59 protein-coding genes and 1 pseudogene (2 of these 60 only partly in view) are annotated in these 55795 nt (G+C 60.6%); 29 read left to right on the top strand and 31 right to left on the bottom strand.

The annotated features are described in order from the left end of the window. On the bottom strand, window positions 1-2 hold a 2-nt sliver of the coding sequence (gene xth, locus FFM81_RS12430) for an exodeoxyribonuclease III (protein WP_003573723.1). Its footprint begins 790 nt before the window's first position; just 2 of its 792 coding nucleotides fall inside the window; the start codon is cut by the window's left edge — 2 of its three bases fall inside, at window positions 1-2; its stop codon lies off the left edge, out of view. Window positions 3-30: 28 nt separating this feature from the next. Continuing rightward, window positions 31-528, bottom strand: coding sequence for a hypothetical protein (locus FFM81_RS12425; protein ID WP_003573722.1), 498 nt, complete (start codon window positions 526-528; stop codon window positions 31-33). Window positions 529-836: 308 nt separating this feature from the next. Here FFM81_RS12425 and FFM81_RS32720 point away from each other — a divergent pair. After that, window positions 837-1378 (top strand): annotated as a pseudogene (locus tag FFM81_RS32720) (hypothetical protein). A gap of 36 nt (window positions 1379-1414) precedes the next feature. Here FFM81_RS32720 and FFM81_RS12420 read toward each other — a convergent pair. The 3 genes from FFM81_RS12420 to FFM81_RS12410 form a co-directional block, all read right to left on the bottom strand. Beyond that, entirely contained in the window at window positions 1415-2041 is a 627-nt protein-coding gene (locus tag FFM81_RS12420) for a LuxR C-terminal-related transcriptional regulator (protein WP_003573720.1), read from the bottom strand. A 2-nt stretch (window positions 2042-2043) separates the two neighbouring features. After that, on the bottom strand, window positions 2044-3432 hold the full coding sequence (locus FFM81_RS12415; RefSeq protein WP_138384376.1) for a sensor histidine kinase: 1389 nt from the start codon (window positions 3430-3432) through the stop codon (window positions 2044-2046). Window positions 3433-3495: 63 nt separating this feature from the next. Continuing rightward, on the bottom strand, window positions 3496-3672 hold the full coding sequence (locus tag FFM81_RS12410) for a hypothetical protein (protein WP_003573718.1): 177 nt from the start codon (window positions 3670-3672) through the stop codon (window positions 3496-3498). 162 nt (window positions 3673-3834) lie between these two features. Between FFM81_RS12410 and FFM81_RS12405 the strand changes: the two genes are divergently transcribed. Beyond that, on the top strand, window positions 3835-4680 hold the full coding sequence (locus tag FFM81_RS12405) for a class I SAM-dependent methyltransferase (RefSeq protein ID WP_138384375.1): 846 nt from the start codon (window positions 3835-3837) through the stop codon (window positions 4678-4680). Between the two features lie 75 nt (window positions 4681-4755). On the opposite strand, the gene FFM81_RS12400 is transcribed toward FFM81_RS12405, so the two are convergent. Next, entirely contained in the window at window positions 4756-5037 is a 282-nt protein-coding gene (locus FFM81_RS12400) for a hypothetical protein (protein WP_003573715.1), read from the bottom strand. A 198-nt stretch (window positions 5038-5235) separates the two neighbouring features. On the opposite strand from FFM81_RS12400, the gene FFM81_RS12395 reads away from it, so the two are divergent. From FFM81_RS12395 to FFM81_RS12370, 6 genes are all read left to right on the top strand, one after another. Beyond that, window positions 5236-5634 (top strand): DUF1236 domain-containing protein, encoded by a 399-nt coding sequence (locus FFM81_RS12395; RefSeq protein ID WP_003573714.1) that lies wholly within the window; start codon window positions 5236-5238, stop codon window positions 5632-5634. Window positions 5635-5786: 152 nt separating this feature from the next. Then, on the top strand, window positions 5787-5948 hold the full coding sequence (locus FFM81_RS12390) for a hypothetical protein (protein ID WP_164895965.1): 162 nt from the start codon (window positions 5787-5789) through the stop codon (window positions 5946-5948). After that, entirely contained in the window at window positions 5945-6526 is a 582-nt protein-coding gene (locus FFM81_RS12385) for a BA14K family protein (RefSeq protein ID WP_097534973.1), read from the top strand. The genes FFM81_RS12390 and FFM81_RS12385 overlap by 4 nt, the downstream gene beginning before the upstream one ends. Window positions 6527-6629: 103 nt before the next feature. Next, window positions 6630-6944, top strand: coding sequence for a hypothetical protein (locus FFM81_RS12380; RefSeq protein WP_025415942.1), 315 nt, complete (start codon window positions 6630-6632; stop codon window positions 6942-6944). Window positions 6945-7049: 105 nt separating this feature from the next. Continuing rightward, window positions 7050-7934, top strand: a complete 885-nt coding sequence (locus tag FFM81_RS12375; RefSeq protein ID WP_138384374.1) for a hypothetical protein — start codon at window positions 7050-7052, stop codon at window positions 7932-7934. 44 nt (window positions 7935-7978) lie between these two features. Continuing rightward, window positions 7979-8983, top strand: coding sequence for a L,D-transpeptidase family protein (locus FFM81_RS12370; protein WP_173883781.1), 1005 nt, complete (start codon window positions 7979-7981; stop codon window positions 8981-8983). Between the two features lie 46 nt (window positions 8984-9029). On the opposite strand, the gene FFM81_RS12365 is transcribed toward FFM81_RS12370, so the two are convergent. Next, a complete protein-coding gene (locus FFM81_RS12365) occupies window positions 9030-9821 on the bottom strand; it encodes a phenylalanine 4-monooxygenase (RefSeq protein WP_138384372.1) in 792 nt (263 codons plus the stop codon). Window positions 9822-9946: 125 nt separating this feature from the next. Between FFM81_RS12365 and FFM81_RS12360 the strand changes: the two genes are divergently transcribed. Then, window positions 9947-10408, top strand: coding sequence for an Lrp/AsnC family transcriptional regulator (locus tag FFM81_RS12360; RefSeq protein WP_025415945.1), 462 nt, complete (start codon window positions 9947-9949; stop codon window positions 10406-10408). Between the two features lie 61 nt (window positions 10409-10469). Here FFM81_RS12360 and FFM81_RS12355 read toward each other — a convergent pair whose 3' ends face one another. Then, entirely contained in the window at window positions 10470-10970 is a 501-nt protein-coding gene (locus FFM81_RS12355; protein ID WP_003573706.1) for an Lrp/AsnC family transcriptional regulator, read from the bottom strand. A gap of 130 nt (window positions 10971-11100) precedes the next feature. Here FFM81_RS12355 and hppD point away from each other — a divergent pair, with 130 nt between their 5' ends. The 4 genes from hppD to maiA all read left to right on the top strand — a co-directional run bounded on the left by hppD (window position 11101) and on the right by maiA (window position 15335). Further along, window positions 11101-12210, top strand: coding sequence for a 4-hydroxyphenylpyruvate dioxygenase (hppD, locus tag FFM81_RS12350; RefSeq protein ID WP_138384371.1), 1110 nt, complete (start codon window positions 11101-11103; stop codon window positions 12208-12210). 41 nt (window positions 12211-12251) lie between these two features. Further along, window positions 12252-13613 carry a homogentisate 1,2-dioxygenase gene (gene hmgA / locus FFM81_RS12345; RefSeq protein ID WP_138384370.1) on the top strand — a complete coding sequence of 454 codons (1362 nt, stop codon included), beginning with the start codon at window positions 12252-12254 and terminating at the stop codon, window positions 13611-13613. Between the two features lie 67 nt (window positions 13614-13680). Beyond that, window positions 13681-14706 carry a fumarylacetoacetate hydrolase family protein gene (locus FFM81_RS12340; protein ID WP_097534983.1) on the top strand — a complete coding sequence of 342 codons (1026 nt, stop codon included), beginning with the start codon at window positions 13681-13683 and terminating at the stop codon, window positions 14704-14706. After that, the gene (maiA, locus tag FFM81_RS12335) at window positions 14703-15335 is read left to right on the top strand and encodes a maleylacetoacetate isomerase (RefSeq protein WP_138384369.1); all 633 of its coding nucleotides are present in this window, start codon (window positions 14703-14705) and stop codon (window positions 15333-15335) included. The genes FFM81_RS12340 and maiA overlap by 4 nt, the downstream gene beginning before the upstream one ends. Before the next feature lie 255 nt (window positions 15336-15590). Here maiA and FFM81_RS12330 read toward each other — a convergent pair whose 3' ends face one another. Continuing rightward, complete coding sequence (locus tag FFM81_RS12330) at window positions 15591-16061, bottom strand: MEKHLA domain-containing protein (RefSeq protein ID WP_138384368.1); 471 nt, start codon at window positions 16059-16061, stop codon at window positions 15591-15593. Between the two features lie 412 nt (window positions 16062-16473). Here FFM81_RS12330 and FFM81_RS12325 point away from each other — a divergent pair, with 412 nt between their 5' ends. Then, a complete protein-coding gene (locus FFM81_RS12325) occupies window positions 16474-17799 on the top strand; it encodes a COG3904 family protein (RefSeq protein ID WP_138384398.1) in 1326 nt (441 codons plus the stop codon). A 94-nt stretch (window positions 17800-17893) separates the two neighbouring features. On the opposite strand, the gene FFM81_RS12320 is transcribed toward FFM81_RS12325, so the two are convergent. The 6 genes from FFM81_RS12320 to FFM81_RS12295 all read right to left on the bottom strand — a co-directional run bounded on the left by FFM81_RS12320 (window position 17894) and on the right by FFM81_RS12295 (window position 26623). Then, window positions 17894-18802, bottom strand: a complete 909-nt coding sequence (locus tag FFM81_RS12320; protein ID WP_003573699.1) for a COG3904 family protein — start codon at window positions 18800-18802, stop codon at window positions 17894-17896. A gap of 196 nt (window positions 18803-18998) precedes the next feature. After that, window positions 18999-22814 (bottom strand): vitamin B12-dependent ribonucleotide reductase, encoded by a 3816-nt coding sequence (locus tag FFM81_RS12315; protein WP_138384367.1) that lies wholly within the window; start codon window positions 22812-22814, stop codon window positions 18999-19001. 591 nt (window positions 22815-23405) lie between these two features. Further along, entirely contained in the window at window positions 23406-23993 is a 588-nt protein-coding gene (locus FFM81_RS12310) for a hypothetical protein (protein ID WP_025415959.1), read from the bottom strand. A gap of 189 nt (window positions 23994-24182) precedes the next feature. Beyond that, window positions 24183-24677, bottom strand: a complete 495-nt coding sequence (gene gpt / locus FFM81_RS12305; protein ID WP_003573696.1) for a xanthine phosphoribosyltransferase — start codon at window positions 24675-24677, stop codon at window positions 24183-24185. 218 nt (window positions 24678-24895) lie between these two features. Then, window positions 24896-25738: a universal stress protein gene (locus FFM81_RS12300; protein ID WP_138384366.1), complete on the bottom strand. Its 843-nt coding sequence runs from the start codon at window positions 25736-25738 to the stop codon at window positions 24896-24898. Between the two features lie 108 nt (window positions 25739-25846). Further along, complete coding sequence (locus tag FFM81_RS12295; RefSeq protein WP_138384365.1) at window positions 25847-26623, bottom strand: competence/damage-inducible protein A; 777 nt, start codon at window positions 26621-26623, stop codon at window positions 25847-25849. Between the two features lie 940 nt (window positions 26624-27563). Here FFM81_RS12295 and FFM81_RS12290 point away from each other — a divergent pair. Both FFM81_RS12290 and FFM81_RS12285 read left to right on the top strand, forming a co-directional pair. Next, a complete protein-coding gene (locus FFM81_RS12290; protein ID WP_138384364.1) occupies window positions 27564-29471 on the top strand; it encodes a hypothetical protein in 1908 nt (635 codons plus the stop codon). 26 nt (window positions 29472-29497) lie between these two features. After that, window positions 29498-29716, top strand: coding sequence for a hypothetical protein (locus tag FFM81_RS12285; protein WP_003573687.1), 219 nt, complete (start codon window positions 29498-29500; stop codon window positions 29714-29716). A 468-nt stretch (window positions 29717-30184) separates the two neighbouring features. Here FFM81_RS12285 and FFM81_RS12280 read toward each other — a convergent pair whose 3' ends face one another. Continuing rightward, entirely contained in the window at window positions 30185-30541 is a 357-nt protein-coding gene (locus FFM81_RS12280; RefSeq protein ID WP_003573682.1) for a VanZ family protein, read from the bottom strand. A 193-nt stretch (window positions 30542-30734) separates the two neighbouring features. Here FFM81_RS12280 and ilvA point away from each other — a divergent pair, with 193 nt between their 5' ends. From ilvA to FFM81_RS12260, 4 genes are all read left to right on the top strand, one after another. Beyond that, complete coding sequence (ilvA, locus tag FFM81_RS12275) at window positions 30735-31985, top strand: threonine ammonia-lyase (RefSeq protein ID WP_003573680.1); 1251 nt, start codon at window positions 30735-30737, stop codon at window positions 31983-31985. A 37-nt stretch (window positions 31986-32022) separates the two neighbouring features. Next, window positions 32023-32349: an HlyU family transcriptional regulator gene (locus FFM81_RS12270; protein ID WP_025415963.1), complete on the top strand. Its 327-nt coding sequence runs from the start codon at window positions 32023-32025 to the stop codon at window positions 32347-32349. A 252-nt stretch (window positions 32350-32601) separates the two neighbouring features. After that, entirely contained in the window at window positions 32602-33873 is a 1272-nt protein-coding gene (locus tag FFM81_RS12265) for a GGDEF domain-containing protein (protein ID WP_025415964.1), read from the top strand. Window positions 33874-34052: 179 nt separating this feature from the next. Further along, entirely contained in the window at window positions 34053-35264 is a 1212-nt protein-coding gene (locus tag FFM81_RS12260) for an MFS transporter (protein WP_128398954.1), read from the top strand. Window positions 35265-35339: 75 nt separating this feature from the next. Here the strand turns inward: FFM81_RS12260 and FFM81_RS12255 are convergent, their stop codons facing one another. After that, window positions 35340-36116: an SDR family NAD(P)-dependent oxidoreductase gene (locus FFM81_RS12255; protein WP_025415966.1), complete on the bottom strand. Its 777-nt coding sequence runs from the start codon at window positions 36114-36116 to the stop codon at window positions 35340-35342. Window positions 36117-36222: 106 nt separating this feature from the next. On the opposite strand from FFM81_RS12255, the gene FFM81_RS12250 reads away from it, so the two are divergent. Next, window positions 36223-36798 (top strand): TetR/AcrR family transcriptional regulator, encoded by a 576-nt coding sequence (locus FFM81_RS12250; protein WP_025415967.1) that lies wholly within the window; start codon window positions 36223-36225, stop codon window positions 36796-36798. Between the two features lie 53 nt (window positions 36799-36851). On the opposite strand, the gene FFM81_RS12245 is transcribed toward FFM81_RS12250, so the two are convergent. Next, complete coding sequence (locus FFM81_RS12245; protein ID WP_003573668.1) at window positions 36852-37466, bottom strand: FMN-dependent NADH-azoreductase; 615 nt, start codon at window positions 37464-37466, stop codon at window positions 36852-36854. Between the two features lie 138 nt (window positions 37467-37604). Between FFM81_RS12245 and FFM81_RS12240 the strand changes: the two genes are divergently transcribed. Beyond that, a complete protein-coding gene (locus FFM81_RS12240) occupies window positions 37605-38573 on the top strand; it encodes a LysR family transcriptional regulator (protein ID WP_138384397.1) in 969 nt (322 codons plus the stop codon). A 39-nt stretch (window positions 38574-38612) separates the two neighbouring features. Here FFM81_RS12240 and FFM81_RS12235 read toward each other — a convergent pair whose 3' ends face one another. The 4 genes from FFM81_RS12235 to FFM81_RS12220 form a co-directional block, all read right to left on the bottom strand. After that, window positions 38613-40601 carry a bifunctional 2',3'-cyclic-nucleotide 2'-phosphodiesterase/3'-nucleotidase gene (locus FFM81_RS12235; RefSeq protein WP_138384363.1) on the bottom strand — a complete coding sequence of 663 codons (1989 nt, stop codon included), beginning with the start codon at window positions 40599-40601 and terminating at the stop codon, window positions 38613-38615. Window positions 40602-40929: 328 nt separating this feature from the next. Continuing rightward, a complete protein-coding gene (locus FFM81_RS12230; protein WP_003573662.1) occupies window positions 40930-41331 on the bottom strand; it encodes a PilZ domain-containing protein in 402 nt (133 codons plus the stop codon). Between the two features lie 84 nt (window positions 41332-41415). Beyond that, entirely contained in the window at window positions 41416-42297 is an 882-nt protein-coding gene (locus FFM81_RS12225) for a DMT family transporter (protein ID WP_138384362.1), read from the bottom strand. A gap of 72 nt (window positions 42298-42369) precedes the next feature. Then, window positions 42370-42831, bottom strand: coding sequence for an Lrp/AsnC family transcriptional regulator (locus FFM81_RS12220; RefSeq protein ID WP_003573658.1), 462 nt, complete (start codon window positions 42829-42831; stop codon window positions 42370-42372). A gap of 156 nt (window positions 42832-42987) precedes the next feature. Between FFM81_RS12220 and ald the strand changes: the two genes are divergently transcribed. Next, a complete protein-coding gene (gene ald, locus FFM81_RS12215; protein WP_003573656.1) occupies window positions 42988-44106 on the top strand; it encodes an alanine dehydrogenase in 1119 nt (372 codons plus the stop codon). A gap of 16 nt (window positions 44107-44122) precedes the next feature. Here ald and FFM81_RS12210 read toward each other — a convergent pair whose 3' ends face one another. Then, complete coding sequence (locus FFM81_RS12210) at window positions 44123-44626, bottom strand: DUF1203 domain-containing protein (RefSeq protein ID WP_138384361.1); 504 nt, start codon at window positions 44624-44626, stop codon at window positions 44123-44125. A gap of 299 nt (window positions 44627-44925) precedes the next feature. Between FFM81_RS12210 and FFM81_RS12205 the strand changes: the two genes are divergently transcribed. Continuing rightward, window positions 44926-45696 carry a class I SAM-dependent methyltransferase gene (locus FFM81_RS12205; protein WP_246401087.1) on the top strand — a complete coding sequence of 257 codons (771 nt, stop codon included), beginning with the start codon at window positions 44926-44928 and terminating at the stop codon, window positions 45694-45696. 110 nt (window positions 45697-45806) lie between these two features. Further along, window positions 45807-45974: a hypothetical protein gene (locus FFM81_RS12200; protein ID WP_172644310.1), complete on the top strand. Its 168-nt coding sequence runs from the start codon at window positions 45807-45809 to the stop codon at window positions 45972-45974. Between the two features lie 21 nt (window positions 45975-45995). Here FFM81_RS12200 and FFM81_RS12195 read toward each other — a convergent pair whose 3' ends face one another. From FFM81_RS12195 to FFM81_RS12180, 4 genes are read right to left on the bottom strand one after another with little or no spacing between them, the layout of a single operon-like run. After that, entirely contained in the window at window positions 45996-46556 is a 561-nt protein-coding gene (locus tag FFM81_RS12195) for a GNAT family N-acetyltransferase (protein ID WP_003573647.1), read from the bottom strand. Between the two features lie 5 nt (window positions 46557-46561). Next, a complete protein-coding gene (gene sseA / locus FFM81_RS12190) occupies window positions 46562-47431 on the bottom strand; it encodes a 3-mercaptopyruvate sulfurtransferase (protein ID WP_128398951.1) in 870 nt (289 codons plus the stop codon). A gap of 18 nt (window positions 47432-47449) precedes the next feature. Beyond that, complete coding sequence (locus FFM81_RS12185) at window positions 47450-48187, bottom strand: alanyl-tRNA editing protein (RefSeq protein ID WP_138384360.1); 738 nt, start codon at window positions 48185-48187, stop codon at window positions 47450-47452. A 5-nt stretch (window positions 48188-48192) separates the two neighbouring features. Continuing rightward, complete coding sequence (locus FFM81_RS12180) at window positions 48193-49230, bottom strand: cysteine synthase A (protein WP_003573641.1); 1038 nt, start codon at window positions 49228-49230, stop codon at window positions 48193-48195. Window positions 49231-49470: 240 nt separating this feature from the next. Between FFM81_RS12180 and FFM81_RS12175 the strand changes: the two genes are divergently transcribed. Together FFM81_RS12175 and FFM81_RS12170 are read left to right on the top strand one after the other, a co-directional pair. Beyond that, the gene (locus tag FFM81_RS12175; protein ID WP_097535133.1) at window positions 49471-50112 is read left to right on the top strand and encodes a ChrR family anti-sigma-E factor; all 642 of its coding nucleotides are present in this window, start codon (window positions 49471-49473) and stop codon (window positions 50110-50112) included. A gap of 98 nt (window positions 50113-50210) precedes the next feature. Beyond that, complete coding sequence (locus FFM81_RS12170; RefSeq protein WP_138384359.1) at window positions 50211-51044, top strand: SDR family NAD(P)-dependent oxidoreductase; 834 nt, start codon at window positions 50211-50213, stop codon at window positions 51042-51044. Here the strand turns inward: FFM81_RS12170 and FFM81_RS12165 are convergent, their stop codons facing one another. From FFM81_RS12165 to FFM81_RS12155, 3 genes are all read right to left on the bottom strand, one after another. Then, window positions 51045-52307, bottom strand: a complete 1263-nt coding sequence (locus tag FFM81_RS12165) for an SAM-dependent methyltransferase (RefSeq protein ID WP_003573637.1) — start codon at window positions 52305-52307, stop codon at window positions 51045-51047. A gap of 206 nt (window positions 52308-52513) precedes the next feature. Then, window positions 52514-53962 (bottom strand): cryptochrome/photolyase family protein, encoded by a 1449-nt coding sequence (locus FFM81_RS12160; protein ID WP_097535137.1) that lies wholly within the window; start codon window positions 53960-53962, stop codon window positions 52514-52516. 151 nt (window positions 53963-54113) lie between these two features. Next, entirely contained in the window at window positions 54114-54440 is a 327-nt protein-coding gene (locus tag FFM81_RS12155; RefSeq protein ID WP_003573634.1) for a hypothetical protein, read from the bottom strand. 201 nt (window positions 54441-54641) lie between these two features. On the opposite strand from FFM81_RS12155, the gene FFM81_RS12150 reads away from it, so the two are divergent. Then, window positions 54642-54953 (top strand): hypothetical protein, encoded by a 312-nt coding sequence (locus tag FFM81_RS12150; protein ID WP_003573632.1) that lies wholly within the window; start codon window positions 54642-54644, stop codon window positions 54951-54953. Window positions 54954-54970: 17 nt separating this feature from the next. On the opposite strand, the gene FFM81_RS12145 is transcribed toward FFM81_RS12150, so the two are convergent. Next, on the bottom strand, window positions 54971-55456 hold the full coding sequence (locus FFM81_RS12145) for an Lrp/AsnC family transcriptional regulator (RefSeq protein ID WP_003573630.1): 486 nt from the start codon (window positions 55454-55456) through the stop codon (window positions 54971-54973). 138 nt (window positions 55457-55594) lie between these two features. On the opposite strand from FFM81_RS12145, the gene FFM81_RS12140 reads away from it, so the two are divergent. After that, on the top strand, window positions 55595-55795 hold the 5' portion of the coding sequence (locus FFM81_RS12140; protein WP_003573628.1) for a DUF2000 domain-containing protein. Its footprint extends 219 nt past the window's final position; 201 of the gene's 420 nt are visible here — the first part of the coding sequence; it begins with the start codon at window positions 55595-55597; its stop codon lies beyond the right edge, outside the window.

Here is a 55795-nt window from a genome sequence, read left to right as displayed (position 1 = left end):
ACGGGGTTCTCGGACGACCAGACCGGGTGCTCAACGCGTCGCGCCGAAGACGAAGGCGATGCCGGCGACGATCGCAACCGCGGTCAGCGGCTGCCGGCGTATGCGATCTTCGAGTTCCTGGACCAAGCTGCGCGCTTCCGCCTTTGCCAGGCGGGCTGTTCCGGAAGCCAGCTCCGAAGCGGTTTCGACCACTCGGCCGGCTTCTTTCTGAAGCGCGCGTCTTTCTCCGCGATCGACATCGAAGCCTTCGGAGGAGCCGCCGGTTTCGCCGGTCGAGCGCAGGGCTTGGTCAACGAGCGGAAAACCCTCGTCGAGGCTGGTGGGATCGGGCTCCCGCTTCACGCGCTCAGCCGCCTCGACATCGCTGCGCCCGGCCGGAATCGAGGTGTGGGTGGCCGACACTGGGTCGGAGGCCGGGAAGGTGCCCTCGATACCTCTGTCGAGCTCACCCTTTCGAGCCCTTCTTTGCTGCTCTGCCTGCTCTTTTCGCAGGGACTGGACTGCGGGGGATTCGTTGGGGTTTGCCATCGGGGTTTTCCTCTGTTGCTCTTCGACAACCAAAATCGGCGACGAGGAAAGAAGTTCCAGAAAAATCCATCCTCCTTATGCGGTGATGTATTGACGAGAAGGCGAATATCGCCAATGGCTCGCCGCGCAATCCGGTGCCGGCGACAATCGTTCGGACATTTCCTCGCTCATCGCCTCGGCAAGCCGGCGGGGCGGGACCAAAGTCCTGCCTGATCTGGTACCAAGGTCCGGTTGCATTTGGTCGCCGGAACGGCGAAAATTGCCGCGCATCTATAATGCGTAAGAGATGGCGAAGAATGGACGAGGCGATGATACTCTCGAAACGCGATTTCCTGAGATTGGGCGGCAGCGCGGCCGTTGCCCTCGTCGCTGCCGCATCGCCGGCCACATTCAATCTCGACGGCTCCCTTCCTGTTCTGGCAGTAGATCGCGCTGAGGCCAAGGACGGCAATAACGGTAACGGTGGCGGCAACGGCAACGGGGGAGGAAATGGCAACGGCGGCGGTAGCGGCAACGGCGGCGGTAACGGCAACGGGGGAGGGAGCGGCAACGGGGAGGGAGCGGCAACGGCAATAGTGGTGGCAACGGCAATAGCGGCTCGGGGAACAGCGGCGGTGGAAGTTCCAACAATGGTGGCCGATCCTCTTCCTCTGCCACGGGGACCTCGCAAGGATCGGCGGCACGAGCGACCGCAGCGTCCGATGGTTCGATCGACGTCCGCCACGCGAACGGCATTACCGAAACCCTGCGGCGCGGCCGCTACGTGATGAAGGACGGAAAAGGCCGGACGATCATAAGCCGGCAAGCGACGGCAAACGATGCCCGCCGGCTGGGCCGCTACCTTCGCTAAGGCCGCCAAGCGGGTGCGATGCTGACAATTTCTGATCTAGTGTTGTTCGCGCCATTGCAGAGCCGCTTCAGTTCTATTCGAGACGCCGAGCTTGCTCAGAATCTGTGTCATATGATGCTTCACCGTCTTTTCCTGCAGATTGAGACGCAAGCCGATATGCTTGTTTGACAAGCCCTGGGCGACCAGATCCATCACCTCGCGTTCCCGCGGCGTCAGACTGTTCTTGTCGGGGGCGGAGCCGCCATTCAGCGAATTCTCCATGACCTTCGTCGACATGGTCGGCGAGATGTAGCGTGAGCCACTCAGCACCGTCTGGATCGCTTCAGCGAGACCACGCGAGCCGACACCTTTGAGAACATAGCCCATTGCGCCCCGTTGCAGGGCTGCCATCAGCGTGTCCACCTCCTCGGATACCGTCAACATCAGCACTTTCGTTGCCGGGCTCAGTGTCAGCACGTCGCTGATCGCCGACAGCCCGCCGCCGGGCATAGAAACATCGAGGAGCATGATGTCGGGACGGTTGGTCGACGCGATCATTGCCGCATCATCGCTGCTGGCGCCTTCGCCAACGACGGCAAAGCCTGTGATTTCCGACAGGCTGCGCGTTACGCCTTCGCGAAAAAGCGGGTGGTCGTCCACAACGCCGATGGTGATGGATGTCATCTTTAATCTCCCACTTCCATAGGCTCGAAGGTCATGGTCACCGTGGTCCCTCCTTCACCTGTCTTGACGTCGAAGGAACCTCCGAGGCTGTCGATACGCTCGCGAAGCCCCACCAGGCCGAGGCTCGTCGGCCTCACCTCGATCGGGTCGAAGCCATCGCCGCGGTCGCTGACCTCGACATGAACGTGACCATCCCGCGAGACGGCTTTTACCGTCTGCTGAATACCGCCGCCGTGGCGATAGGCGTTGTTCAAGGCTTCCTGAACGAAGCGATAAATACAGATCTTTACGGCAGGCGCGGGTTCGGGTCCATCATCGTCGATAACTGTTTCGACATGGGTTTCGGTTTTGCGCTGATGCGCCTCGACCACCCGGGTTACGATCTCGGTAATCGAAGATTTCTCGATCTGCGGCAGTACCAGTCCGCTGCAGATACTACGGATCTCGGTCATCGCTTCGGCAAGGCTCGAGCGTATCCACGCGAGTTCCTTTTCGCGCGTTTCAGGCGGGGTCGACGCATTGATCAATAGATCGCTGTCCAGCCGCAGTGAGGCATAGGCAATGTGCTGGGCCGGGCCGTCGTGCAGATCGGCGCCGATGCTGCGCAGGTATGTTTCGTTCAGCGCCGCCACGCGCTGGGAGGCCCGCTGCAGCCGCCGCTGCAGCGCGCGGTTTTCCGCGAGCAGCGCGGACAGGTCGCTGACCCGTTCTTTGAGATCCTTCCGTTGCGCTTCGATCGTGCGGCTGACCCGAAACACCAAGACGGCGAGAATAAGGAAAAAGATGGCTGTCAAAGCCGCGACGGCGGCCCAGCTCTGGAGCCTGGCATGCGCCAGACTGTCGCTCAACCCTTCTGCCGACTCGTAAAATTCAATGACGGCGACCGCCTGTCCGGACCATGGCTGGAGTACGGGATTGTAGATTTCCATCAGCGGCTTGCCGAGTGCGCGCTCTTTGCCGCTTTCAGGATCGTCGGCGATTTCATAGCGCGCAACGAGAGATCCTGCGAAGGCTTTTTGGAGCTTGTCGTTGACCGCAAATGTCCTGCCGACCAGCGCCTTTTCGTTGGAGTAGAGAATGGTGCCGTCGCTTCGCCACAGCCTGAACGAAACAAGCCGCCTGCCGAGTGCGCCCTGACCAAGCGTTTCGTCCAGAGCCTGTGCGGTGCCTTCGTCGAGGAATGATGCCGTCTGCATGTCGGGAAGCAGCGGCGCGACCACGCTGTCGACATAGAGCGCCGTCGCAGCACCGGAATTGTGGATGACCGCCTCCTCTATGAGATGGGTAACGAGAAGTCCCACGAGGAACATGGCGGCAATCGAGATCAATCCACCCGCGATGAAGAACTGGGAGGCGAGTGAGCGGGCATTCCAGCGGCGAAGCCAATTCATTGTGATACCAGTAAGAGACTTGCCGCCTAACCTATCGCTTCCTCGAAATTTTTCCAGACAGCATCAGGGCAGATCTCTGGTATCAAAGATTTCGGCGCCTCTTATGCTTTTCGTCAATTGGAGCGTATCGCCTGACATGGCTGCACCGAAAATATAGAGAAGAGCAGCCAGAACGACGACAAGGGCGATGACGGACAGGTTGCAGGCGTCATTGACACGGGATCTGTTAGTCTGAGCCATATCGGGATCTCCTTCACCCCTTCGAAACGACGCGATGGGACGCGCGTTCCACCGCCGGGACTTCGGTCTGACGGGCCTGGGACCTAGGTCCGACCCCCGTGGACCTCAGCGGATTCAGGCATATTTCAGCACTGAATGGCTCGAGGGTTTGGAGATTTTCCAGTGACGATTTCTGCTAACATCGAAAACGGCGCCCACGCCGCATTCGCCCCGCCTCCGTTCGAGGAAAGTGTTGCGGAGCTTTACCAGTCCCTCCTCGTGCCGATCCTCTTTGCGCCCTATGCGGCGGAGATGGCAATCCTTGCCGACCGGTCGAAACCAGGCAGCGTTCTCGAGCTCGCGGCAGGGACGGGCGCCTTGACACGCGCTCTGCGCACGACGCTTGATCCACCGACGGAGATCGTTGCCACCGACCTCAGCCAGGCGATGATCGACATCGGCGCGCCATCGGTGACGCTGTCGCGGACACACTGGATGCACGCCGATGCGCAAAATCTCCCATTCGCCCCCGAAATGTTCGATCTCGTCATCTGCCAGTTCGGCGCAATGTTTTTTCCGGATAAGGTAAAAGCCTATAGCGAGGCTGCAAGAGTATTACGCGGCAAAGGCCGCTTTCTGTTCTCGACGTGGGATTCACTCTCAGTCAACGACTTCGCGCGATGTGTGGACGAATGTCTGGCAGGCATCTTCCCCTCCGATCCGCCGGATTTTCTCAGGCGCTTACCATACTCCTACTTCGATCCCGGTCCGATCAAAGCACAGATGTCATCGGCGGGATTTAAGGCAGTGACCTGCGATCGGCTCGAATTGATATCAGCCGCGGCTACCGCGCAAGACGTGGCAAGCGCCTTTTGCCAAGGCACGCCACTGCGGGGGGAGATCGAATGGCGGGCGCCGGAACGCCTGTCCGAGATCGTCGACGAGGTGGCCGAGCGAGTGGAAGCGCGGCACGGAGCTTCTCCCAACGGCAGCATGAGCGCGTTGGTCGTCGCCGGCCGCGCTGCGTAATCGCCTTCAGCGAAGGCCGGTGTGCCAATTACAGGGTTGCTGCAAATGAAATGGTTCAAAAAGGTCTGCCTGGGGCTATGACGGCTCGCCGGCCTTCTGCTCGTTCGCGTAAGTAGATTCGTGTATGGCGCGGATGACGTGTTTTTCGATCTCGAAACAGGTCTCGTCATGTTCCTGCACCAGCTTCGAACTGACCCGTCGCCTTTGAACAGCGTCACGTGCCTCGACGGCCATCTGATAGGCCTCGAAGAGCTCGAGCTGCCACGGGTCGCGCGCTTCCATGATCAGCTTCCGCATCTCCGGCAGCCGCATCGCCAGGCGTCTGCGCCCCGCCTCCCTGCGGTTGGATCGCGCCATTTCCGTCAGTCTCCTCCTAAGCCCGGACCGATAAGACCTTCCTATCCGAAAATAGCGCCGGCAACCGACATTGACATGGATTTAGGACCAAAGGCCGGGATCGATCGGACTGAGGTCCGGGGCGTGGAACGACCCCGCTGCTAACTGGTTGGTTTGGCAGCGGTCACCAGGGCCGCTTCAAAACAGAAGGAGGAAAACATGCTCTCCAAACTTATCGTCGGCGCGGCAACTGCCGTGACCCTTATGTCCGGCATCGCATTCGCTCAATCGTCGACCGTCAACGGCGCGGCCGGTGGCGCGGTGACCGGAGCGATCGTCGGTGGTCCCGTGGGTGCCGCCGTCGGCGGCGTTGCCGGCGCAGTCGTCGGTACAGCGATCGATCCGCCGCCGCAGAAGGTCGTCACCTATGTCCGCGAGGCTCCGGCCCCATCGGCGCGCGTGGTCGTGAAAGAGAAGATTGTCGTCGGCCAGCCTTTGCCGGAGACGGTCGTCGTGACGCCTATTCCGGATGACCCGACCTATGCCTACGCGGTGGTCAATGATCAACGCATCATCGTCGAACCGTCATCCCGCAAGGTGATCCAGGTTATCAAGTAATCTGATCCCCCCTTCGCGGCCCCTGCCGGGCCACGGCTTAATCCGGAAATCATCGTTCAGAACAGCCGCACGACGGACGGCGATGTCGTCGTGCGGCCTAAGCAGAGAGACCGTCATGAGGCGGCGTCATCGCCGAGCGTGAGGAGAGGAACATGATCCATTCAGAAGAGAAATCCGTTGGTCTGGCCGTGCCGCCGATCGCAATCCCTATCGCCGGCATTCTCGCCATGCTCGCCGCGACCGACGGGGGAGAAAGCCGCGCTGGCGGACACGTCTCCGTTCCGCAGCCGCAACAGCAGGGGACGGGAAGATGAACGCCGTCGCATCCGTCGCCTTTGGCATCGTCAGTTCCGTCGGGGCCTGCATCGCTGCTGCGTCCGTTGCCTCCCATGTTGTGGCTGATTCAGAACCTCATGCCTTCCAGGACCTTGCCGCGCCCGACCTATGGACGGCGCACCCCGTGAAAGTCGACGCTCGGCGGCAAAGTTACGAACGGATTGCGCCTCTCTATTCCAGCTACGTCACCGAGGCGCCGGCCGTGATGACGGCACGGGCGAAGCCGGAGCCCGCCAATCCTTCAGCCGCAGCTCAGGCGCCGCAGCCGAAATTGTCGCCCGAGCACCTTGCCTGGTGCGCGCAGCATTATCGTTCCTTCGATCCGGTGGCAAACAGCTATCGATCTTATAGCGGCGAGATCCGCGCCTGCACTTCGCCGTTCCAGCAAAATCTCGCCGAGACCGGTGAAGGCGTCGGCCCGGAGGTAAGTACACAGGCGGCTAGCTGGTGCGCTGCTCGTTACAGGTCGTATCGACCGGAAGATAATAGCTATCAACCATGGGACGGGCCGCGGCGCAGCTGCGACGTACCGGTCGTCATTGCCAGGAATAATTGATTGGAGCCGGTGCCTGCTGCTGCGCTGCGTGGCAGTCAGACTAAAGTCCGTATTACAAACGCTGGGGTTGTGATACCCGGTAGTATTGGGTCGGAGATCAGGGATGGCGACGACACTGGTGACGGAAATTCAACGGGCGCAGACGAGACTCCGGTTCTTGAGCAGGGCCGAGCGGGGAGCCCTTATCATTCGCATCCTGCACGAGCTGAAGACGCATCGGCAGGAGGTGCTCGGCAATGTGCCGGCAGAGCGCTGCATGTGGATCGACAGGCTCATCGCATCCGTTTCCTCGACGATAGCGGAAATCGCCAATATGCAGGACGTCGAGTTCAATCGTGTCCTGACTGAATTCGAAAAGCTTATGGCGACGCTCCAGACCATCTCGCATCCGGAGACGTCCCCGAAGACTGTTCACTGAGCAGAGATCGCCTGCGACCTTGTCCAGCTGCGGCCTCGGCGTCATCAGGTCACTGCGCCAGCTGCCTCAGCGGAAACCGTCACCCCGCGAGAGCGTTCTCCTTCCATGACCGAAGCGAAAACCCACGCTGACCACGAGGAGGCGCCGCCCGGCGACGACGACGCCAAGCCCGGCGCCGATATTGCTTTCCCTTACGACCGGATGACCGTCGAGCAGTTCCGAAGGCGTTTCCCGCGCGCCCGCTGGAGCGATGCCCGCAAAGCCTGGTTCGTTCCCGGCAGAACGGCCTCCCGTCGCATCGGGCGATGGCTTGTCGAGCTGGAGGCGGAAGCCGACGCCCATGCGGATGCGAAGGGACGCGACGCCTTCGCCTTCGATCCGATCGACAGTCCGTATCTTGAACTCGGCAAGGCAGGCTTTCGAATCCGCACGCCCTATTCGAAGACCGTCGTCGACCAGCTGCACGAAGTGCCATTCTCACGCTGGGACGGCGACCTCAGGATATGGCACGTTCCCTTCCGATCCTATGAAGACCTCAGACGCCAATGGCCCGACATCGAAGCGGCCGCCCGCAGAAACGAGCCTGAGGAGAGACGGCGCCGGGCCGAAGAGCGCAAGGGGAGCGAAGAGGACATCCGCAGCAAGCGCCGCTCCGCAGAACGAAAGCGCCGTCGTTACCCGCTTCTCAGCCACGACTTGCCGCCGATCGGGCGGCCGGTGGCCACCGCCTATGGTATCGTCGTCTTTACCGAAATATCAGGCGAACTGGTCGCCCCGGATGTCGTAGCCGACGCCTATCCTGATGTGACCGAAGATCACGTCTGGGGATATTGGCGGCTGCCGACGCTCGAAGAACTCGTCCGCACCTGGCCTGTGAAGATGTCTCCAGATGGGGACGCAGCGTGGTGGCTGCCGACGATCGAGGAACTGAGGCCCGCTCGCCGGACGGCCAAATCGCGCGAAGCCAGGAGGCAGGCCAGGATGTCGTGACCGGGGCACTCTTGCCCAGTGGAACAAGTTGCGCCGCCAGCCATTTGTCGTCCATGAAAAAAGCCCTGCCGATGTCGCTGCTCGCTCTCTCCATTTCCGTTGGCGGCGCCGCCGCGCGGGAACTTAAACCTGACATCATCAACGCAGCTTCGATCGCCTCCATTGGGACAGAAAAGTCTGCGCCCGCAGATCCGGATCCGGCAGTCGTCCGCCTTCAGGTCCTGCTGGACCGTGCCGGCGCATCTCCTGGCGTCATCGACGGGCTCGCCGGCGAGAACGTCAACAAGGCGGTGGCCGGTTTCGAAGCTATGAATAAGCTTCCCGTCGATGGCAGGGTGGATCCGGACGTTGCCTCTCGCCTGGAAGGCAATACTACTCCTGTCGTCGAGAGCTACGTCGTCTCGGCAGAGGACGCCAAGGGTCTCGTCGACAAGATCCCCGAAGACTATGGCGAGAAGGCAAAGATGCAGAGCCTGGGATATACCAGCGTTGCGGAAAAACTATCGGAGCGCTTCCACATGGGTATCGATCTTGTCAACGCGCTCAACCCGGCTTCGAAATTTGCTCCCGGCGATACGGTGTGGGTGGTGAGCCCCGGTTCTTCGAGGGAAGGCAAGGTCAAGCGGATCGAGGCCGACCGGAAGGCGGGCCAAGTGCTGGCCTATGCCGGGGACGGATCCCTGCTTGCCGTCTATCCCGCGACGATCGGCAGCGAAGACAATCCGGCGCCGTCGGGCAAGCACAAGGTCAAGGGCGTCGCGAGGATGCCGGTCTACCGCTATGACCCGAAGCTCAACTTCAAGCAGGGAAAGAACGACAAGGTCCTGACCATTCCGAAAGGTCCGAACGGCCCGGTCGGCACCGTCTGGATCGACCTGACCGAGCCAACCTATGGCATCCACGGCACACCCGAGCCGAAGCTCATCGACAAGGTTGGCTCGCATGGCTGCGTGCGGCTGACCAATTGGGACGCCGAAGAATTGGCCGGCATGGTCAAGCCAGGTGTCCTGGTGGATTTCGTCAATCGAAGTTCAGCCACGCCGAAGTGAGACGCAGCACCTTGCAGGGCCGCCATCTTCCCCGCGGTCCCAACGACTACGACGCCTTGGCCTCAAAAGCGGGGGCGAAATCACCGAGCGATTTCGCCTTGAGGATCATCCCCTCGATATCCTGCTCGACGATTGCCTCCAGATCGGCGAAGCTGTCGATGACATAATAGATCGGCTGGAGGATATCGATGCGGTAGGGGGTTCTGAGCACGCTCATGAGATCGAAGGGCCGAAACTCGCAGGCCTTGCCCTCCATTGCCGCCTTGGCTTCGCTTGGCGAGGAGACGATACCCGCGCCGAAGCAGCGCCGGCCCTCAGGCGTATTGATCAGGCCGAATTCGACGGTAAACCAGAAGACCCGAAACAGATGCCAGGAATAGCCCTTGCCGAGGCGGACGGCCGCCTCGCCGAAATGCCGGACAAAATTGGCATAGCTCTGGTTGGTCAGCAGCGGGCAGTGGCCGAAGACCTCGTGGAACAGGTCCGGTTCCTCGATATAGTCGATATGTTCGCGGCGGCGCAGGAAGGTGGCGAGCGGGAATTTGCCTTGCGACAGAAGTTCATAAAAGCGCGAGGGCGGGATGAGCGCCGGCACGCCCTCGACGCCGAAGCCGGTGGTCTCGTTCAGGCGCCTATTGACGTCGAGAAGCTGCGGCACCTTCTCCGGCTTGAGCCCCAGCATTTTGACGCCGTCCAGATATTCGCGGCAGGCCGTATCGGCCAGGATCTTCATCTGACGCCGGTAGAGTTCGCCCCAGATCGCGTCTTCATCGGCGGTATAGTCATAGAGGCCGTCGGCTCCGGGCAGTTTGGCGGTGTAGCTGCTTTCCTTGGTCATATGCTGATCCTCCCAGGCGCATGACGATATTCCTGCCATTATCCTCCAGCATTGGAGGATTTTCTTTTCTTTCGTGCTGGTCATTGCCATAATGGTGGCAAATGTTCCCGAAAATGGCGCCAAAAATGAAAGAAGCTGGGAATTTCCGCCGCACCCTTCTGAAGCTCGTCCAAGCAGACGGCAGTCTGTCGCTGGCGGATCTCGCAGAAAAGGCCGGCATGTCGCAGAGTTCGGCCTGGCGGAAGATCCAGGAGCTGGAAGCCGACGGCGTCATCCGCAAGCGTGTGACCTTGCTCGATCCCGGCAAACTCGATCTCAAGCTCTGCGTGATCGCGCATGTCACGCTGGAGGATCACCATGAAGAGGCGGTCGCCTCTTTTGCGTCGGTGGTGCTGGAGCGACCGGAGATTATGGAGTGCTACGCCTTGTCGGGAGCCTTCGACTACATGCTGAAGATCCGGGCGAGGGACGTCGAAAGCTACGAGGTCTTCATGACCCGCTACCTGCTGCGCAACCCGCATGTGCGCACTGTGGTCTCGAGCTTCGTGCTGCGCGAGCTGAAATTCTCGACCGAACTGCCGATCTGACACGTCTCGCCAAGGTGGTCACCGATTGGTGACGGCGAGACGCAAGGGGATGCCGTCAAACTTATCGGGTGCTGTCTCCATGCCGGCTACCCGGCATATGCACCGGAAAGCCTTCGAATGTCTTCAGCGTATCGAGCACGATCGACGTCTTTACGTGCTGGACCGACTCGTGCGGCAACAAAACGTCGTTGACGAATTTTGAGAGGTCGGCGAGCCCGCGGGTCGCCACCGTCAGGTGATAGTCCATTTCACCTGTGAGTGCATAGGCTTCGAGAACTTCCGGCAGGCCGTTGATCAACTGGGAAAATCTGCGGGCATTGTCCCTGTTGTGGGTAGCAAGCGTCACGGAGATGACCACGAGCATATCGAGCCCCAGCTTTTCCCGATCGAGGTGGGCCCGGTAGCTGCGAATAAATCCTTCGGCCTCCAGCCGCGTGCGCCGGCGTGAGCATTGCGACGGTGAAAGCGCAATCCGCTCCCCCAGATCGTTATTGGTCAACCGGCCGTCTTTTTGCAGTTCCTGCAGCAGGCGCAAATCCAATTTATCGAGCGGCTCATCCATTGCGTAAAACTCCAATAACACTCACAGATCGTGCATAATATCTTCTTATGACACAGAGAATGCAAGGATTTTGCGCGCGTTTTGGACCACAATTTGCACAGTCGAAGTCCGATCTTCTCAGGAGGAGAAAATGGGTCCTTTCCCGCATGATGCACCGCCATCCGAAATCACCGCCGACAATCCGGCCGGTACCGATGGCTTCGAATTCGTCGAGTTCGCTCATCCCGAACCAGAAAAGCTCAGCGAACTTTTCACGCGCATGGGCTATGTCGCCGTCGCCAGGCACAAGACCAAAGACATCACCGTCTGGCGCCAGGGCGACATCAACTACGTCGTGAATGCCGAGCCCGGCAGCCACGCAGCCCGCTTCGTGGAGCAACATGGCCCTTGCGCCGCATCGATGGCCTGGCGTGTCGTCGACGCCAAACACGCCTTCGACCATGCGGTGTCGAAAGGTGCTGTTCCCTATGAAGGCGACGACAAGATGCTCGACGTCCCTGCCATTACAGGCATTGGCGGTTCGCTGCTCTATTTCGTCGAGACCTATGGCGCCAAGGGATCGGCTTACGATGCCGAGTTCGATTGGCTGGGCGAGCGCAACCCGCGCCCTGAAGGGATCGGCTTTTATTATCTCGACCATCTCACCCACAACGTCTTCCGCGGCAACATGGACAAGTGGTGGGATTTCTACCGCAACCTGTTCAATTTCAAGCAGATCCACTTCTTCGATATTGACGGGCGGATCACAGGCCTTGTCAGCCGCGCCATCACCTCGCCCTGCGGCAAGATCCGCATTCCACTGAATGAATCGAAGGACGACACAAGCCAGATCGAGGAATATCTGAAGAAGTACCGGGGCGAGGGCATCCAGCACATCGCCGTCGCCACAGAGGACATTTACGGGGCCACCGACCGGCTTGCCGACAATGGGCTGCGCTTCATGCCGGGTCCGCCGGAGACCTATTACGACATGTCCTATGAACGTGTGAACGGCCATAGCGAACCGGTCGATCGCATGAAGAAACACGGCATCCTCATCGACGGCGAAGGCGTGGTGAATGGCGGCATGACGAAAATCCTGCTGCAGATATTCTCCAAGACCGTCATCGGCCCGATCTTCTTCGAATTCATCCAGCGCAAGGGCGACGAAGGGTTCGGTGAAGGCAACTTCCGGGCGCTCTTCGAATCGATCGAGGCCGATCAGATTAAGCGTGGTGTCATCGGGACTGCGGCGGAGTAAACTCCAGGCGCGGCGCTTGTGAGCTTTGGGAGGAATTGAGCATGGACCAGACATCGATCCAGCCTGCCGACGCGGAAGCCGCGGCGGCAAACATACTGAAATACATGCCGGGCTTCGGCAACGACTTCGAGACGGAGTCGCTGCCCGGCGCCCTGCCGCAGGGCCAGAACAGCCCGCAGAAATGCAATTACGGCCTTTATGCCGAGCAGCTTTCCGGCTCGCCCTTCACCGCGCCGCGCGGCACGAATGAACGATCCTGGCTGTATCGCATTCGCCCGAGCGTGCGTCACACCCGCCGCTTCTCGAACGCTTCCTATCCGCTCTGGAAAACCGCGCCTTGCCTGGACGAACATTCGCTGCCTCTCGGTCAGCTCCGCTGGGACCCGATCCCCGCGCCTGAGGAGAGGCTCACCTTTCTGCAAGGGGTGCGGACGATCACCACGGCGGGCGATGCCGCGACCCAGGTCGGTATGTCGGCCCATGCCTATGTCTTCAACGAGGACATGATCGACGATTATTTCTTCAATGCCGATGGCGAATTGCTGATCGTACCGCAGCTCGGCGCCATCAGAGTGTTCACCGAAATGGGCATCATGGATGTCGAACCGCTGGAAATCTGCCTCATCCCCCGCGGCATGATGTTCAAGATTCTGAAGGGCGACGAGCAGACGGTCTGGCGTGGCTATATCTGCGAGAACTACGGCGCCAAATTCACGCTGCCGGACCGCGGGCCGATCGGCGCCAATTGCCTGGCAAACCCGCGCGACTTCAAGACGCCTGTCGCCGCTTTCGAGGATAAGGAAACGCCTTGCCGCGTGCATGTGAAATGGTGCGGCAAATTCTATGTCACCGATATCGGCCACTCGCCGCTGGATGTGGTGGCCTGGCACGGCAACTACGCACCCTACAAATACGATTTGCGGACGTTTTCGCCTGTGGGCGCCATCAGCTTCGATCATCCCGATCCGTCGATCTTCTCGGTGCTGACGGCGCCGACCGAAGATGCCGGCACGGCGAATGTCGACTTCGTGATCTTTCCGCCGCGCTGGCTGGTCGCCGACCACACGTTCCGTCCGCCCTGGTATCACCGCAACATCATGAGCGAGTTCATGGGCCTGATCCATGGCCAGTACGACGCCAAGGAGGAGGGCTTCGTGCCTGGCGGCATGAGCCTGCACAACATGATGCTGCCGCATGGGCCGGACGCGCTCGCCTTCGAAAAGGCATCCAATGCCGAACTTAAGCCGGTGAAGCTCGATCATACCATGGCCTTCATGTTCGAGACCCGTTACCCGCAGCAACTGACGAAATATGCAGCCGAGCTCGAAACGCTGCAGGAGGATTACCTGGAATGCTGGGACGGCCTGGAGCGCAAATTCGACGGAACCCCCGGCATCAAATGAAGATCGGCCCAGAACTCTCTGATAGGCCACCCTCTGATACGGCATCCTCCGGCACGGGAATTCGAACATGAAACTTGCGACCTTGAAGGACTCCACCCGGGACGGCCGCCTCGTCGTCGTTTCCCGCGATCTGACCCGCTGCTCAGAAGTCGGTCACATCGCCCGCACCCTGCAAGCCGCGCTCGACGACTGGGAGCATGTGGCGCCGAGGCTTGCACTGGTTGCCGAAGGCATCGAGACCGGGGCGCAGCCGACGATCCGCTTTCACGAACATGACGCCGCATCGCCCTTGCCGCGCGCCTATCAATGGGCCGACGGTTCTGCCTACGTCAACCATGTCGAACTGGTGCGCAGGGCGCGCGGCGCCGAGATGCCGGCAAGCTTCTGGACCGATCCGCTGATGTATCAAGGCGGCTCGGACGGTTTCCTCGCGCCGCGAGAGCCGATCATCGTGGCGGATGAAGCCTATGGGATCGACATGGAGGGCGAGGTCGCCGTCATCACCGGCGATGTCGCGATGGGGGCGAGCCCGGAAGCTGCCCGCGGCGCCATCCGGCTGCTGATGCTCGTCAACGATGTGTCGCTGCGCGGCCTGATCCCGGAGGAGCTGGCGAAAGGCTTTGGTTTCTTCCAGTCCAAGCCGGCCTCGGCATTCTCGCCGGTCGCGGTGACGCTGGACGAACTCGAAGGCGCCTGGGATGGCGGCAAACTGCATCTGCCGCTGCTGGTGAGCTTGAACGGCAGACCATTCGGCAAGGCGAATGCCGGCATCGACATGACATTCGATTTCGGCCGGCTGATCGCCCATGCCGCCAAAACCCGGCATCTGACGGCCGGAACGATCATCGGCTCCGGCACGGTTTCCAACAAGCTCGACGGCGGCCCCGGCAAGCCGGTGGAAGAGGGGGGAGACGGCTACTCCTGCATTGCCGAATTGAGGATGATCGAGGCGATCGAGAGCGGAGCGCCGAAGACCCCCTTCATGAGGTTCGGTGACCAGGTCCGCATCGAGATGAAGGATCAGGCCGGCCATTCGATTTTCGGGGCGATCGAGCAAACGGTTGGAAAATACGAGGGAGCCGACGAGGGATGAACGAGGTGGTTCTCTACGACTACTGGCGATCGTCGGCGAGCTACCGCGTCCGCATCGCGCTCAACCTCCTGGGTCTCGACTATCGGACCGTGCCGATCAACCTGTTGGACGGCGCGCATGGGAAGCCGGACTACCTCGCGCTCAACCCGCAAGGGCTCGTGCCGACGCTGGTGATCGATGGGAAAACACTGACGCAGTCGCTTGCCATCATCGAATATCTGGCCGAGCTTCGGCCGGAATGCGGATTGCTGCCATCCGATAGCGCCGATCGCCAGAAAGTCCGCGCTCTGGCCTATGCGATCGCCATGGACATCCATCCGATCTGCAACCTGCATGTCGTCTCGCATCTGCTGACGCTGACGGAAAAGGCCGATGCCCGTGAGGAATGGATGAAGCACTTCATCGCCGACGGGCTTCGCCGAGTGGAGGCCATGATCAGCGAGGCCGATGGAAAGTTCAGCTTTGGCGACAGGCCTGCGATGGCCGACCTCTGCCTTGTTCCCCAGCTCTACAACGCCCGCCGCTGGGGCGTTGATATCACGTGTTTCAGCCGCATCACCGACATCGACGCCAGGTGCGCCGAACTGCCCGCCTTCCAGGCGGCGCATCCCGACCGCGTGAAACCGTAACGTCATTGCGATAAAACTCATCAGGCAGAGTCGGCCTCTCCGGTCTCCCTCATTCCTGTCCTCGGACTTGATCCGAGGGATGTCACAGGAATCCAGCCACGGCGCGTCGGCGCCGTGAATGACTCTCAGTGATAAAGCGGTCTTCCGCGCTCAAGGACTTGAGCGCACTGGATTCCTGTGACATCCCTCGGAGTAGGGAGTATACAGCAAGAACCGCTAAGCTACGTTTGCCGCTCCCCGCCCTGGACGGCGAAACTACGCGTCCCGCCACGAAGAGAATATCGCAGCCTGGCCCAACCGCTCGCCCGCTTCATCGATGAGCTGCCAGACAGTGAAGTTGTCGACCCAGAAACGGCGGCCCGATTTCGCGACCCTGACACCGCGGCCATTGTCGACAAAACCATCACGCGTGACGGCATCGAGCAGCCGCTGGCGCTCGGCGCGATCGGGCTGTTCGGCCGAAAGCCGCGACGGCAGCGTGATGAATTCATCCCAGCTGTATTCGAAGCACTTCTGCGCCGTGCAGTTGGCGTAGACGAAGCGCGGATCCGGCTCGGTATTGTGGGCAAGGACCACGGAAGCCGCATCGTTATAGAGCCAGTCCGGCCCTTGTCCGTCCTGGACAAGACGACGGCCGGTGATACGCAGGTAACTTCCGGTGAGGAGGAGGAAGAAATCGGCATCGCTCCTCAGATCGAGGGCGTGATTGTCATAGGCAAAAGTCACGAACTGCCTCACGGGTCAAATGCTTCGATGCAGGCGACATAATCGACAATCATTGCATCGGTCTACAGCGCCCGCTGCTTGGGCACTGATAAGACTGGTTTCATGCATATGTGCCGACGTTTAGCCGGCGCATTCCCACGGTGCGGACAGGAACCTCGCGATTGCCGAGAGGAACCGGCGTTTACCCTGTCTCATCACTTCTGATTGTGCCGCTTGCCAGAAGATCGCCCCTTGTGCATTGATCGGATGCTGGTGGGGCAGGGGTGAAATATTCTCGTCAAAGCTGTTGATCTTGCAATCGCGATCGCCACGAGCCTGGGTCGCATTGAAGCGGGCTGACGCCAAGAATTCGGTGATCAGCCTGGCAACAAGTGAGCAAGATATGCTGCGCGTGACGACAGGAGAAATACGGGTGCTCAAGGGCCGGGGTAGGATGCGGAAATTCGTCTCATTGATATCGATGCTATTAGCGTTCATCGCCCTGGCCGGGGAGGCGCATGCGGCCATTTCCTACCAGCGCCTGGATGGCGCTCCGGGAGAGCGTGGTCTGGTGATAAAGGGCGTGTTTGAATTCTCGGACGACCCAGCGCAGCTTGTCGACGAATACAAGCAGTCCCAAGCGGATTACATCAGCTTTGACTCGCCCGGCGGGAACGTGGTGACCGCGATCGGCTTCGGCCGCGCCATCCGCGCACTGAATGCAAGAACGCTCCAGATCAGAGCCATGGAATGTGCATCGGCTTGCGCCTTCGCCTTCGTCGGTGGCGTCGAAAGGTTTGCCGAGCCGGGCTCCATCGGCGTGCACCGCGTTTCCCTCGATGTCCCCATGGACAACACATTGGCAGTCTCGACCGTTCAATTGCTGACCGGCGAGATCATCGGCTATCTTACCGACATGGGGGTAAGCCCCAATCTGCTGCAGCTCAGCCTGTCGATCGACAGCACCGACATCAGGTATCTCACCGCTGCGGAAATGCGAGACTGGAACATCAACACGCCCGAGGATATGCCCTCGGCACAGGAAAGCGCGTCGCCACCGCCAGGCGCAACACCGCAGGAGAGCGCAGCACCCGCCGACATGGCGTCAGACCCCGGTGATTCCGAGGAGGCCGGCACATCCGAACCCGGCGACCTGACCACGGAGGCGATTGATTTCGTCAACCGATACAATGACGAATGGTCGAAAGACAGTGCCTCGGCATTGGCCTTCATGAAGGGCGTCTATGCCGACGAGGTCTCCTTCTTCGGAAACTCGGTCGCCAACGACGCCGTCCTGAAGGAAAAGGCAGCCTTCGCCCAACGCTGGCCGGAGCGCATCTACAGCGTCAAGCCAGGCTCGGTGACTGCGAGCTGTGCCGGAAAATGCGAAATGTCGGGAATTGTCGAGTGGTTTGCCCGAAACAAGGACACGGGTAAGACGTCCGCCGGGATGGCGGAATTCTCTTACGTGTGGAACACGGCCTCCCTTCAGATCGAATCCGAGACCGGAAAGGTGATCGCCACGGACAAGGGTGCCAAGGCGCCAGATCGATTGATTGATCAGTGGATAGGGCTGGACGACATCTGCCGCGGTAGCACCGATCGCGAGGGCGCCGCGACGCTACGGGCGTGCAAAAGGCGCGACGAGCTCGGTCCGCTACTCGATCGCGTCGACTGGTGTTATGGCCATAAGGACGAAGCCGGCATGGAGATGAAATGGCACAAATGCGATGCCAACTCCCGCAGATATGACGAGTAAGCAGCGCCGGTCCGGAGGCAGCGACCGCAGGTGCCGCAGTCTGCCCGAGGGAAAGAGCGGGGGGCTGTGACTGCTTCAAAGCGAAGGCATCTGGCTAGCAGCCATCAAGCACCTTGATCCTCGAGACCAGGGTCTTGCCAAACACATAGGTGGTCTGGACATCGGCTCGGCCCTTGCAGCGACGGCCGTCATTGGTGACGTATTCGTAGGAAACCCGGACGTTGTCATCGCCGCGCAGGGCCGTGCCGGTGAGCTTGAACGGCTGCGACATCGCGCCGTAGAAGGCGTGGATCGACGCCTCGTTGAAAGGGCCCTTCCCGCGCTTTTCCGGAATGACCAGGGCCGAGGCGGTTTCACCATCGGCTGCGGCGAGCGCGGAGTAAAAGGCCGTCACCGCGCCCATCGGATCGTGCGGAAACGTCTTGCCCGCCTCGGATGCCGGATCAGGTCCGTCCTCGTCAATCGCGTCGTAGGTGATGCCGACGGCCTGCGCCTTGGCGGCCGTCAGCCACGCGATGCCTTCAGGCGGTGCCGACGTCACGTAGGCGATGGCAGTGTCAGACAATCCCAGCTGGTTGAGGTAAGCTCCGACCAGTGCGTTGGCGACGCCGCTTTCGCTGGCCTTGCCGTCTACCACTCGATAGGCGGCATGGAAGCCGATATTGGATTCGGGCTGAAGAAACCTCTGCGACCCGGCAAGCCAGGTGAGGGCGCAAGCCGACGCGCACAAGGTCCCCGGCGGAGTGGCCGTCGCAAAGCCTCGAAGGCGGATGGCACGCCCGATCTCGATCCCGGCTTTGAGATCCCCGCCCTCGCTGTTCAGAAAAACAAGGGCCTTGCTGGAGGCTGCGGCCAGGTTTCTGAAGGCGATTTCGTCACCGTCGTTCAAGATGCCCGTGACGGAGATCAGGTCCGTATCATTCTCCAACGGCTGTCGCGTGATCTCTGCTGCAGACAGAGGAAATGCGCATAGAAACAACAACCCAGCCGCGATGTAACGCATCGATTCGCCCCGCCTTTACGATCCTCATTGAACATCGCCAAGAATGTTTTGCAAGTCCGATGGGGCGGCCCACCGAGGCAGGCCTCGGTCAATGCGCGGAGTGGCGGATCGAAGGTACGTTCCGCCCATAAAAGCATGAGAGGCCCGGTTGCCCGGACCTCCACGATGTTTCAGAACTGAAGAGTAGAAAGAATAATCAGCTGCACCCGCTCGTCGCACCGCACGTGTCGCACTTCTCGCAGGTGCCGTTCCGCACCATCGTGAAGTTCTGGCACTCCGAGCACATGTTGCCCGTGTACCCCTGCATGATCGAGCGCTGGCGGCGTTCGGCTTCGCGCTTTTTGGCCTCGGATTTCGCCGTTGCCGCGTCGGCTGCCGCCTTGTCGGAGAAGAGAGCGGTGGCGTCGCTGGTGATTTCCTCGGTCACCTCTTCGGCGATCTCTTCGGCCAATTCCTTGGCGCGCTCTTCGTAATCGCGCTTGAAGGCAACGATTTCGGAGGTGGAGATGGCAACCGTCGGTTCCAGCTTGCGGGCCGCGGCACCTGCAAAGGCGGTCACGGTGCCGCTGGAAGCGGCACGGGCAGGGGCTGCGGTGGCAGCACCCTTAGGTTCGCCCGCCTGGCGCTCGCCGCCGGTGCCGGAAACCAGCGTCGGCTTGTAGCCGCGGGTCCAGCCGGTGGAGAGAAGGTTGGTCTTGCCTTCCTGGATGCCCTTGCCGAGTGCCGTGTTCGAGAAGTCCGACGTATCGACATGCGCGAGGTCGTGACGGCCGAGATAGGAGACGGCAAGCTCGCGGAAGACATAGTCGAGGATCGAGGTGGCATTCTTGATGGCATCATTGCCGATGACCATGCCGGCCGGCTCGAACTTGGTGAAGGTGAAGGCCTCGACATATTCCTCGAGCGGCACGCCATATTGCAGGCCGAGCGAGATGGCGATGGCGAAGTTGTTCATCATCGCACGGAAGGCAGCACCTTCCTTGTGCATGTCGATGAAGATCTCGCCGAGGCGACCATCGCCGAATTCGCCGGTTCTGAGATAGACCTTGTGCCCGCCGACGGCAGCCTTCTGGGTGTAGCCCTGGCGGCGGTTCGGCAGCTTCTCGCGTTCACGCGAAACCCGTTCGATCACCCGCTCGATGATCTTCTCGGTGATGGTGACGGCCTGGGCGGCGACCGGCGCCTGCAGCAGTTCCTCCAGCGCATCCTCGTCGTTCTCATCCTCGATCAGCGAGGCGTTGAGCGGCTGCGACAGCTTGGAGCCGTCGCGATAGAGCGCGTTGGCCTTGAGTCCGAGCTTCCAGGAGAGCAGGTAGGCGTTCTTGCAATCCTCGACGGTCGCCTCGTTCGGCATGTTGATCGTCTTGGAAATTGCGCCGGAGATGAACGGCTGGGCAGCCGCCATCATGCGGATATGGCTTTCGACGGAGAGGTAGCGCTTGCCGATCTTGCCGCAGGGATTGGCGCAATCGAAGACCGGCAGATGCTCGGCCTTCAGGAAGGGCGCGCCTTCCAGCGTCATCGCACCGCAGACATGGATGTTGGCCGCTTCGATGTCCTTCTTCGAGAAGCCCATATGGTCGAGCAGGCTGAAGCTCATGTCGGCGAGCTGTTCGTCGGAAACCTTCAGCGTGTCCTTCAGGAAGTCGGCGCCGAGCGTCCACTGGTTGAAGACGAATTTGATGTCGAAGGCGCTTTTCAGCGCGGCATTGACGGCTTCCACCTTCTCATCGGTCAGGCCCTTGGCCTTCAGCGTCGACGGGTTGATCGCCGGCGCCTGGTTCAGGTTGCCGTGGCCGACGGCATAGGCCTCGATCTCGGCAATCTGGCTTTCCGAATAGCCGAGCGTGCGCAGCGCGTCCGGCACGGCGCGGTTGATGATCTTGAAGTAGCCGCCGCCGGCGAGCTTCTTGAACTTGACGAGGGCGAAGTCGGGCTCGATGCCTGTCGTGTCGCAGTCCATGACGAGACCGATCGTGCCGGTGGGCGCGATGACCGAGACCTGGGCATTGCGGTAGCCATGCTGTTCGCCAAGCGCGAGCGCCTTGTCCCAGGCCGATTTGGCGTGGGCGACGAGATCCTGGTCCGGGTTTTCCGAATGGATCAGCGCGACCGGGTTGATCGACAGGGCCTCATAGCCTGACGTTTCTCCGTGAGCGGCGCGGCGATGGTTGCGGATGACCTTGAGCATGCTCTCGCGGTTCGGCGCAAAGTTCGGGAAGGGCCCGAGTTCGGCAGCCATTTCGGCCGAGGTCGCATAGCAGATGCCGGTCATGATCGCCGTCAGCGAACCGGCAATGGCGCGGGCCTCAGCGGAGTCGTAGGGAATGCCCGACGACATCAGCAGGCCGCCGATATTGGCGTAGCCGAGGCCGAGCGTGCGGTATTCGTAGGAGAGTTCGGCAATGCGCTTCGACGGGAACTGCGCCATCATCACCGAGACTTCGAGCACGACGGTCCACAGGCGCACTGCATGTTCGTAATCGGCGATGTTGATGCGCTTGGTGGCCTTGTCCTTGAACTGCAGGAGGTTCAGCGAGGCAAGATTGCAGGCGGTGTCGTCGAGGAACATGTATTCCGAGCACGGGTTCGAGCCGCGGATCGGGCCGCCGGCCGGCGAAGTGTGCCAGTCGTTCATCGTCGTGTTGAAGTGGATGCCGGGATCGGCAGAGGCCCAGGCGGCGTAGGAAATCGTTTCCCAGAGATCGCGCGCCTTCAGCGTCTTCATCACCCGGCCGTCCTTGCGGGCGGTCAGGTTCCATTCGCCGTCATTCTCGACGGCGCGCAGGAAGTCGTCCTTGATCGAGACGGAGTTGTTGGAGTTCTGGCCGGAGACCGTGAGGTAGGCTTCCGAATCCCAATCCGTGTCGTAGGTCTTGAATTGGAGATCCTTGTAGCCCTGGCGGGCGAACTGGATGACGCGCTGGACGTAGTTTTCCGGAACCTGATCCTTCTTGGCAGCGCGGATTTCGCGCTTCAGGGCAGGGTTCTTGGTCGGGTCGTAGCAATCGCCGTTGTCGCCGCCTTCGCAGTTGAAGCAGGCCTTCATGATTGCCTTCAGGTGCCTGGCGACGATCTTCGAGCCGGTGACGAGGGCCGCGACCTTCTGCTCTTCCTTGACCTTCCAGTTGATGTATTCCTCGATATCGGGATGGTCGATATCGACGACCACCATCTTGGCGGCGCGGCGCGTCGTGCCGCCCGATTTGATGGCGCCGGCAGCGCGGTCGCCGATCTTCAGGAAGCTCATCAGGCCGGAAGAACGGCCGCCGCCGGAAAGCTTTTCGCCTTCGCCGCGCAGCATCGAGAAGTTGGAGCCGGTGCCGGAGCCGTATTTGAACAGGCGCGCCTCACGCACCCAGAGATCCATGATGCCGCCTTCGTTGACGAGATCGTCCTCGACCGACTGGATGAAGCAGGCATGCGGCTGCGGGTGTTCGTAGGCCGACTTCGACTTGGTCAGCTTGCCGGTGAAGGGATCGACATAGAAATGGCCCTGGCCGGGGCCGTCAATGCCGTAGGCCCAGTGCAGGCCGGTGTTGAACCATTGCGGCGAGTTCGGGGCGACGCGCTGGGTGGCGAGCATATAGGCAAGCTCGTCCTTGAAGGCCGAGGCATCTTCTTCCGAAGAGAAATAGCCACCCTTCCAGCCCCAATAGGCCCAGGTGCCGGCAAGGCGGTCGAAGACCTGGCGCGCATCGATTTCGGAGCCGGTCTGCTCGTCCTTGGACAGGGTCTTCAGCGCCGCATCGTCGGGAACGGAGCGCCACAGGAAGGAAGGAACGTCGTTTTCCTCGACCTTCTTCAGCCGGGTGGGGACGCCGGCCTTGCGGAAATACTTTTGCGCCAGAACGTCGGTCGCGACCTGGGAGAACTGCGCGGGAACGTCGATATTCTCGAGGCGGAAAACGATCGAACCGTCGGGGTTCTTGATCTCGCTCGTCGCCTTGCGGAATTCGATATCCGCATAGGCGCCTTGGCCGGCCTTCGTGAAACGACGTTCGATGCGCATGGTCTTGACCTCGTGTTGGCGCCCAGTCCCCGCGACCGGGGCGCAAAATTCCTATCCGGCGGCACATTGTCGTCGTGCAGCCAGTCTCGTTTCCGTATTGTCACAGGGGTGTCATCCGGAGATGCTCTTCCTGTATCTTGTGGTGATGGTGGCTGCAAACACTAAATATAGTATTAACAGCTTATTATCGCCAGTCCCGACGTCACTTTTTTTGGAGGCTGAAAATCGCGCAGAGATCCTGTCAGGCCTGAAACCGTTTCCGGTCCATCACCCTGATTCCGCGTCCAATTTTTCAAAAGGAAACCGGGCTCGTTACCTCCGGTCCTGTCGCCGCCGCAACATCAGTAACAATAAAGTTTGAAACAGGTGATTCCGTCAAGGGCTGGATCTTAATTGATTGCTAACCACAACATCTTGTGGATGCGCCTGTGGAGATTGGGGAAAGCCGGGGAGCCCTGAAATTACAATGGCTTGCGGGCGTCGCCGGCTAAGGAAAATGCTGGAACGGCAAAAAAGCGCCCTGCGGCAAATCTTGTGATGGCATTTCCGGCGCAAATGCGCATGGCGATTCGCTGAGAAAACAGGGGCGGTTTAGAGAGCATCGATGGCGATGGTGACGGTGGCAACGCCAATCGGCCTGGCCTCGTCGTCCATGACGACGAAGCTCGCCTGTGTCTCAAGCATCTGGGTGGATTCGTTGCGTTCCGCCCGGTCGATGAAGATGTCCGGGGAGCCGCTGGCGAAGGTCCTGAGGTATTTCTCCTCGTCGCCCTGCCAGTAATCGGCAGTGATGACGCTTTGCCCCACGTTGAGCCCGTGAATGTCGGTCACGAAAAATTCGACGATCGCACCCTGTGAGGCGTCCTGCCTGATTTTCAGATAATGCGACACGGATTTGTCGAGCAGTAGCTTGACCATGTGCAGATGGTGGTGATCGATCTCCGACCGGTAGGTCTTGTCGAGTACCCGCATATCCTTCTCGCTGACATCGCCGAATTCCGCATTCTGCTCGGCAATGGCTTTCAGCACCAGTGGCGTCTCCACCATCGGCCGCACCCGTTGCTCGACATAATCGCGCACGAGGGGAATATAAGCAGGCTCGGCGCGGGCGGGGTGGAGCGCAAGCAGACACGCCGCCAGCCCGGTGGTCATAACCGCAATATGCCCCCACCGCGCCATTTTACTTCCTTGCACTGCATCGTTCGTTGCACGTTTTAGGCGCAACCTGACACGCTTCTCATGCTGCCGGGTCCATGGCGCTAAAATAAATCAGATCCCGAACCCGTCAAAGCGGATTCGGGAACCCCGGCCGACGAAATTTGGAACAATTTCAAGTGGTAAATATGATCACCGCAGCTGGATCGGCGATCAGCGCGGGCCCTTGGCGATCGGCTCCTGATAGGTGAAGCCCATATCCCACGGGAAGTAGATCCAGGTATCCTGGCTCACCTCGGTGATGAAGGTATCGATCGTCGGCACACCCTGCGGCTTGGCATAGACGCAGGCGAAATGCGCCCTCGGCAGCATGGTGCGAACTTGGACGGCGGTCTTGCCGGTATCGGTCAGATCGTCGACGACCAGCACGCCTTCGCCGCCGTTTTCGGCAAGCTCGGGCGCTATTCCCTTGAGCAGCGTCATGTCGCCCTGGTTCACATAGTCATGATAGGAGGCGACGCAGACGGTCTCGATCAGCCGGATGTTGAGTTCGCGCGAGATAATCGCGGCCGGGACAAGGCCGCCGCGGGTGATGCAGACGATCGCCTTGAACGTCTGGTCCAGGCCGGCAAGCCGCCAGGCAAGGGCGCGCGCATCGCGGTGGAACTGATCCCAGGAAACGGGAAAGGCTTTATCGGGAAGGGACATCGGGCTGCTCCGCGGCATGAAAAAACAACACGCCGTTTGCCGGCGACCGGACGCGCTCGAGGTGGCAATTGGCAAAACGCAAATCGCGCGAGCTGCAACTGCGCGAGATCGCGAGCTGCAACTGCGCGAGCTGTGGCCGAGGCTCGAAGCTGTCATCGGTCGCCGCAATTAACGGAAGTTGCCGGCAAAAGGCAAGAGCGCCGATGATCGCGGCAACGTCAGCGCGACAGCAGCGTCAGCGCCGTCATCGATTGCAGCAGGGTCTTGGTCGTACCGCCGAAAATCATCTGCCAGAGCCAGGAATGCGTATAGGCGCCCATGACGAGAAGATCGATGCTGTCGTCGGAAAGCCGGTTCTCGATGATATGCGAAGTGTTTTTATCCACGCTTCTGGCTGTCGCAAGCGTCGTCTTCACGCCATGGCGGGTGAGCGTCGCGGCAATCTCGGCACCTGCCGTCAGCGGCGATTGCAGCGCCGTGTCGGCCGGATCGACCGAAAAGATCTCCACCTCCTCGGCCGCTTTCAGGATCGGCAGCGCGTCGAAGGTCGCGCGCGCCGCCTCCTTCGAGCCGTTCCAGGCAATCAGTACGCGCCTGATCGGCTTAGGCTGGCGGATGGTATACGGGATGACCATCACCGGCCGGCCGGTTTCGAAAAGGAAGTTGTCGACGTCGACATGGCTGTCGGAGCGTTTGGCCGGGTCGGCCTGCGATGCGATCAACAGATCGGCGCTGCGCGCGCTTTCGATCAGCGGTGCAGAGCCATAGCCGGTTGAGGTGGTAAAGCTGCGCCACTCGGAGGAGCCGCCCGACGCTTGCGCCTTGGCGCGAAAGATCCGTTCCACCGCGACCGTTTCGCTATGCGCCATATCCTGCAGCGCCTGCACGGCGACGGGATCGGGAATTTCCATCGGCGCTACCAGCGGCACGGTGGAGATGGTTTCGGCATGCAGGCCGATCACATAGGCGCCGCTTTCGGCGGCAATGGCAAAGGCGAAATCGGCAACGGCGGCGCTATTGTCTGCTGTATCGAGAATGGCGAGAATGGTTTTGTAAGACATATCAATTCTCCTTGCGCTGAAATGGCGTGCGGGAGGGAAGGAATGCACCGGACCGCTCCTCCGTTCCTTGACGGGGATCAAGCCTGGTCCCCGGTTCCGGCATTCTCCTCAAGCCTCGGCGGAATGGTTTTCGGCGATGTCCTTCCTCTGGCGGATGGCCTCGATCATTGCATGCACCTCGGCGCCGGCCGCATCGATCGCCGCCTGCAAGCGACCGCGCACGACGATCTCGGTCGAGAATTTCTGGCCGATATAGCGGGGGTAGGAACCGATGCTGGTGTCCGGATGGGCTTTCTGGATCGCGGTCAGCGGCGTGCCGATCTCGCCTTCGCCGTAGGGGCAGGCGATGGCGAGCGAGAGCACCGGCGTTCCTGTTCGAAGCGTCGGCAACACATTGTCGACCATCGCCTGGAAAACCTGTGGCACGCCGGCCATCACATAGACGTTGCCGATGATGAAGCCCGGCGCCGTCGAAACCGGATTGGCTATATGGGTGGCACCGCGCGGCATGCGGGCCATGCGCTGGCGCGCCTCGGTGAATTCCATCTCGCGGCGCCGGTACATATCGGCAAGCAGCGTCATCGCCGTTTCGTCATGTTCGCAGGGCACCCCGAACGCCTTGGCGATGGCATCGGCGGTGATATCGTCATGCGTCGGCCCGATGCCACCCGAGGTGAAGACATAATCATATCGAGCGCGAAGCGCATTCAGCGCCTCGACGATCGCCTCCTCTTCGTCGGCGACGATGCGCACCTCCTTGAGGTCGATGCCGGAAAGAGTGAGCAGGTCGGCGAGATGGCCGATATTCCTATCCTTGGTGCGGCCGGAAAGAAGTTCGTCGCCAATGGCGAGCATGGCGGCGGTGACGACGGTGGCATGGCTCATGGGATGTTCCGTAAAGTGAGGCTGGTGAATAGGTAGCGCCCTTCGGCCGCTTTGCAAACATGCGAGCATGATGCCGAAAAGTGTAGGCGGTTTTCGGATGGCATCGTGCTCTTGGAACAGGCCGATGCGATAGCTGCGATCTTAAGCAATTCCAATAGTGGTGCAGCTAACCGGAGCATTGTACCGGCCCGACTTCGTTGCCGACGGAACTACGGCGCGACAGCCTTCGCTTGGCTGCTGTCTTAGGCTCGCCGAGCCTAAGCTCACAGAGCGAAGGCTGGTGCGGACGGCGGGGGTCGAACCCGCATAGCCTAGGCCGAGGGATTTTCTTACCGCTACGGCTTTCGCCGCCGCCTTCCGGCGTTTGTGGTCTGGACTATACCTTCACCTTAGCGCCTGCCTTAGGTGCTGCCCGTCTAGTCTCTACACCTTCCCCTTGCAGGGCTTGGCTCGGGATTGCCATCTGACAGGTTTCCCCGACTTTGAGCAGTTCTACATCAGGCGTTTCCGCCAGTGCACTCAATTTTGCTTTAAGTCCCTTGTGTCTACCGATTCCACCACGTCCGCGTGGTTCTCCCTGCTAACAAAGAGACGCGGCATTCTCAACCGATATTCAGTGGTGATGTACGATTCCGTTTCAAAGTCTGGAGTCCTCCGCCACCTGGTCGCTTCGAGTGTCCAGCTGAATTCGGGAGTAAGCGACGAACCCAGGTGCTGATCAAAGCTTTGGCAAGCAACTGCGCGTCAGCAAGTTTTCAAATTGACGCTGCGAGGCGGCGTAGAAAACCTAATGCAACCCCTGCGACACAAGCTTGTTGAATTTCGCCGGACATTGGGACAAAGTGCTGGCGAGGGTAGAGTTTGCAATTTTTACTGTTGTTATACGTGCGCTTCACTTTTCAGCGTGAGCGCCGAGACATGTGGTGACTTATAGGGCAAAATGGCTTTTGTTCTGAAGACCTTCGGGAGGCTGCAGCTCGTCGACGAGGAGGGGAACGCTGTCGCGTTTCCCGAGAAAGGCCTGCTGCTTCTCGCCTATTTATTTACAACCGATCAAGGTTCGGCCGATCGAACGACCTTGGCTCGCTTCCTATGGGGCGAAGCCGACAGGGACGTTGCACTTTCGACTTTGCGGAAAGTGATTTCGAGAATTAAGGCCCGTCAAGTCGATCTCGGGGTAAATACCCTATCATCTCAGGGCAACGTGCTCACACTCGACCCAACTCTGTCTTCCGACATTCTGCTGGCCGAGGCGGAGGAGGTTGAGCCGTTCTCCCGGCTGAGACAGCTGGTGGCGCTGATGAACCAGCCTTTTCTCGGGCCGGTTCACAGCCATAGTCGTCACTTCCAGCGTTGGCTCGCCGAACGTGAAAATTACCATATCGAGCTGCTCGGAAATACATTGAGAACTGCCTACCCATTGGCCCAGTCGCGGAAGGACGCCGAGCTGCTGAGGAAGGCCGCGGTTATCCTGTTTCGCACCGAGCCGAAGGATACGGAAACGCTGCAACTGCTCATACGGATCTTCAATGCGGAAGAGGAAGTCGAATCCCTTCGGAGCTATTTTGAACAGCGGCGCAGTTTGACGTCCGGGGGCATCGCCGCGCGCACCGGAGCCGATGGTGGCGACGCGAAATCCCTGCGTCCGTCATCGGTGCCGTCAAAGGCAAAACTTGAGCCTGAAGATATCCGCATTGCCATTCCCCGCCTGGTGCTGCTTCCCCCCAAAAATCAATCCGCTCGGCCGCAAGCCGGTTTTTTAGCTGCGTCTTTGGTAGAGGATATCACCATCGGATTTTGCGTCTTCAACAGCCTGGAGGTCATAGCCCCGTATTCGGCGGTTCAAATCGGCCACCAGGTGGAGACGCAGAAGGCCTTCTTCGAGCGGCATCGCGTCAACTACATCCTCGACACCCGGATCAGCAGTTCGGATGACGAAGTGATGCTGTTCGCCCAACTGATCTTTTTCGATCAGAACCAGATTGTTTGGGCGGAAAGGTTCAGCCTCGATCGTATGGATCTCGCCAGAGACAGAAGAGTTGTTGCCCGGCAGATCGCTCTCTCCGTATCCAGCGAAATCGAGCGCCATGAGGCGCTGCGCGAAGACCTGAACCCGGTCGCCTATCACAGATATCTTGTCGGCAGGCGGCACCTGGCGCGGCTGACGCTTCCGAACCTGCGGCGCGTCCGCAAGGAAATGAAAGCTGCGCTCAGCGTGAGCCCGGATTTCGCACCGGCGATGAGTTCGATGGCGCGGACCTACTCCAAGGAATGGTTGCTGACGGCGCGCGGTGATATCGATCTTTTGCAATTGGCGGAGACATTCGCAAAGCAGGCGACCGGTATGCGTGCGGACTTCGCCGATGGCTATCGCGAGCTCGGTGTCGCCAAACTGTTGCAGGGCGCGTTCGATGAAAGCGCCGAAGCAATGGAAGTAGCGGAAAGCCTTGCGCCGCACTACGCCGACGTCATCGCCGACTACGCAGACACGTTGGTTCATTGTTCGCTCCCCGCCATGGCCTTGCGAAAGATCGAGCGGGCAATCGAGCTGAACCCGCTCGGTCCCGACACCTATTTCTGGACCGCTGCGGGAGCAAACTATGCCCTCGGCGAATTCGAAGCTTCGCTGGACTATATCGGGCAGATGGCCGATCCTCATTTAGCGGATAGGTTGTCCGCCGCAAGTTGGGCCATGTTGGGCCATCCCGACAAGGCGCGGATCTTCGTACGAAGGTTTCGTGAAGGCAATCCGGACTTCGATGTGGACAAGTGGTTGTCCGCAGTTCCAAGTAAAGAGCAATGGCATAAGGATCTTTATCGCGAAGGCCTGAAGAAAGCTGGATTTTAAACATCAATCGTTAGAGAGGGCAAAACATGGCTACAGTTGTTGTTATTAGTATTGAGGGTCGAGACGGGCTCTGGGTCGCTGATCTGGACGCCGGCACTGTACTGCCGCTCCCGGTCCCCAAGGCGGGCGGCCTGAAAGTCGTAACCGATCTTCGCGACACCGGCGCGACGGTGACGAAGGGCGTGAACGTGGCTGTCACGGTCAAGTCGGCGGAAGCGGCGTTCTCCGGCCATTACGACGGCTAGGCGTGAATGATTGGCGCCATAGCGCCTTTGCGTTCTGGATTCTATTCTCAGGAATCGCGCGAGACGGCGAGCGGGGCATTGACCTGCTCGCCGCCGAGCATCATGCCGGTGCTCTACTGAGAGGATCATAGTCGTTCCCGGTGCCGATCAAGTGTAGCGGATCTCAGTGATAATCTATCGGCCCCGTCATGTTGCCGATTGCCCACATGCCTTCATAATACCGTTGGAATACGCATAGATATTGTGGATATAAGCGTGTTATTGCTTGACAAAGGCATTTTCGGTGCAAGGATTGCGCCGCGGCGGTTGAGTAAGTGTTGTCTTGTGGGAGTAAGAGACGATGGTTTACGATTGGACTGGGGCCAGGGTCCGGCGCATCCGGATCTTCAAGACCAGTGTCGCGCTTGTTTTTGGAGCCGCGACGGCTGCAATACCGCTGTTCTTCTGGGCCGTGGAGTTTCGCGGTTTCTAACCTGAGATCATCAGCGTCTCGCGCCATCTGTTGATCACCCAGCCGGCCAGCAGTCCGATGGCGGCGCCCATGGCCTTGATGCCGGCATCGTGCAGGCGCGGATGGCGTGTCGGCGAGAGGTACTGCAGATACTCGATGGCGACGGAGCCAGCGATCAGCAGCACGGCCACCAATTTCCACTGTTTCGGATAAGCGAGCGCAAAGGCGAGGCCGACAAGAATATAGGCGGTAGCGCGGTCGGTATCGACCGTCGTCACCGTTTCCGGCCTCAGCCCGATCGGCGAGACCGTGACGAAGATGATGATGGCGAGCAGCAGCCAGGCGAGCGGTCTTGCGAATTTGAACATGATCATGGCTTCATATTTAATGGCTCGCCGTTTCTTTGACAGTTAAAATCAGTTCATGTGCCGCCAATTTCGCCGTTGGCTTAAGAAAAGCTTTCGCAGACAGAGCCTGGGCCGAACCGTAAACGACCGAAGCGGCCTTTCTTTTGCCGGCCGGTCCGTGCCATAGCGGCAGCTACAATTGTGAGAATGGATCACGCCCGTGACGAGACTTGATGTCGAAAGCGCCGAAGAGGCAATGCGCAGCCTTTTTCCGGCAACACCGCTGCAGCTCAATGATCATCTCTCGGCGCGTTACGGGGCCGATATCTGGCTGAAGCGCGAGGATCTGTCGCCGGTGCGCTCCTACAAGATCCGCGGCGCCTTCAATTTCTTCCGCAAGGCGATCGGGCAGGGGGCTTCGGCCAAGACCTTCGTCTGCGCCTCGGCCGGCAATCACGCCCAGGGCTTTGCCTTCGTCTGTCGTCATTTCGGCGTGCCGGGCGTTGTCTTCATGCCGGTGACGACGCCACAGCAGAAGATCGACAAGACCCGCATGTTCGGCGCCGAATTCATTACCATCCGGCTGTTCGGCGATTTCTTCGACCAGTGCTACCAGGCCGCACGCGACCATGTCGAGGCAATCGGCGGCGTCATGGTGCCGCCTTTCGACCATGCCGATATCATCGAGGGCCAGGCGACCGTCGCCGCCGAGATCATGCAGCAGTTGCCTGAGGGAACGGTGCCCGACATGGTCGTCCTGCCGGTCGGTGGCGGCGGGCTTGCCGCCGGCATCACCGGCTATCTCGACGGCACCGTGCCGAAATCGGCCTTCGTCTTTACCGAACCCGCCGGGGCGCCGAGTCTCAGGCGCAGCATCGAAGCGGGCAGGGTGACAACGCTTGCCAAGGTCGACAACTTCGTCGACGGCGCTGCCGTCGCCCGCATCGGCGATCTGAATTTCGCCGCCCTTCGCGATTTTCCGGCAAGCCAAGTGCAACTGATGCCGGAGAACGCCATCTGCGTCACCATCCAGGAGATGCTGAACGTCGAGGGTGTCGTGCTGGAGCCGGCCGGCGCGCTGTCGCTGACGGCGATCGCCGCGATGGACGCCGAAGCAATCCGCGGCAAGACCATCGTCGCCGTCGTCTCCGGCGGCAATTTTGATTTCGAGCGCCTGCCTGACGTCAAGGAAAGAGCCATGCGTTACGCAGGGCTGAAGAAATACTTCATCCTGCGGCTCGCCCAACGTCCCGGCGCACTCCGGGATTTCCTCAATCTCCTCGGCCCCGATGACGATATCGCCCGCTTCGAATATCTGAAGAAATCGGCCCGCAATTTCGGCTCGATCCTGATCGGCATCGAAACCAAGGCGCCGGAGAATTTCGCCCGGCTGATCGGAAATTTCGAAGCCGCCGGCATGGGTTACGAGGATATCACCGAAAACGAGATCCTCGCCAATCTGATCATTTGACTTGGCGATAACAACACCATCGTGCTAAAGGCGGATCATGGCTTCGTTCCTTTCAAATCTCTTCTCGATGTTCTCCGGCGGCGGCAAACCGGCTTCCGAAGCGGCAGGTCCTTCCGGCGAGCCGCAGCTTTACGGCGATTGCACCATTTATGCCGAGCCGCGCAGGGAAGGCAGCCAGTATCGCCTTGCCGGCCGCATTGAAAAGAAGGTCGGCGACGAGGTGCTGGTACGCAATTTCATTCGCGCCGATCTGTTTTCCTCTTCCGACGACGCGCTCGAATGCACGGTGCGCAAGGCACAGCAGATCATCGATCAGCACGGTGCGTCACTCTTTGGTGACGGCGAGAAGCTTCGTCAGGTCTGAGACCGGGATCCGCCGCATGGATACGGAATGCCCGGCCGCAATTATTCTTGTTTTTCAATCCTGTGACGCGGCTATGCCGCCGCTCATTGGGATCTCGCTCACGCAATCTTAAAGGATTGCAGTCAAAGCTATCGCCTGCAGCATTTGCAGGGCCGCCCTCGTGTTTGACTTTTTCGGACGATCGACCAAAGGATCCGCCGTCGCGACCGTTGCGCCCATGCGCGGAGGGTGCCGGCCTGAAGCCGGGGTGTGGTGATGGAGACGCTCAACCTCGCTCTCTTCGTCGTCGAAGCCGTCGCCTATTTCGTGCTGATGGTGACGCTTCTGCATTTCCGTCATCGGCTCGGTCTCGGGGTTTTCCTGACGGCGCTCGGCGTCATGCATTTCATGGAAACCTATCTGGCGGCGGTGTTCTATGTCTCGCTGCCGTTCGGTGATGTGTCGCCGGGGTCGTCGGTCTTCTTCTCCGGCAAGCTGATGATGATCCTGATGCTTTACCTGCAGGAGGATGCCGCGACGGTTCGGCAGCCGATCTACGGCCTGTTCCTCGGCAACCTGCTCACCGTCGGCATCGCCTGGGTGTTGCAGCTGCACCAGCCGCTGCAGCTGTCAGCCAACCACACGCCCGACGTCGATTTCCTCAAGGAGATGGGCTGGCTGATGGTCTGGGGCACGGCGCTGCTCTATGTCGATTCGCTCGGCATCATTCTGCTTTACGAAAAGCTCGGCGATTTCTTCCGCCGGCGCGTCGTCCTGCGTTTCCTGATTTCGGGCTTCGTGCTGCTGACCTTCGACCAGATCGGCTTCTTCTCCGCGCTGAATTATTTCCTGGATGTGCCGATCGCCGCATTCTGGGCGGGCTGGAAGGCAAAGATGCTTGCCGTCTGCCTCTATGCGGCAATGTTTGCAATTTATGAATATCGTATTCGCCGGGGCGGGGCGGCCGTGTCCGCACGCTCGATCAGCGACGTGTTCGGCGACCTGACGTTCCGCGAGCGCTACAACGATCTTCTCGAGCGCACCGGCCGCGATATGCTGACCGGCGTCTACGATCGAACGCGCATGGAGTTGGAGGCGCCGCTGATGCTGCGCGAGGCGCAGAGGCAGGGGCTATTCACCACCATCCTCATCCTCGACGCCGATCACTTCAAGGATGTCAACGATGGCTACGGCCATCTCCAAGGCGATGAGGTGCTAAAGGCAATCGCCGCCCGAGTGGGCACGACCTTGCGCTCGAGCGACCGCGTCTTCCGCTTCGGCGGCGAGGAATTCGTTGCCGTCTGTCCGGGCACCGACCACGAGGAAGGTCTGCTGCTTGCCGAACGCCTGCGTTGGACGATCGCCACCAGCGTCAAGACGCCGGACGACAGGCCGGTCACGGTCAGCATCGGCGTGGCGACCGCCGACGAGGACGGCGTTGATTTTACCGCGGTGCTGACGGCCGCCGACGGCAGGCTCTACGCGGCAAAGAAGAGCGGCCGCAACTGTGTTGTCGGCCGTTCCGGCGTGATGAACCTCGGTTGACTCGATCAAGGCAGCGCGTCGGCTGCCGGTGTTCGTGATGTTGCACAAACAGAAACATCTGTTGCCGATATTATGCGTTTTCAATATGTTAATAGAACAATAAAAACGGGTTGTTGGCACGCCACAAACGTGATCTCCATTGCCGCGACGGGACGAGTTTTCCTGCGAGGGGCGGAGACATGAGTGATACAGCTGTGCGAACGAAGGTCGATGGCGGCGAGTTCGCCGTTTTGTGCATCGGCGGATTTCTTCTTTCGATCGCCTATGGCGTGACCTTTCTGATCCCGGTGCTGGTCGGTCAGCGCGGCGGCAACGAGGCGCTGGCCGGCCTGATCATCTCGGCCGCGACCGTCAGCACCGTCATTCTGGTGATCCTCTCCGGCCACATCGCCGATGCCATCGGCTCGGCGCGGGCGGTGGCGGTTGCCGGGCTGTTTCTGGCGGTGTCGGGGCTGGGATTTGCCACGGTCCCATCGGCTGGGCTCGGCCTGATAATCGTCGGCCTTATCCTCGGCATCGGTTGGGGCACGTTCTATACGCTCGGACCCATTCTGGTCGCCGCACTCGTCGAGCCCGAGCACCGCATCAGGTTCTTCGCCTTGCTGTCGGGATCAATGATGTCGGGCATCGGCGCCGGTCCGATCATTGGCCGCATCGCCACCGGCTGGTCCATGCCGATCGAGACGGCCTTCGCCTTTGCCTTGTTTTCCAGTCTCGCCGGCGGTGCACTTTATTTCTGGCTGCATCTGCGACTGAGCAATGCCGGCGAGATTTTGCCGCATGTCAACAAGATCTCCTTTGCCGCAGCGCGTCAGGTGATTGCTTCGCCGGCGATCTATTCCATCGTCATGGTCGGCATCGGCGGCGCGATTTTCGGCGGGCTCTCCAGCTTTCAGACAAGCTACGCCAAGGCGCACGACTTCGATTATTCGCTGTTCTTCATCGGCTTCATGTCCGCCGCCATCGCCAGCCGGCTGTTCGTGGCGGGATATGTGGTCAAAAAGGATCCCTTCTATTCGCTTCTGGTGCTGACGAGCCTGTCGCTGACATCCATCCTGCTGTTCCTGATGGTGACATCAAGTCAGCTGGCCTATTTTGGAGCCGCGGCGATGCTGGGGCTGGGTTACGGGCTGACCTATTCCGTCATCAATGGGCTGGCGGCGAACGAGGCGCCCACGGGGCTTATGCCGCAATCGCTGCTCTTGTTTTCGCTGTCCTATTTCATCGGCGTCTTCGGCTTTCCGCTGATCGCTGGCAATCTGATCGTCTCCTCCGGCATTCAGGCGATGCTGCATGTCTTGCTCGTGCTTGCCGCCCTGAATTCAGCAATCGTCCTGGTTCGTATTGCCCACCGCGCGACAATCGGCAAAGCGTCCTTCGCGGAGAAATAGGAAACTTTCGGCGATTGACCGCAGTCGGGGACGGATAGGCCCCGGGCAAGTTTCACTTGCCCGGATCTGGCTTGCTCAGGCGGCGCGGAAGATCTTGGCGCCGGACGGGGCGCTCGTCATGCCGCCGTCGACGGTGATCTCGATGCCGGTGACATTGGCGGAATCATCCGAAGCCAGATAGAGTGCGGCCTTGGCGATTTCGTCGGCTTCGCTCATGCGGCCGAGCGGGCTGAGGCCACCCATGCGGGCCTCGAGTGCCGACATCGCGTCGTCTGTTGGTGCCATCGGCGACCAGATCGGCGTCTTGGTGCCGCCGGGGGTCACCTGATTGACGCGGATACCGCGCGGCGCGAGTTCGGAGGCCATATTGCGCGTCATCGCGCGAACCGCCGCCTTGGTCGCCGCATAGGCCGACCAGCCGGGAGCTCCGAGCACGGCATGCACCGAACCGTTGAGGATCACCGAACCGCCGTCGTTGAGGTGCGGCAGGGCCGATTGAACGGTGAAGAATACTGCCGTCAGATTGGTGCTGATGATCCGATTGAACTGTTCCGGCGACGTGTCCCCGAGCGGTGTCGCGCCGCCGATGCCGGCATTGGCGAAGACGATGTCGAACTTGCCCACCTCTACGGCGGCTTCGGCAAAGACCTTCTCGGTAGCGGCGGCATCGGTGACATCGAGCTTCAGTGCGACGACGCCGGCCCCAAGCGCCTTTTCGGCGGCGGCAAGCGTTTCCGGGTTACGGCCGGTGATCACGACCTTTGCACCCTCATCGATGAAGACTTTGGCGGTCGCAAGACCGATACCGCTGTTTCCGCCGGTGATCAGCGCGACCTTGTTTCTTAGACGCATAATTCATGCTCCTCTTGGAATTGGCAACGATCTGGATTATGATCGTTATCTATAAGGATTACGATCGTAATCTACGCGAGTCAAGAGGCATTCTGGGGGATTTCCGATGGGTCGTTCGCAGCTGGAAAAACAGAAGACGCACGAAAAGATCCTCGAGATCGCGTCGAAGCGCCTGCGAGAGGAGGGGCTTGAAGGTATCGGCGTCGCCGACCTGATGAAGGAGGCCGGACTGACCGTCGGCGGCTTCTATAAGCACTTCGCCTCCCGCGACGATCTCGTCGCCGAGGCGATCCAGTCGGCCTTCGATTCATGGGGAGGCAAGCTGCAGGCTGAAGGGGTAGACCCGGCGAAGATGACCGCGGCCGATATCGCCGATCGGTATGTCAGTGCCTATCATCGCGACAATCCCGGCCAAGGCTGCCCTTTTGCCGCCCTGACCTCCGATCTATCCCGCAGCGGCGAGAAGGCGAGGGCGATTGCGACGGACGGGCTGAGGCGTAATTTCGAAGCTTTGGCAAGCAAGGCCGCAGGAGCGGACGAAGGAGAAAGGCGACGTAAGGCGATCATCGCCTTCGCGATGATGGCAGGCGGTGTCGGCCTTGCCCGGATCTCCGCCGATGAGCATCTCTCAGCTGAAATTCTTGCGACTATCCGTGATTTTGTCGCCGGCATCGACAAATGACAAACGGCCGGCGAATGCCGGCCGCTGTAACTGCGGTAAGCGTTGAGAGCCGATCAGGCGGCCAGCGCGATTTCCTGGACGCGCGACTTGGCGGCGTCGATGGCCTTTTCGGCAGCTTCCGGACCGAAGGCGAGGCCTTCGACATAGATGGTCTCGATATCGGTAATGCCGAGGAAGCCGAGAACCGACTTCAGGTACGGCACGGCATGGTTCAACGGCGCTGCGGGACCCTGCGAGTAGACGCCACCGGAGGTGAGCACGACATAGACCTTCTTGCCGGTGACGAGGCCGACCGGGCCGGTTTCCGTGTATTTGAAGGTCACGCCGGCGCGGGCGACGTTGTCGATCCAGGTCTTCAGCGAGGAATAGATGTTGAAGTTGATGAGACCGGTGCTGATGACGATCGTGTCGGCGGCAAACAGTTCGGCGACGAGTTCGTCGGAGGTTTTGATGGCAGCGATTTCTTCGGCGGTGCGGTCGTCCGCCGGCTTGCGGATCGCGCCGGTGAACAGGTCATCGATATGCGGCAGCGGGCTGGCGGCGAGGTCGCGGCGGACGACGACGCTGCCCGGCTTCTGGTTCTTCAGCTTTTCGGCGAGATCGGCGGCGATCGGCGTCGAGAGCGAATCGGCACGCGGGCTGGACGTCAGGAGAAGGATGGACGACATGGTGCATTTCCTTTCGAATTGGATTTGACGGCCCGTTGCTGGGAGGTGAGCCGTGGTGTCGAAAAGGAAAATAGGTCTGGCCTGCTATCGAAAAAACGGTGATAATGTCGATCGAAACTATCGATGGAATGGATGGATATGCTTCCGAACCCGACTCTGGATCAATTGCAGGTGTTTCTGACCGTTGCCGAGACCGGCAGCTTTTCGGCCGCCTCACGGGCGCTGAACCGGGCTCAGTCGGTGGTCAGCTATACGATCGCCAATCTGGAAGCCCAGCTTGAAATGCCGCTTTTCGAACGCTCGGGCGCCCGCCAGCCGAAGCTGACGGAGGCGGGCAAGGCGATGCTGGAGGATGCACGGCGCATTCTCGGCGACCTGCAGGTCATGCGGGCGCGCGTCAAGAGCCTGAAGGAAGGGCTCGAAGCCGAGGTCTCCGTCGCCATCAGTGTCATGGTGCCGTCAAAAGCCGTGGTCGACGTTCTCCACGAATTCCGCGAGATGTTCCCGTCGGTTTCGTTGAACCTCAACGTTGGCGAGCTCGGAATGGTCATGGACCTTGTCCTCAGCGGCAAGGCGACGATCGGGATCGGCGGCGCCGTGCTGAAGCAGGACGATTCGGTCGTCACCGAGCGGATCGGTCACTCCTTCATGATGCCCGTTGCCGCGCGCAATCACCCGCTTGCCGGGATCGGCCGGCCACTGACCCTCGGTGACGTGCGTGAGGAAGTGCAACTCGTCGTCACCGACGCCTCGGGCCGGACGAAGGGGCGCGATTTCAACGTTCTGTCTTATAAGACATGGCGCGTCAGCGATATTGCCACCAAACATCAGCTCATCAAGGCCGGTCTTGGCTGGGGCGGCCTTCCGGCGTCCCTCATCCATGACGATCTCCTGAGCGGCGCGCTCATCCATCTCGATCTGGACGCCTATGAGCAGGGGGAATATGCCATCTATTCGACGCGCCGCCTCGCCAACCCGCCGGGGCCGGCCGCCACCTGGATGATCGACGCGTTCCGCACGAGTCTTTCCAATTGCCCCAGCCAGGCGGATTTCCACGCCCGGATCGCCGAACTGCGCGAACCCGCAATCCCGCTTGCAGCCGAATGAGGAAGGCGCGGGTGCCGCGCCTGCCTCGGCTGTTTCCGTTTAAAGAACGAGCCTGAACTTCGAGAAGCCGTCGGCGCCGTCGCCGGCATCCTCGATCTTGACGCTCTTGACCTCGCCAAGGAACTGCTTTGCCTTCGGGCCGCTTTCGAAGGTCGCCGTCGTGCCCGGCAGCGGCTTGAAGGTCCAGTTCGCATCCGCCGACGGATTGATCGTGCCCTGGTCGTGGACATAGCGGACGATGACGTCGCGGTTGGTGTCCGGCGCCTGGAAGATCACCTTGTCCGCCGCGATCTCCGGGAAACTGCCGCCCCCGCCGGCGCGGTAGTTGTTGGTGACGACGACGAATTTCTGGCCGGGATCGATCGGCTTGCCGTCGAAGGCAAGGTTCTGAATGCGGTTGGCATCCGGATTGATCGCTTTGCCGGATGAATCATATTTCGGCGGCTGCGACAGGTCGATCTGGTAGGTAACGCCGTCGATGACGTCGAAATTATAGGATGGGAAGTCGTTGTTGAGGAGCGGCGCATCCTTCGAGCCGGCTGCGATGTGATTGAACATGCCGGCCGACATTTCCAGCCAGTTCTTAACCTGGGCGCCGGTGATGGCGACGGCCTGCACCGTGTTCGGATAAAGATAAAGATCGGCGACGTTCTTGATGGCGATATCGCCGGCCGGAACATCGGTGTAATAGTCTGCGCCGCCGCGGCCGCCGGCCTTGAAGGGGGCCGCCGCCGAAAGCACCGGCAGATCCTTGTACTTGGTATCGGCCAGCATCTGCTTGATGTACCAGGTCTGGGCCTGGCTGACGACCTGCACGGAGGGATCGTCGGCAACAAGCGCGAAATAGGAATAGAGCGGTGCGGAGGTCTTGCCGACAGGGGTGCGGACATAGGCAAGCGTTGCCTCGTGCTCTGATTTTGCGGCCTCGACCACTTCTTTTTTGTCAGCGTAGTCGGCGACCACCTTCTTCTTGTCGTCACGGTGATAAATCGGCCGCGCTTCCGAGGTGAAATCGACGATCTTCCAGCTGTTGCCGTCCTTTTCGAGCAGCAGGTCGATAAGGCCGAGATGCGAGCCCCAGAAACCGGCCATGACAGCGGGCTTGCCATGCAGCGTGCCCTTGACGGGATCGGCACTAGCGATGCCGTCCCAGCTCTTCGGGCCGGGGAAGACGAGATGCTGATGGCCGGTGAAGATCGCGTCGATCCCTTCGACGGCGGCGAGATGCAGCGAGGCGTTTTCCATCTTTTCGGACGGCGCGCTGCCGTCGATGCCGGAATGGGAGAGCGCGATGACGATATCGGCGCCGGCTTCCTTCATGGCCGGAACCCAGGCTTTGGCGGCCTCGACGATATCACGCGTCTGCGCCTTGCCTTCGAGGTTCTTGATGTCCCAGAGCATGATCTGCGGCGGCACGAAGCCGATGAAGCCGATCTTGACCGGGCTCTCATTGCCGGCACCGTCCTTGATCTGTTTTTCCACGATGACGTAGGGCTTGAAGAAGAGATCGTCCTTCTTCGGGTCCGACGCGAGCTGGCCCTTGGTCAGGTTGGCGCAGACGAAGGGAAAGTTGGCGCCGGATAGGACCTTGAACATGAAGTCGAGCCCGTAGTTGAACTCGTGATTGCCGAGCGTTCCCACGGAGTAGCCGAGCGTGTTCATTGCCTTGATCACGGGATGGACGTCGCCGTCCTTCATGCCGTGCTGATAGGCCATGTAGTCGCCCATCGGATTGCCCTGCAGCACGTCGCCATTGTCGATCAGCAGCGAGTTGACGGCTTCTGCGCGGATATTGTCGATGATCGTCCCGGTGCGGGAAAGACCCATCGTGTCGTTCGGCTTGTCGGCATAATAGTCATAGGGGAAGACGTTGACGTGAATATCCGTCGTTTCCATCAGCCGGAGATGCGCCTGGTTGGCGCTGGCGCGCGCGCTGAATGGGTGCAGCAGCACCAGGGCGGAGGTGGCGGCGAGGCCGCCGAGCAGGGAACGGCGGCTCATGACGCCGACATCGAAAAGGGAAGACATCGAAACTCTCCTTGAAGGATCATGCATCGTCCGGCCCGTCAGAATTAGGACGATTTGGCGAGGAGTACACTGCAAAAATGACAGGACGGCAAAACAATCGGTAGCAAAGGCGATGCGGTTTTGAAATGCAATTTATGGTGCAGTCCTCCGACTGAAATTCATCGGAGGCGGGATCGTGAGCAAGCGTCTCATTGCGTGCCACCGCCCTCAACATCAGGAACCTCGGCGCCCGCTTGCTGCAGACGCAGGCCTTGTTGCGCTCGCCGCAATGTCAACGGCAGCTCAGGAACGATCTCGGCCGCTCCTTCGGCGCAGAATCGGTGCGGCCTTACGATTTCAGCGTCGACGTGGCCAAATGAGGTGGGCGTTCGCCGCTGGTCGCGGCTCTCAGCTGACGCACCGCCAGCACCGGCCGTATTTCCTTATGGAAAAAGCGGAAATAGGAGGAGACCTGTGCCCGCGCATTCGAATTCACGTCGAACTGGATGCCGACACGGCCATTGTGCTTCCAGCGGATGATGCCTTCGAGCAGACCGAGGTTTTCAGCTTCGATGCGCACCTTGCTGCCGGAAGCGGCATGAAGTGGCGTCTTCGTCTCCAGGGCGGCGCCGGTCACCGACAGGTTGAGAATGCGCACATCCACTTCGCTGTTTAAATATTTGACGCTGCCGAAGACGCGGCAGTTTTGCCGATCAGCCTTTCGCGCCGTGATTTTCAAGTTGCGGGTCATGCTGTCTCCCTCGATACAGTCAGGGACCATAGCAGCTGAAAATTGAAATGGTTTTAGTGGCTTGGCTAAAATTGCAGCGAACCGTCAATTGGTTTTGGCGGTTCTGCGCCCAATCACATGTTCGCGCCAGACCGTGAAAATGCCGGCGGCGACGACAATGACCGAGCCGACGATCATGTTGAGGCTCAGCGTTTCGCCATAGATGGTCACGCCGATGATCGAGGCGTAGACAAGTGACAGATAGGTCAGCGGCTGGACGGCGGCGGCATCGAGAATATCGTAGGCGCGGATCAGGAAATAATGGCTGGAAATGCTGGTCATGCAGACGAGCGCCATCCAGCCCCAGTCGCCCGGCGACATCCAGATCCAATAGAACGGGCCGACGATGGTCATCGTGATGCCACCGACGACGCCGGTATAGAAGAAGCTGGTCATCGACGAATCGTCGCGGCTGACGAGGCGGGTGGCGATGACGTAGAAGGCGAAGTTGAAGCAGGAGGCGACGGCGATAAGCAGCTTCACATCGAAAAATTCGCCTTCCGGCTTCAGGATTAGCAGCACCCCGAAAAGTCCCGCGCCAATCGCCGCCCACCGCCGCCAACCGACCCGCTCGCCGAGGATCGGCATCGCCAGCAGCGCGATCAGAATCGGCGTCGCGGAAAAGATCGCCTGTGAGCGGGCAAGGCCGATCACGGCAAAACAGGTGATAGCCAGGACCACCTGGACCGCAAGCAGCACGGCGCGCGTCACTTGCAGAAGGGGGCGTTTGGTGCGGGCCGTCGCCTTGATGCCGCCGCGCATCTTCGAAGCGAGGATGATCGTGAAAAGCGCGAAGGCCCAGTAGCGGATCATCGTCACGAAGATCGGCGGATAGGTCGTTGCCAGATGTTTCGAGATGGCGTCCTGCAACGAAAAGATGGTGAGCGCCGAGAGAGCGAAAATATAGCCTTGGGTCTTCGATGTCATGACTTGCCATTGAGCGGGAAACGCCCGCGCGCATGAAAAGTCTGGGCAGGCTTTCGGACGATATGCAAGGGCTCAAAGCCCGACATTCGGCTTGTCGATGATCTCTCTGAGCGCAAAGCTGGAATTAATCTTGACGACGTGGGGCAGGGCCGACAGCCAGTCGCGGTGAATGCGCTCGTAGTCTTCGAGATCGCGGGCGGCGACCCTGAGGATATAGTCGTATTCGCCCGACATCAGATAGCAAACCAGCACGTTTGGGCAGAGCTTCACTGCCGCCTCGAATTCCGCCAGCGTCTTGGCGAACTGGCCGGAGAGCGAGATATGCACGATGGCGATCATCTTGTAGTCGAGCGCCTTGTGCGACAGCCGCGCATGGTAACCGTCGATGACGCCGCTTCTTTCCAGGATGTCGAGCCGGCGCGAACAAGCCGAAGGCGACAGGCCGATCCTTTCAGCAAGCTCGGCATTGGTGATGCGGGCATTGGCCTGCAATGCCTTGAGAATCGCAAGATCGATGGTATCGAGATCGGCCATTCGAAGGACCTTCGAAAAAAGGAATATGAGGCGCAATAATCGCCGAAAAATCGTCTATTCGCAAATCGTCTTTGCAAGGACATTTCACCGCCTTGGTGGTTGGATTCATCGTCTGAGGAGATCCGCAATTGCGGAGACGATAAGAGAGGAACGCCAATGCGTGTCGGTTGCCCGAAGGAAATCAAGAATCATGAATATCGCGTCGGTCTGACACCGGCTTCTGTGCGCGAATATGTCGCCCACGGCCACGAGGTCTGGGTCGAGACCAAGGCGGGCGCCGGCATCGGCGCCGATGACGCCGCTTATGCCGCGGCTGGCGCGAAGATTGCCGCCTCCGCCAAGGATATCTTCGAAAAGTGCGACATGATCGTCAAGGTGAAGGAACCGCAGGCCTCCGAATGGGCGCAACTCCGCGACGGTCAGCTTCTCTACACCTATCTGCATCTCGCCCCGGATCCCGAACAGACCAAGGGTCTTCTCGCCTCCGGCGTCACCGCGATTGCCTATGAGACGGTCACCGACGAGCGCGGCGGCCTGCCGCTGCTGGCGCCGATGTCGGAGGTCGCCGGCCGCCTGTCGATCCAGGCGGGAGCAACCGCCCTGCAGAAGGCCAATGGAGGGCTCGGCGTGCTGCTCGGCGGCGTGCCTGGCGTGCTGCCAGGCAAGGTCACGGTGATCGGCGGCGGTGTCGTCGGCCTGCACGCGGCCCGGATGGCCGCCGGTCTCGGCGCCGATGTCAGCATCCTCGACAGGTCGCTGCCGCGCCTGCGCCAGCTCGACGACATCTTCGCTGGCCGCGTCCACACGCGGTATTCCAGCATCCAAGCATTGGAGGAGGAAGTCTTCTCGGCTGATCTGATTATCGGCGCCGTGCTGATCCCCGGTGCTGCCGCTCCGAAGCTCGTCACCCGCGAGATGCTGTCCGGCATGAAGAAGGGCTCCGTCATCGTCGACGTCGCGATCGACCAGGGCGGCTGCTTCGAGACCTCGCATGCCACCACCCATTCCGATCCGACCTACGAAGTCGACGGCGTGGTGCATTATTGCGTCGCCAACATGCCGGGCGCAGTCCCCGTCACCTCGGCGCATGCGCTTAACAATGCGACGCTCGTCCATGGCCTCGCGCTTGCCGACCGCGGCCTGCGCGCCATCGCCGAAGACAAGCATCTGAGGAACGGCCTCAACGTGCACAAGGGCCGCATCACCAACAAGCCGGTCGCCGAGGCGCTCGGCTACGAGGCCTTCGCGCCGGAGAGCGTGCTCAACGTAGCGTAAGCTTCCTGACTCAAGGTTAGGCGCCGGTCTCCGCAAGGGTCGGCGCCTCTATCTTGTCGATCCGGCATTGAAAGCAGTTGTTGCGCGCTGAGCGGACATGAACATACGCAATGTCAAACCGCGCGAGTAATGTCTCGGCATAGGCCGGAATATCGGCGATCTCGGTCACTGCGCCGGTGCCATAGACGATGCGGTCATTCTCGCCATAGCCGCGAACGATGAAGTCAGGGCTCATCGCCAGCATCGGCGGCTGGATCTCCTCGGCGGCGTAACGCCGGCAGCGCTGTTTGTGCAGGAAAATCGGCCCGGTCTCGGCATAGGGCTGCAACGCCGGGAACGGTCGGTAGGCGAAAACCAAGAACTCCTCGCCCTCTTCGATATTCTGCAGGCAGTGGCGGCAAGGGTTGCCGTCACCGTCTGATATCATCGTCTCGGGCAGGTTGTCATAGGCGTCGCGGCCGCCGTTCCAGAGAGCTTCGGCATTGGCAGTCGGCATGGCGGCAAAACGAATGACGGTCATGGCAATCTCCTTTGTGATTGTCATGAAATGCGCCCGAATGATCGCGTGAGCCACCCGTTTCTTGCGCGCCGCAGGCATTGGGGCGATCATGGGCCGGCGTCCTTGTCGCGGTAAAATGCTGTCGTCGATCCGATCGTGTCTCTCGTGGCAGCGCCGGGAATGTCTAGCCTCTCCATCCCGTGGTAAGCGATCGGGTGGCACATGTAAGGGCCGCTGGTCGGGTTGTGAGGGTCGCTGGCCCGACCTTACACTCACGAGTTTCGCTTTCTGGGGGACAGGTGATGGCCTAAGAAGCAGTATTGAACTTCGCAGACTTCTATGATGCGGAGCTTGCTCTCCACAACGCGCATTTTAGGGTCGTCGCCGCAGTCGGGCATTCTGATCGTGTGCTCGATATCGGTTGCGGCGCTGGACAAACCACCCGTGACGCGGCTCGCGCTGCTGAAAAAGGACGAGCGCACGGAATAGACCTGTCCGTCACGATGCTGGAGATTGCCCGCCGGCGCAGTGCCGAGGAGGGCTTGTCAAATGCGACGTTCGAAGTGGCGGATGCGCAGAACCATGTCTTCGCTAAAGGGGAATTTGACATTTGCATCAGTCGATTTGGCGTCATGTTCTTCGCGGATCCGGCGGCAGCCTTCGCGAACATCGCCAACGCCCTACGGCCAGGAGGTCGTTTCGTGTTCATGGTCTGGCAGGGCAGAGACCGCAATGAGTGGGCGACCGGCATCCATGAGGCGCTTGACCCTGAAGCAACCGGTCCGGTTGCGGCCAGCAAGGCCTTTTCGCTGAGCGAACCCTCCGTGACTTCTGCCCTGCTAGAAACGGCTGGGTTCACTGCCATCGAGTTCTATGAAATAAACGAGCCTGTATACTACGGTCCGAATCCTCAGACTGCATTGGCGACTATTCAGACATTTGAGAATGTCGAGAAAGCTCTCAATCATCCCACTGCTACGGCCGCCAAAATACGGGCGCGGCTACTCGACATGCTGGAGGCGCACCAGACACTCCACGGAATTCACTTCGATTCGCGCGCATGGTTGATCACAGGCCGCCGGCACGGCTAGATGTTATGGGCGTCAACGGAAGCGGCACGGTTGGGGTTTAATAAGGTCAAACTCGTGCACGGATCATTTGCTATCGAATCCGCAAACTGCATGACGAAAAGGAGAAGGCGATGGCCGACGTCGATCTCGCGCTGCTGGCGCAGCAGAATGCAGAAATACTGGAAGAGCTGAAGGCCTTGCGCCGGGAGGTGGCGGAACTGAAGGAGCAGTCGGATCGCACACTCGATTTCGAGCGCCGCAACGATCCGCGCCGCCCGAACAACCTGACGCGACGTTAGCGACGTCGGGAAAGAGAGCGGTCAGCCTTTCCGCGCCATCTCCAGAAGTTCCTTGTCGCTCAGCGGCCGGACGATGCCGGTGCCTGTGGACACCGGGGAGAAACCGAACATTTGGTAGAGCTGCAGAGCGCGCGGATGGTCGAGATTGTTGGTGGTGGTGGTGACCCGCTTCGGATTGAGCGTCCAGATGGCGTAGAGCGCCTGCAGCAGGAACCATTTACCGATGCCGAGGCCGAGCGCATGTTCGATCAGGCCGAAATGGCTGAGCTCGATCGTATCCTCGTCCTCGCAAAAATATTCGTAGAAGCCGGCGGGCGCGCCGTTGACGTAGAGGACGCTGATATTGTTGCGCTTGTCATTCAGCGTCAGGGTAAGCTGCTCGTCGCTCATCCGCAGCCGGTCCACCCATTGCCAGCGCGCGCCCACCTGCCGGTAGAGGTAGCGATAGAAGGGCAGCGGTATCTCAGGCGCGCGCATGATCGCCGTCTGGATATTGACGGGCACCGGCATGCTCGCCTTCGGCGCCGCTGTCATTTCGAGCCGCGTGATGTGAGCTTTCAAAGAAGCGGGTGTCTTCCCCATGGCGATCAGGCTTTAACCGGCGTCGGCGGACCGGTGACGATGGGCGTATCGTCACGGCTGCCCCACTCGCTCCATGAGCCGTCATAGAGTTTGTTGTCGTGATGGCCGAGCGACTCCAGCGCCAGCGTGATGATCGCCGCTGTTATGCCCGAGCCGCAGGAAGTGACGACGGGCTTGGAAAGATCGATGCCGGCATCCTCGATCGTCTGCCGGAGTTCGGGCAGCGACTTGAAGCGGCCCTGGTTGGCGAAGGTGCCGGAGGGCAGGCTGCGGGCGCCGGGCATATGGCCGGAGCGCATGCCGGCGCGCGGCTCGGGCTCGGCGGCGGCGAAGCGGCCGGCGCTGCGGGCATCGGCGATCTGCATCGCGCCGCTCGAGACGATGTCGCGCATCGTATCGAGCGTCACGACACGGCTCTCGTCGAAGTCAGGCCTAAAGGTCGCCGGCGCAGGGTCGGGTGTCGTGGTTTCTAGCGGACGGCCTTCGGCCTTCCAGCCGTCGAGACCGCCGTCGAGCACGAAGACGTTCTTTGCGCCCATCACCCGGAACAGCCACCAGACGCGGGGCGAGGCGAACAGACCGATGCCGTCATAGACGACGATGCGATCGTTCTCGCTGATTCCGAGCCGGCCGGCCTCAGTGGCGAAATAATCGGGCGAGGGGATCGTGTGCGGTAGCGACGTCGAATGGTCGGCGATCTTGTCCTGGTCGAAGCGGATGGCGCCGGGAATATGGCCGGCCGCGTATTCGGCATCGGCATCGCGCTTCTGCGCCGGCAGATAGAAGGAGGCGTCCAGCACCCGTAGATCCGGTTTGCCGAGTTCGGCCTGCAGCCAGTCGGCCGAGACGACGAAACGGCTCTTGGTCTCATTCATGATGATCTCCCTTGATGGTCAGGCTTCGTCGCCGGGCGTACCGAAACGGATGCGGAAGCGCCGGTTCTCTTTGCCCTTTTTCTCGATTTTGGCGATGTGAATCTGGCCGACTTCCTGTGTTTCGGAGACATGTGTGCCGCCGCAGGGCTGGCTGTCAATCGACGAGTTCTCGCCGATGCAGACGAGGCTGACGCGCCCAAGCCCGATCGGCGGGCGGACATTCTTCGATTTGACGATATCGGGGTTGGCTGCAAGCTCCTCGTCGGTAATCCACTGCAGATAGACCGGATGATTCTCAGCGACCAATTCCATCAGCTTGGCGGTTACAGCGTCCTTCTCGATCGTCTCGCTCATGTCGAAGTCGACGCGGCTTTCCTCCTCGCCGACGGCGGCGCCGGTGATCGGATAGGAGCAGACGACGGAGAGCAGATGGCAGGCCGTGTGCATGCGCATCAGCCTGTAGCGGCGCTGCCAGTCGACATGCAGAACCAGCGTTTCTCCGACATCAGGCCGCGGCTCGGTTTCGAGGGGAACATGGATGACGATATCCTTGCTTGCACCGTGCTTCGTCTGGCCGAGCGCGATCCTGGTGCCGTCGGCACGTTCAAGTTCGCCCGTATCACCCGGCTGGCCGCCTGACGTCGCATAGAAGCAGGTCTGGTCGAGTTCAATGCCCCCATCTTCGTGCACGGCGGTGACAACCGCCTCGCATGTCGAGAGATAGAAGTCGTCACGATAAAGGGCATTGACGGGCATGGGTCTCACGCGGGTTCGTAGGGAACGTCGATCTCGGGCGACTTGGCCATCCAGCCCGGAACGGGCAGTCCCTTCGAGGTCAGGAAATCCGGGTTGAAGAGCTTTGACTGATAGCGGTTACCGTAGTCGCAGAGGATCGTCACCACCGTGTGGCCGGGTCCGAGATCCCGGGCGAGTTTGACCGCGCCGGCAATGTTGATCGCCGTCGAGCCGCCGAGGCAGAGGCCCTCGTTTTCGACGAGATCGAAAAGATAGGGAAGCGCTTCGGCATCGGAGACCCGATAGGAAAAATCAGGTGTGAAGCCCTCGAGATTGGCGGTGATGCGGCCTTGGCCGATGCCCTCGGTGATCGAGGAGCCCTCGGATTTCAGTGTGCCGTTGTGGTAGAATTCATAGAGGGCGGCGCCATCGGGATCGGCGATGCCGATCTTGATGTCCGCATTGAAGGCTTTGAGGCCGGCTGCGACACCCGCCAGCGTGCCGCCGGAGCCGACGGAGCAGATGAAACCGTCGACCTTGCCGTCGGTATCGTTCCAGATTTCTTTTGCCGTCGTTTCGATATGCGCCTGCCGGTTGGCGACATTGTCGAACTGGTTTGCCCAGATCGCCCCGTTCGGCTCGGTCTTGGCCAGTTGTTCGGCGAGTCGGCCCGAGACCTTCACATAATTGTTCGGGTTCTTGTAGGGAACGGCGGGCACTTCGACGAGTTCGGCGCCGAGCAATTTCAGCGCGTCCTTCTTTTCCTGGCTCTGCGTTTCCGGGATGACGATGACGGTGCGGTAGCCGAGCGCCTTGGCAACCAGCGTCAGCCCGATGCCGGTATTGCCGGCTGTGCCTTCGACGATGACGCCGCCGGATCGAAGCAGCCCTTTCCGTTCCGCGTCGCGGATGATGTAGAGCGCTGCGCGATCCTTCACCGACTGGCCGGGGTTCAGGAACTCCGCCTTGCCGAGAATGGTGCAGCCGGTCGCCGCCGAAGCGCCCTTGAGCTTGATCAGGGGGGTGTTGCCGATGGCTTCGAGGACGGAAGGGTGGAAGGTCATGGAATCTGCCTCTATTCGAACTCTTACTTTAGGAACGGTCTTTTCCCTTCACAAGGCTGAGTTGGCAAGAAATGCTATTCCACGCCTCTGTCGGGCACGATAAAATTTGGCCTTCCTCCCCCGAAATGACGCATGGCCGGCAATCCCGCCGCGGGCGGGTGATCCGACGATTGACTTTCCCCGTACGGATGACGACAAAGCGACAGCGGAGCGCGGTAACAGGGCGTGGCCGAAACGGGCATGATTCACGAGCAGATCGACACGATCGATGCATTGATGGCGCATTATGTCGCCGGCTCCCTGCCCGAGCCGGCGCGTGTGCTGGTGCAGTCTCATCTGGAAATGAAACCGGATAATCGCCGCCTGGTGAACAGCCTCGAACTGCTGGCCGGGGAGGCGCTCGAAAGTGCTCCTGCAGCCGCCATTGCCGACCGCGACCGGCGGCTTGCGGCGATCTTTTCCTCCGCCTCTCCCATGTCGGCGCCGGCCGCCGCGCGGCGGGAAAACGCGCTGTTTCCCCAAGCGTTGCGCGATCTCGTCGGCTTCGAAGCCGAGGATGTGCCCTGGCGCACGCGGTTGCCGGGGTTCAAGGAATATTGCCTCGACATGGACGGCTGCGAGGTCAGCCTGATGTGGATCCGCCCGGGTCGCGCCTTGCCGGCGCATACGCATGAAGGCTTGGAACTGATCCTCATTCTTGACGGCGCGTTCAACGATGAGCGCGGCCGTTTCGGCCCCGGCGACATCTCCATTGCCGACGACACGATCGACCACCGGCCAGTCGCCGAAAAGGACAGGCCCTGCATCGCCTTTGCCGTTTCGGACGGGCCGGTGAAGCTCACCGGATCCCTTCGTCAGATGATCGGCGATCTGATCGGCTGAAAGCAGCCACAATGGTGTGATAGAGCCATAAATCCGGGAGGAGCAGAGAAACTTCCGGACCTGTTTTCGTGTTTGCAAGGCAGCAGGAGGAACATGTCATGCGTGATTTCATCGCCCGTCCCGAACATGGAGTCGTCTGGATCACCGGGGCGAGCTCGGGTATCGGCCGGGCGCTGGCGCTGAAGCTCGCGGCTGAAGGATACAAGGTCGCAGTCACCGCCAGAAGTCACGAAAAGCTGGTCGAACTGCAGGCCGAGGCCCGCGGCCTTTCCGGCAGCATCGTCGTTCTCGACGGCGACGTCACCGATGCCGAGGACATGGAACATGTCATGGCTTCAATCGAATATGAACACGGCACGCTCGCCATGGCGATCCTCAATGCCGGCGTCTGCCTGCCTGTTCATGGCGAGGATCTGAACCGCGCCGATTTCGACAAGAGCTTTGCCGTCAATCTTTCCGGCGTCGTCAACTGCATGGTGCCGGCAATCGGTCATATGAAGGCGAAAGGGCAGGGGCAGATCGCCGTTGTCTCCTGCGCCACCGGCTATGGCGGTCTGCCGACGGGTGCTGCCTGTGGCGCCACCAAGGCGGCGCTGATCAACATGGCCGAAAGCCTGAAATTCGATCTCGACAAGATCGGCATCCGCATCCAGCTCGTCAGCCCGGGTTTCGTCGATACGTCGGCGGCCGGGAAGAACGCCTTTCCGATAACATCAGTGGTGTCGGTCGAGGAGGCTGCCCAGCAGATTGCCGCCGGGCTGAAGTCGCAGGCCTTCGAGATCACCTTCCCCAGGCGGTTCACCACCATGCTGAAACTCGCGCGCCTGCTGCCCTATGGCGCTTATTTCCCGCTGGTCAACCGCGTCACCGGCTGGCGCGAGCGGCCGTCATCGCCTGGTCACCATCCGGCGACACCGCATCCGGCGGAATGATCAGCTGCTGCGCGAGAACACGACCTGTCGCACATCGATATTGCGGGCGCGGAAGCCGGCTTCGCAATAGAACAGATAGAATTCCCAGAGCCGTTTGAAACGCTCGTCGAAGCCCATCGGGCGGATGCGTTCCCAGACTGACCAGAAGCGCTCGCGCCATTCGGCAAGCGTGCGGGCATAGTCGAGCCCGAAGCCGAAGTCTCTGACCAGTGACAGATCGACCTTGCCGGCGAGTTCGGCCAGATGATTGCGCGTCGGCAGCATGCCGCCGGGAAAGACATATTTCTGGATGAAGTCAGGATTGCTGCGATACTGGTCGAAGGACTCGGGTTTGATCGTGATGATCTGCAGACCGGCCTTGCCGCCGGGTTTCAGACATTGCCTGAGCTTGGAGAAATAGGACGGCCAGTATTTCTCGCCGACCGCTTCGAACATTTCGATCGAGACGATCCGGTCGTAGAGCCCGATCTCGTCACGGTAATCCTGGAAACGGAATTCGACGCGGTCGTCGAGGCCGGCCTTGTGGATGCGCTCCTGCGCAAAGGCGAGCTGCTCGCGGCTGATCGTCAGCCCCGTCACCTTGCAGTTCAATTCGCCAGCGGCGAATTCGGCAAAACCGCCCCAGCCGCAGCCGATTTCCAGCACGTGATCCCCCGGCCCGATGCCGGTCGCCTCGGCGAGCGCGCGATATTTGGCGTTTTGGGCCGATTGCAGGTCGTTGGCCCCTGTGGAGTAGAGCGCTGAGGAATAGGTCATGCTTGGATCGAGCCATTGCCTGTAGAAATCATTGCCGAGATCGTAATGGGCGGAGATGTTGCGCTTGGAGCCCGTCCTGGTATTGGCGTTCATCCAGTGGCGTACGCGCTCGAAGAGGCGGCCGACACCGCTCTTGCCATGCGCATAGCTGAACGCGGCCTCGCCGTTGACCAGGAAGAGTTCGAGGAAGGCGGTGAGGTCGGGGCTGTCCCAATCGCCGTCCATATAGGTCTCGGCGACCCCGATCGTGCCGCTCGTCAGCGCCCGATAGGCGAGGTTCCAGTTGTGGAGGCTGAGCGCCGCCTTTGGCCCGGCCTTCTGGCCCTCGACCAGCAGCCGGCGGCCATCGGGGAGAGTAACGGCGAGCGAACCGTGCTGCATGTGCAGAAGTCCGCGCAACGCCAGCTTTGCCTTGAAGGGCAGGCCCTTCACCATGCGGGACATGTTTTCGGCCGTCAGCGTCACCGCATCACGAGCCAGCAGATTCCAGTCCTGCGCCTTGCTCATCTCTCCTCCTCCAGCATTTTCTTGCCGGTTAGGGACGACGAAGCCCTAGAATATACGCGCGGCCGCCCCCCGGCGATTAGATCGAAGGCTACTGCATAATTGCTCAAATCGGAACAGATTTAAGATAAGATCGTAAGAGCGGTTCAATCTGTCTCAGCGCCTTTGCTCGTCCGAAAAGACGGGCGGCGCGGAACGGAAGTGCGCGTTCATACGGCATGCTTTGTGACGTCGTAGGCGGCCAGCGCCCGGTTGCGCGCGCTGGCGTGATCGACGATCGGTCTCGGATAGGTCTGGCCAAGAATGATGCCTGCCGAGTCGAGCACGCTCTCCGGTGCCTCGAACGGCCGATGGATGTAGTTTGCCGCGAGTTCTCGAAGCTCAGGCAGATAAGTTCTGACATAGTCGCCGTGCGGATCGAAGGTTTGGCCCTGCAGCACCGGATTGAAGATCCGGAAGAACGGCGACGCATCGGCTCCCGAGCCCGCCACCCACTGCCAGCTTGCCGCATTGTTGGCGGGGTCGGCATCAACAAGCGTGTCGCGAAACCATGCCTCGCCCCGGCGCCAGTCGACCATCAGATCCTTGATGAGGAAGGAGGCGACGATCATCCGCACGCGATTGTGCATCCAGCCATGCCGCCAGAGTTGGCGCATGCCGGCATCGACGATCGGATAACCGGTCATGCCGCGGCGCCACGCCGCGAAATCGTCATCGTCATTGCGCCATTTAAAGCCGTCGAAACGAGCGTTCCAGTTGTCCGAAGCAAGACGCGGGAAATGGAATAGCAGGTGGTAGGAGAATTCACGCCAGGCGATCTCCTTGCGGAAATGCAGGATGTCGGCCGCCGGCATCCGTTTCGACAGACCACGCGTCGCGTCCCAGATGCGGGCAGGGGAGATCTCGCCGAGCGCCAGATGCGGCGACAGCAACGATGTCGCCTGCTTCGCCGGATAGTCGCGGTTTTCCTTATAACCGTCGAGCCCGTCCTCGACGAAGGAGCGGAGCTTTTCCCGCGCGCCTTGTTCGCCCGGCGTCCAGAGATCGCCGAAATCCCTCGCCCAGTCCGGCTTGGTCGGCAGCAGTTTCCAGCTCTCCAGCCTTTCCGATTTCGGAAGCTGCGCTGCCAGCCGCAGTTTCGCCGGCGCCTCCACCGGCCGCTCCGGTTCGCCGGCGCCTTCCAGCGCGCGCCAGAACGGTGTGTAGACACGATAGGGCGTGCCGCCGCCGGTCATCAGCCGGGAAGGGTCGTGCAGCAACTGGCCGCCGAAGCTGCTCACCTCGATCGCCTGCTTTTGCAATTCGTGCTTGATACGGATGTCGATGGCCGTTCCGGACGGATCGTAGCATCGGTTCCAGAAGACGGCTTCGGCGCCGCTCTCGCTGATGAGGGCGCCAAGCACGTCGAGTGCCTCGCCGCTGGCAAGCACCAGCCGTCCCTGCCGCTTGCGCAGCGACCCGTCGAGCGCTTCCAGCGAATGATGCAGCCACCACGCCTGCGCCGCACCGAGCGCACCGCTATGTGCCGCGGGCTCTTTGATATAGAGAGGGATGATCGGTCGCCCGGAGAGATCGGCTGCCGCGAGCGCATGGTTGTCGTCAAGGCGCAAATCCTTGCGAAACCACAGTATGACCGGTTTTGCCGCGTCCTTTGCCAATGAGACCGTTCCCTTGTTCGTTCAAGCTGCTGCGGATGTACGGAAAGCCCGGATCAAAAGTTTCGTTGCTACGTGAAAAAAGGCCGGCGTGAACCGGCCTTTTCAAGCGTGACGCACTTTGTGCGACATGCTTTGTAGCAAAGACTGCCTGTCAGTTGTCGTATTCGCGGCAGGCTTCGCTGATCGAGGCGCCGCTTTCGCCGCCGCGTGTATCGACGCCCGACCTCTGTTGCGGCATGCCAGGGCATTCCATCGTTTGCGGCTGACCGATGCTCTGTGTCGTCATCGGATCGACCGGAGCGGTGCGTACCGGATACATGCCGTTGTCACTGTTGGTGTAATCGGAAGAATAGGTACCCGAACTCGGGTCGGTCGAGCCGCCATTGGTCGGCCCGATGGGATCGGGGTTCGACTGGGCAAAGGCCGAGGATGCCATGCCGATCGCAAGCAGCGAAGCGGCGATAAGGGACTTGCTCATAAGGATATCCTCCTTTGATTTTCATCTTGGGTGGCCCTTGGGTAACCGCCTGCTGGAATCATTGTTCCGAAATTTGCGAAAAACCTGCACGCGACCTCTCATGGTTACGCATAAACCTTAACCGCCGAAGCCGCTGGATCACGGATGCCGCCTGCCTTAGTGGCATGCTGAAACGCTAAAAATCAGCAGCATGAGGCCGCTATGTTCGTTTCCCCCCGCGAGGCTGCAGATCTCGGTCTCCAGATTGCCCTCGCACTTGCCCTGACGGCAAGCGGCATGGCGATCGCGTCCTCTGCCATGGGCGGCGAGAAGGCCGGTATATCAGCGATCGACCTCAGCCGCCCCTCCCTATGGACCGACGTCCCGATGCGCGTCGACCCGACACAGGCCTATCTGCGCTCCGACGCTCCCGCCGAGCTGGAACTCGCCGGCGGCCGCGATGAACTGTGCCATGACCCGATCGGCCTGCGCCTCTCCTGCGACTTGATCGCCACCGGCAGCACAGCCTTTTAGATGACGATCTGAGCGCGTCAGCGCGAACGGCCGGTGGCCGATAGCTGCACGGGCAGGATCGTCGACGCCTTGATGTCCTTCAGGACGAACATCGTATGCATCTCCTTGATGCCGGGCAGGCGGCGGATCACTGTCATGGCAAATTCCGCATAGTTGTCGAGATCGGTTGCGACCACCTGCAGCAGGAAGTCAGCTTCGCCGGCGACGGAAAAACAGGCGATGACCGCCTCCAGTTCGCCGACCTCGCGCTCGAAACGCTCGGCCTCGTCATGGGAATGCGTATCGATCTGTACACGCACGAAGGCGAGGACGCCGAGGCCGACGGCGCGCCGATCGACGAGAGCCTGATAGCCGCGGATGACACCGGCCTCTTCCAGCCGCTTCACTCTGCGCCAGCAGGGCGAGGTCGACATCCCAACGCGTTCCGCCAGCTCCTGGTTGGTCAGCCGCCCCTCGCTCTGCAATGCCTTCAATATGCGGATATCTCCCGGCTCGAATTCCATCGTCGGTAAGTCCTTTCGAATTTTATCATTATACAGGTAGATCCTACCAAAATCGCGGGCGGAACGACAGGAATAGGCAGAATATTTCCCTGGCTTTCGATAGGCTGAGGAGATCGAGCCAGGAAGGGAGAATGAGGGATGACGGGTGAGGACTGGCGTGTCGCGGTGATCGTCGAGCCGGGGTTGCCGACCGGCGAACTCGCCAACACCGTCGCCGTGCTATCGATCGGGCTCGGCGCTGCGGCCCCCGCGCTTGCCGGAGGGCGGCTGAGTGACCAGGCCGGCCGGATATTTCATGTGAGCGCCAACAAGCCGGTACCTGTCCTGCAGGCGGCGGCC

It is taken from the genome of Rhizobium hidalgonense (assembly GCF_005862185.2).
GTDB lineage: Bacteria > Pseudomonadota > Alphaproteobacteria > Rhizobiales > Rhizobiaceae > Rhizobium > Rhizobium hidalgonense.
Note: the sequence above shows the minus strand (reverse complement) of the source record. Positions and strands in the feature narration are given on the sequence as shown.

Coding starts and splice junctions, on each gene's coding strand:
- FFM81_RS12365 (WP_138384372.1), bottom strand. CDS start 9,821: ATGACCAAGGAAAGCAGCTACACCGCCAAACTGCCCGGAGCCGACGGC.
- FFM81_RS12240 (WP_138384397.1), top strand. CDS start 37,605: ATGCTTCCGAACCCGACTCTGGATCAATTGCAGGTGTTTCTGACCGTT.
- FFM81_RS12145 (WP_003573630.1), bottom strand. CDS start 55,456: ATGGAATTCGAGCCGGGAGATATCCGCATATTGAAGGCATTGCAGAGC.
- FFM81_RS12390 (WP_164895965.1), top strand. CDS start 5,787: ATGATCCATTCAGAAGAGAAATCCGTTGGTCTGGCCGTGCCGCCGATC.
- maiA (WP_138384369.1), top strand. CDS start 14,703: ATGAACGAGGTGGTTCTCTACGACTACTGGCGATCGTCGGCGAGCTAC.
- FFM81_RS12360 (WP_025415945.1), top strand. CDS start 9,947: ATGAAAGAAGCTGGGAATTTCCGCCGCACCCTTCTGAAGCTCGTCCAA.
- FFM81_RS12260 (WP_128398954.1), top strand. CDS start 34,053: ATGAGTGATACAGCTGTGCGAACGAAGGTCGATGGCGGCGAGTTCGCC.
- FFM81_RS12245 (WP_003573668.1), bottom strand. CDS start 37,466: ATGTCGTCCATCCTTCTCCTGACGTCCAGCCCGCGTGCCGATTCGCTC.
- FFM81_RS12420 (WP_003573720.1), bottom strand. CDS start 2,041: ATGACATCCATCACCATCGGCGTTGTGGACGACCACCCGCTTTTTCGC.
- sseA (WP_128398951.1), bottom strand. CDS start 47,431: ATGAATGAGACCAAGAGCCGTTTCGTCGTCTCGGCCGACTGGCTGCAG.
- FFM81_RS12375 (WP_138384374.1), top strand. CDS start 7,050: ATGACCGAAGCGAAAACCCACGCTGACCACGAGGAGGCGCCGCCCGGC.
- FFM81_RS12400 (WP_003573715.1), bottom strand. CDS start 5,037: ATGGCGCGATCCAACCGCAGGGAGGCGGGGCGCAGACGCCTGGCGATG.
- FFM81_RS12230 (WP_003573662.1), bottom strand. CDS start 41,331: ATGACCCGCAACTTGAAAATCACGGCGCGAAAGGCTGATCGGCAAAAC.
- FFM81_RS12340 (WP_097534983.1), top strand. CDS start 13,681: ATGAAACTTGCGACCTTGAAGGACTCCACCCGGGACGGCCGCCTCGTC.
- FFM81_RS12200 (WP_172644310.1), top strand. CDS start 45,807: ATGGCCGACGTCGATCTCGCGCTGCTGGCGCAGCAGAATGCAGAAATA.
- gpt (WP_003573696.1), bottom strand. CDS start 24,677: ATGTCCCTTCCCGATAAAGCCTTTCCCGTTTCCTGGGATCAGTTCCAC.
- FFM81_RS12295 (WP_138384365.1), bottom strand. CDS start 26,623: ATGAGCCATGCCACCGTCGTCACCGCCGCCATGCTCGCCATTGGCGAC.
- FFM81_RS12185 (WP_138384360.1), bottom strand. CDS start 48,187: ATGCCCGTCAATGCCCTTTATCGTGACGACTTCTATCTCTCGACATGC.
- FFM81_RS12195 (WP_003573647.1), bottom strand. CDS start 46,556: ATGGGGAAGACACCCGCTTCTTTGAAAGCTCACATCACGCGGCTCGAA.
- FFM81_RS12155 (WP_003573634.1), bottom strand. CDS start 54,440: ATGAGCAAGTCCCTTATCGCCGCTTCGCTGCTTGCGATCGGCATGGCA.
- FFM81_RS12165 (WP_003573637.1), bottom strand. CDS start 52,307: ATGAGCAAGGCGCAGGACTGGAATCTGCTGGCTCGTGATGCGGTGACG.
- FFM81_RS12255 (WP_025415966.1), bottom strand. CDS start 36,116: ATGCGTCTAAGAAACAAGGTCGCGCTGATCACCGGCGGAAACAGCGGT.
- FFM81_RS12315 (WP_138384367.1), bottom strand. CDS start 22,814: ATGCGCATCGAACGTCGTTTCACGAAGGCCGGCCAAGGCGCCTATGCG.
- FFM81_RS12150 (WP_003573632.1), top strand. CDS start 54,642: ATGTTCGTTTCCCCCCGCGAGGCTGCAGATCTCGGTCTCCAGATTGCC.
- FFM81_RS12235 (WP_138384363.1), bottom strand. CDS start 40,601: ATGTCTTCCCTTTTCGATGTCGGCGTCATGAGCCGCCGTTCCCTGCTC.
- FFM81_RS12355 (WP_003573706.1), bottom strand. CDS start 10,970: ATGGATGAGCCGCTCGATAAATTGGATTTGCGCCTGCTGCAGGAACTG.
- FFM81_RS12250 (WP_025415967.1), top strand. CDS start 36,223: ATGGGTCGTTCGCAGCTGGAAAAACAGAAGACGCACGAAAAGATCCTC.
- FFM81_RS12425 (WP_003573722.1), bottom strand. CDS start 528: ATGGCAAACCCCAACGAATCCCCCGCAGTCCAGTCCCTGCGAAAAGAG.
- FFM81_RS12210 (WP_138384361.1), bottom strand. CDS start 44,626: ATGACCGTCATTCGTTTTGCCGCCATGCCGACTGCCAATGCCGAAGCT.
- FFM81_RS12220 (WP_003573658.1), bottom strand. CDS start 42,831: ATGGCCGATCTCGATACCATCGATCTTGCGATTCTCAAGGCATTGCAG.
- FFM81_RS12175 (WP_097535133.1), top strand. CDS start 49,471: ATGATTCACGAGCAGATCGACACGATCGATGCATTGATGGCGCATTAT.
- FFM81_RS12380 (WP_025415942.1), top strand. CDS start 6,630: ATGGCGACGACACTGGTGACGGAAATTCAACGGGCGCAGACGAGACTC.
- hppD (WP_138384371.1), top strand. CDS start 11,101: ATGGGTCCTTTCCCGCATGATGCACCGCCATCCGAAATCACCGCCGAC.
- FFM81_RS12300 (WP_138384366.1), bottom strand. CDS start 25,738: ATGTCTTACAAAACCATTCTCGCCATTCTCGATACAGCAGACAATAGC.
- FFM81_RS12225 (WP_138384362.1), bottom strand. CDS start 42,297: ATGACATCGAAGACCCAAGGCTATATTTTCGCTCTCTCGGCGCTCACC.
- FFM81_RS12270 (WP_025415963.1), top strand. CDS start 32,023: ATGGCTTCGTTCCTTTCAAATCTCTTCTCGATGTTCTCCGGCGGCGGC.
- FFM81_RS12415 (WP_138384376.1), bottom strand. CDS start 3,432: ATGAATTGGCTTCGCCGCTGGAATGCCCGCTCACTCGCCTCCCAGTTC.
- FFM81_RS12285 (WP_003573687.1), top strand. CDS start 29,498: ATGGCTACAGTTGTTGTTATTAGTATTGAGGGTCGAGACGGGCTCTGG.
- FFM81_RS12170 (WP_138384359.1), top strand. CDS start 50,211: ATGCGTGATTTCATCGCCCGTCCCGAACATGGAGTCGTCTGGATCACC.
- FFM81_RS12280 (WP_003573682.1), bottom strand. CDS start 30,541: ATGATCATGTTCAAATTCGCAAGACCGCTCGCCTGGCTGCTGCTCGCC.
- FFM81_RS12385 (WP_097534973.1), top strand. CDS start 5,945: ATGAACGCCGTCGCATCCGTCGCCTTTGGCATCGTCAGTTCCGTCGGG.
- FFM81_RS12310 (WP_025415959.1), bottom strand. CDS start 23,993: ATGGCGCGGTGGGGGCATATTGCGGTTATGACCACCGGGCTGGCGGCG.
- FFM81_RS12395 (WP_003573714.1), top strand. CDS start 5,236: ATGCTCTCCAAACTTATCGTCGGCGCGGCAACTGCCGTGACCCTTATG.
- FFM81_RS12290 (WP_138384364.1), top strand. CDS start 27,564: ATGGCTTTTGTTCTGAAGACCTTCGGGAGGCTGCAGCTCGTCGACGAG.
- hmgA (WP_138384370.1), top strand. CDS start 12,252: ATGGACCAGACATCGATCCAGCCTGCCGACGCGGAAGCCGCGGCGGCA.
- FFM81_RS12320 (WP_003573699.1), bottom strand. CDS start 18,802: ATGCGTTACATCGCGGCTGGGTTGTTGTTTCTATGCGCATTTCCTCTG.
- FFM81_RS12410 (WP_003573718.1), bottom strand. CDS start 3,672: ATGGCTCAGACTAACAGATCCCGTGTCAATGACGCCTGCAACCTGTCC.
- FFM81_RS12180 (WP_003573641.1), bottom strand. CDS start 49,230: ATGACCTTCCACCCTTCCGTCCTCGAAGCCATCGGCAACACCCCCCTG.
- ald (WP_003573656.1), top strand. CDS start 42,988: ATGCGTGTCGGTTGCCCGAAGGAAATCAAGAATCATGAATATCGCGTC.